General features: G+C 56.3%; 48 protein-coding genes and 3 pseudogenes. 11 read left to right on the forward strand and 40 right to left on the reverse strand.

Translation table 11 applies throughout. The annotated features are described in order from the left end of the window. A partial coding sequence (gene tnpA, locus A3220_RS11670; RefSeq protein WP_062374993.1) for an IS200/IS605 family transposase occupies positions 1 to 298 on the forward strand: 298 nt, incomplete at its 5' end. A gap of 290 nt (positions 299 to 588) precedes the next feature. Here tnpA and A3220_RS11675 read toward each other — a convergent pair. Then, on the reverse strand, positions 589 to 822 hold the full coding sequence (locus A3220_RS11675) for a hypothetical protein (protein ID WP_044630754.1): 234 nt from the start codon (positions 820 to 822) through the stop codon (positions 589 to 591). A gap of 231 nt (positions 823 to 1,053) precedes the next feature. Further along, the gene (locus A3220_RS11680; protein WP_016913321.1) at positions 1,054 to 2,028 is read right to left on the reverse strand and encodes a malate dehydrogenase; all 975 of its coding nucleotides are present in this window, start codon (positions 2,026 to 2,028) and stop codon (positions 1,054 to 1,056) included. Between the two features lie 225 nt (positions 2,029 to 2,253). Between A3220_RS11680 and A3220_RS11685 the strand changes: the two genes are divergently transcribed. Then, positions 2,254 to 3,345 carry an efflux RND transporter periplasmic adaptor subunit gene (locus A3220_RS11685; protein WP_044630361.1) on the forward strand — a complete coding sequence of 364 codons (1,092 nt, stop codon included), beginning with the start codon at positions 2,254 to 2,256 and terminating at the stop codon, positions 3,343 to 3,345. Continuing rightward, complete coding sequence (locus tag A3220_RS11690) at positions 3,329 to 6,406, forward strand: efflux RND transporter permease subunit (protein ID WP_062374995.1); 3,078 nt, start codon at positions 3,329 to 3,331, stop codon at positions 6,404 to 6,406. The genes A3220_RS11685 and A3220_RS11690 overlap by 17 nt, the downstream gene beginning before the upstream one ends. A gap of 259 nt (positions 6,407 to 6,665) precedes the next feature. On the opposite strand, the gene rsd is transcribed toward A3220_RS11690, so the two are convergent. The 10 genes and pseudogenes from rsd to yrfG all read right to left on the reverse strand — a co-directional run bounded on the left by rsd (position 6,666) and on the right by yrfG (position 18,226). Next, the gene (gene rsd / locus A3220_RS11695) at positions 6,666 to 7,154 is read right to left on the reverse strand and encodes a sigma D regulator (RefSeq protein ID WP_044630363.1); all 489 of its coding nucleotides are present in this window, start codon (positions 7,152 to 7,154) and stop codon (positions 6,666 to 6,668) included. A 167-nt stretch (positions 7,155 to 7,321) separates the two neighbouring features. Further along, positions 7,322 to 7,822 carry a disulfide bond formation protein B gene (locus A3220_RS11700; protein WP_044630364.1) on the reverse strand — a complete coding sequence of 167 codons (501 nt, stop codon included), beginning with the start codon at positions 7,820 to 7,822 and terminating at the stop codon, positions 7,322 to 7,324. Then, a complete protein-coding gene (gene gshA / locus A3220_RS11705) occupies positions 7,819 to 9,459 on the reverse strand; it encodes a glutamate--cysteine ligase (RefSeq protein WP_044630365.1) in 1,641 nt (546 codons plus the stop codon). The genes A3220_RS11700 and gshA overlap by 4 nt, the downstream gene beginning before the upstream one ends. A gap of 142 nt (positions 9,460 to 9,601) precedes the next feature. Then, positions 9,602 to 11,957, reverse strand: a pseudogene (locus A3220_RS11710) (Tex family protein). 127 nt (positions 11,958 to 12,084) lie between these two features. Continuing rightward, positions 12,085 to 12,498: a nucleoside diphosphate kinase regulator gene (rnk, locus tag A3220_RS11715; RefSeq protein ID WP_054641305.1), complete on the reverse strand. Its 414-nt coding sequence runs from the start codon at positions 12,496 to 12,498 to the stop codon at positions 12,085 to 12,087. A 104-nt stretch (positions 12,499 to 12,602) separates the two neighbouring features. Beyond that, positions 12,603 to 13,955: an NADP-specific glutamate dehydrogenase gene (gdhA, locus tag A3220_RS11720; protein ID WP_062361754.1), complete on the reverse strand. Its 1,353-nt coding sequence runs from the start codon at positions 13,953 to 13,955 to the stop codon at positions 12,603 to 12,605. Between the two features lie 369 nt (positions 13,956 to 14,324). Next, positions 14,325 to 15,881, reverse strand: coding sequence for a phosphoenolpyruvate carboxykinase (locus A3220_RS11725; protein ID WP_054645145.1), 1,557 nt, complete (start codon positions 15,879 to 15,881; stop codon positions 14,325 to 14,327). Positions 15,882 to 16,191: 310 nt separating this feature from the next. Beyond that, positions 16,192 to 17,067: an Hsp33 family molecular chaperone HslO gene (hslO, locus tag A3220_RS11730; RefSeq protein WP_062374996.1), complete on the reverse strand. Its 876-nt coding sequence runs from the start codon at positions 17,065 to 17,067 to the stop codon at positions 16,192 to 16,194. 66 nt (positions 17,068 to 17,133) lie between these two features. Continuing rightward, the gene (hslR, locus tag A3220_RS11735; RefSeq protein ID WP_044630370.1) at positions 17,134 to 17,523 is read right to left on the reverse strand and encodes a ribosome-associated heat shock protein Hsp15; all 390 of its coding nucleotides are present in this window, start codon (positions 17,521 to 17,523) and stop codon (positions 17,134 to 17,136) included. A gap of 25 nt (positions 17,524 to 17,548) precedes the next feature. Further along, complete coding sequence (yrfG, locus tag A3220_RS11740; protein WP_044630371.1) at positions 17,549 to 18,226, reverse strand: GMP/IMP nucleotidase; 678 nt, start codon at positions 18,224 to 18,226, stop codon at positions 17,549 to 17,551. 70 nt (positions 18,227 to 18,296) lie between these two features. Here yrfG and nudE point away from each other — a divergent pair, with 70 nt between their 5' ends. After that, positions 18,297 to 18,911, forward strand: coding sequence for an ADP compounds hydrolase NudE (gene nudE, locus A3220_RS11745; protein WP_044630372.1), 615 nt, complete (start codon positions 18,297 to 18,299; stop codon positions 18,909 to 18,911). A gap of 246 nt (positions 18,912 to 19,157) precedes the next feature. On the opposite strand, the gene A3220_RS11750 is transcribed toward nudE, so the two are convergent. The 12 genes from A3220_RS11750 to nrdR form a co-directional block, all read right to left on the reverse strand. After that, a complete protein-coding gene (locus A3220_RS11750; protein WP_054641304.1) occupies positions 19,158 to 20,213 on the reverse strand; it encodes an oxidoreductase in 1,056 nt (351 codons plus the stop codon). Positions 20,214 to 20,289: 76 nt separating this feature from the next. After that, positions 20,290 to 22,134: a dihydroxy-acid dehydratase gene (gene ilvD, locus A3220_RS11755; protein WP_062374998.1), complete on the reverse strand. Its 1,845-nt coding sequence runs from the start codon at positions 22,132 to 22,134 to the stop codon at positions 20,290 to 20,292. 130 nt (positions 22,135 to 22,264) lie between these two features. Beyond that, complete coding sequence (locus A3220_RS11760; protein ID WP_062375000.1) at positions 22,265 to 24,436, reverse strand: PAS domain-containing methyl-accepting chemotaxis protein; 2,172 nt, start codon at positions 24,434 to 24,436, stop codon at positions 22,265 to 22,267. A 160-nt stretch (positions 24,437 to 24,596) separates the two neighbouring features. Beyond that, entirely contained in the window at positions 24,597 to 27,056 is a 2,460-nt protein-coding gene (lon, locus tag A3220_RS11765) for an endopeptidase La (RefSeq protein ID WP_062375002.1), read from the reverse strand. 117 nt (positions 27,057 to 27,173) lie between these two features. Further along, complete coding sequence (locus tag A3220_RS11770) at positions 27,174 to 28,427, reverse strand: DUF945 family protein (RefSeq protein ID WP_062375004.1); 1,254 nt, start codon at positions 28,425 to 28,427, stop codon at positions 27,174 to 27,176. A gap of 96 nt (positions 28,428 to 28,523) precedes the next feature. Beyond that, positions 28,524 to 28,997: a phosphatidylglycerophosphatase A gene (locus A3220_RS11775; RefSeq protein WP_044630377.1), complete on the reverse strand. Its 474-nt coding sequence runs from the start codon at positions 28,995 to 28,997 to the stop codon at positions 28,524 to 28,526. Then, positions 28,994 to 29,971: a thiamine-phosphate kinase gene (thiL, locus tag A3220_RS11780; RefSeq protein WP_062375006.1), complete on the reverse strand. Its 978-nt coding sequence runs from the start codon at positions 29,969 to 29,971 to the stop codon at positions 28,994 to 28,996. The genes A3220_RS11775 and thiL overlap by 4 nt, the downstream gene beginning before the upstream one ends. A gap of 34 nt (positions 29,972 to 30,005) precedes the next feature. Beyond that, positions 30,006 to 30,509, reverse strand: coding sequence for a transcription antitermination factor NusB (gene nusB / locus A3220_RS11785; RefSeq protein ID WP_044630379.1), 504 nt, complete (start codon positions 30,507 to 30,509; stop codon positions 30,006 to 30,008). Continuing rightward, complete coding sequence (gene ribE / locus A3220_RS11790; protein ID WP_044630380.1) at positions 30,506 to 30,994, reverse strand: 6,7-dimethyl-8-ribityllumazine synthase; 489 nt, start codon at positions 30,992 to 30,994, stop codon at positions 30,506 to 30,508. The genes nusB and ribE overlap by 4 nt, the downstream gene beginning before the upstream one ends. Positions 30,995 to 30,998: 4 nt before the next feature. Beyond that, complete coding sequence (gene ribBA / locus A3220_RS11795; protein ID WP_058578375.1) at positions 30,999 to 32,165, reverse strand: bifunctional 3,4-dihydroxy-2-butanone-4-phosphate synthase/GTP cyclohydrolase II; 1,167 nt, start codon at positions 32,163 to 32,165, stop codon at positions 30,999 to 31,001. 72 nt (positions 32,166 to 32,237) lie between these two features. Further along, positions 32,238 to 33,386 (reverse strand): bifunctional diaminohydroxyphosphoribosylaminopyrimidine deaminase/5-amino-6-(5-phosphoribosylamino)uracil reductase RibD, encoded by a 1,149-nt coding sequence (gene ribD, locus A3220_RS11800; protein ID WP_058578376.1) that lies wholly within the window; start codon positions 33,384 to 33,386, stop codon positions 32,238 to 32,240. Continuing rightward, the gene (nrdR, locus tag A3220_RS11805; protein WP_044630383.1) at positions 33,386 to 33,883 is read right to left on the reverse strand and encodes a transcriptional regulator NrdR; all 498 of its coding nucleotides are present in this window, start codon (positions 33,881 to 33,883) and stop codon (positions 33,386 to 33,388) included. Before nrdR ends, ribD begins: the two co-directional genes overlap by 1 nt. Before the next feature lie 260 nt (positions 33,884 to 34,143). Here nrdR and A3220_RS11810 point away from each other — a divergent pair, with 260 nt between their 5' ends. The 4 genes from A3220_RS11810 to A3220_RS11825 all read left to right on the forward strand — a co-directional run bounded on the left by A3220_RS11810 (position 34,144) and on the right by A3220_RS11825 (position 38,366). Next, entirely contained in the window at positions 34,144 to 35,904 is a 1,761-nt protein-coding gene (locus A3220_RS11810; RefSeq protein ID WP_062375007.1) for a sugar phosphorylase, read from the forward strand. A gap of 98 nt (positions 35,905 to 36,002) precedes the next feature. After that, positions 36,003 to 36,818, forward strand: a complete 816-nt coding sequence (locus tag A3220_RS11815) for a TlpA disulfide reductase family protein (protein WP_044630385.1) — start codon at positions 36,003 to 36,005, stop codon at positions 36,816 to 36,818. Positions 36,819 to 36,870: 52 nt separating this feature from the next. Beyond that, on the forward strand, positions 36,871 to 37,653 hold the full coding sequence (gene dsbG, locus A3220_RS11820) for a thiol:disulfide interchange protein DsbG (RefSeq protein ID WP_044630386.1): 783 nt from the start codon (positions 36,871 to 36,873) through the stop codon (positions 37,651 to 37,653). Positions 37,654 to 37,937: 284 nt separating this feature from the next. Further along, entirely contained in the window at positions 37,938 to 38,366 is a 429-nt protein-coding gene (locus A3220_RS11825) for a transposase (RefSeq protein ID WP_058577277.1), read from the forward strand. Positions 38,367 to 38,539: 173 nt separating this feature from the next. On the opposite strand, the gene A3220_RS11830 is transcribed toward A3220_RS11825, so the two are convergent. The 14 genes and pseudogenes from A3220_RS11830 to A3220_RS17985 all read right to left on the reverse strand — a co-directional run bounded on the left by A3220_RS11830 (position 38,540) and on the right by A3220_RS17985 (position 51,479). Then, the gene (locus tag A3220_RS11830) at positions 38,540 to 39,841 is read right to left on the reverse strand and encodes an IS1380 family transposase (RefSeq protein ID WP_058578389.1); all 1,302 of its coding nucleotides are present in this window, start codon (positions 39,839 to 39,841) and stop codon (positions 38,540 to 38,542) included. 513 nt (positions 39,842 to 40,354) lie between these two features. Then, on the reverse strand, positions 40,355 to 41,377 hold the full coding sequence (locus A3220_RS11835; protein WP_062375009.1) for a c-type cytochrome: 1,023 nt from the start codon (positions 41,375 to 41,377) through the stop codon (positions 40,355 to 40,357). Further along, positions 41,374 to 42,036: a c-type cytochrome gene (locus A3220_RS11840; protein ID WP_062375010.1), complete on the reverse strand. Its 663-nt coding sequence runs from the start codon at positions 42,034 to 42,036 to the stop codon at positions 41,374 to 41,376. The genes A3220_RS11835 and A3220_RS11840 overlap by 4 nt, the downstream gene beginning before the upstream one ends. A gap of 37 nt (positions 42,037 to 42,073) precedes the next feature. Beyond that, complete coding sequence (locus A3220_RS11845) at positions 42,074 to 43,387, reverse strand: ATP-binding protein (protein ID WP_062375012.1); 1,314 nt, start codon at positions 43,385 to 43,387, stop codon at positions 42,074 to 42,076. Further along, complete coding sequence (locus A3220_RS11850) at positions 43,384 to 44,085, reverse strand: response regulator transcription factor (protein WP_062375013.1); 702 nt, start codon at positions 44,083 to 44,085, stop codon at positions 43,384 to 43,386. The genes A3220_RS11845 and A3220_RS11850 overlap by 4 nt, the downstream gene beginning before the upstream one ends. A 141-nt stretch (positions 44,086 to 44,226) precedes the next feature. Beyond that, positions 44,227 to 44,648: pseudogene (locus A3220_RS11855) on the reverse strand (DUF6691 family protein). Then, positions 44,645 to 45,106, reverse strand: coding sequence for a hypothetical protein (locus tag A3220_RS11860; protein ID WP_058577271.1), 462 nt, complete (start codon positions 45,104 to 45,106; stop codon positions 44,645 to 44,647). The pseudogene A3220_RS11855 and the gene A3220_RS11860 overlap by 4 nt, the downstream one beginning before the upstream one ends. A 33-nt stretch (positions 45,107 to 45,139) precedes the next feature. Further along, a complete protein-coding gene (locus A3220_RS11865) occupies positions 45,140 to 45,331 on the reverse strand; it encodes a DUF2892 domain-containing protein (protein ID WP_044630671.1) in 192 nt (63 codons plus the stop codon). A gap of 47 nt (positions 45,332 to 45,378) precedes the next feature. After that, entirely contained in the window at positions 45,379 to 46,245 is an 867-nt protein-coding gene (locus tag A3220_RS11870) for an MBL fold metallo-hydrolase (protein WP_062375015.1), read from the reverse strand. Between the two features lie 256 nt (positions 46,246 to 46,501). After that, on the reverse strand, positions 46,502 to 47,722 hold the full coding sequence (locus A3220_RS11875) for a hypothetical protein (protein WP_062375016.1): 1,221 nt from the start codon (positions 47,720 to 47,722) through the stop codon (positions 46,502 to 46,504). A gap of 19 nt (positions 47,723 to 47,741) precedes the next feature. After that, positions 47,742 to 48,689 carry an HAD-IIB family hydrolase gene (locus A3220_RS11880; protein WP_062375018.1) on the reverse strand — a complete coding sequence of 316 codons (948 nt, stop codon included), beginning with the start codon at positions 48,687 to 48,689 and terminating at the stop codon, positions 47,742 to 47,744. 230 nt (positions 48,690 to 48,919) lie between these two features. Then, entirely contained in the window at positions 48,920 to 50,092 is a 1,173-nt protein-coding gene (locus tag A3220_RS11885; RefSeq protein ID WP_058577267.1) for an RNA-guided endonuclease TnpB family protein, read from the reverse strand. A 348-nt stretch (positions 50,093 to 50,440) separates the two neighbouring features. Continuing rightward, positions 50,441 to 51,271, reverse strand: coding sequence for an OmpA family protein (locus tag A3220_RS11890; RefSeq protein ID WP_252860465.1), 831 nt, complete (start codon positions 51,269 to 51,271; stop codon positions 50,441 to 50,443). Positions 51,272 to 51,287: 16 nt separating this feature from the next. Further along, complete coding sequence (locus A3220_RS17985) at positions 51,288 to 51,479, reverse strand: flagellar motor protein MotB (RefSeq protein WP_252860466.1); 192 nt, start codon at positions 51,477 to 51,479, stop codon at positions 51,288 to 51,290. A 175-nt stretch (positions 51,480 to 51,654) separates the two neighbouring features. On the opposite strand from A3220_RS17985, the gene A3220_RS11895 reads away from it, so the two are divergent. The 3 genes from A3220_RS11895 to A3220_RS11905 are packed head-to-tail and all read left to right on the forward strand — an operon-like array spanning position 51,655 to position 53,772. Then, positions 51,655 to 52,320, forward strand: a complete 666-nt coding sequence (locus tag A3220_RS11895; RefSeq protein WP_252860467.1) for a hypothetical protein — start codon at positions 51,655 to 51,657, stop codon at positions 52,318 to 52,320. A 5-nt stretch (positions 52,321 to 52,325) separates the two neighbouring features. Continuing rightward, a complete protein-coding gene (locus A3220_RS11900; RefSeq protein ID WP_252860468.1) occupies positions 52,326 to 52,889 on the forward strand; it encodes a FlgO family outer membrane protein in 564 nt (187 codons plus the stop codon). Between the two features lie 49 nt (positions 52,890 to 52,938). Beyond that, positions 52,939 to 53,772 (forward strand): glycosyltransferase, encoded by an 834-nt coding sequence (locus tag A3220_RS11905; protein ID WP_062375023.1) that lies wholly within the window; start codon positions 52,939 to 52,941, stop codon positions 53,770 to 53,772. Positions 53,773 to 53,776: 4 nt separating this feature from the next. Here A3220_RS11905 and A3220_RS16975 read toward each other — a convergent pair. Continuing rightward, positions 53,777 to 54,792 (reverse strand): annotated as a pseudogene (locus A3220_RS16975) (IS630 family transposase). Between the two features lie 165 nt (positions 54,793 to 54,957). Next, entirely contained in the window at positions 54,958 to 56,223 is a 1,266-nt protein-coding gene (glyA, locus tag A3220_RS11920) for a serine hydroxymethyltransferase (RefSeq protein ID WP_062375026.1), read from the reverse strand. Positions 56,224 to 56,982: the final 759 nt, after the last annotated feature.

Consider the following 56,982-nt stretch of genomic DNA (forward strand, 5'->3'; position numbering starts at 1 on the left):
GCTCCGAGAGGCATTTGAATCAGCTTGCGAAAAACTCGACTGCCGCATCCTTGAGTTCGATGGTGAAGAAGACCATGTTCACCTGCTCGTGGAATATCCGCCGAGGCTGTCGATCAGTGTGCTGGTCAACAATTTGAAATCCACGTCGTCCCGACGGGTGCGGTTCTTGAATGCCCATATTCCGCGCCTCAGCAAGAGCGCCGTGCTGTGGTCGAGATCGTATTTCGCTTGTAGCGCAGGCGGAGCCACTATCGAGACGCTCAAGGCTTATGTGCAGGGACAGAAGACACCAGAATAGGGCCGCTTGTGCGGCCCCCGCTTACCTCCCCGCCCGAGTGGGCGAGGGTTCACGCGGGTTTTTGCTGAGTATGACGACGTGTGTTGATCGTCTCTATTTTTACCGAGTGGTTGAGCTCGACGCGTGTCAGCTTGGCTAATAAAGCTGAAATAGCCTGTTCTTCTTGAAGGGGTCAACCTGGGAATCCCAACAGTTCAAGCTCAGTGATCACGGAGTAAGCGTAATAGGCAGGCGGCAGGCATAGCTGTCGCTCGATCGCGTTGATAAAAACGTTTGTATCGAGCAAATAGTTACCACTCATCCCGCATGCTCCGTTGATATTCGACCCCTTCCTGGGTTGTCAGAGTGGGCGCTTTGACAGAGGAGAAATCGAGACCGGATGACGGCCCAGGCTCGCTCGGCTCTGATGTGCTGTTTTCATACAGCACCACAATCCGGGCATGCCTGTTTTTTAAGTCTCCATATTCGTCCGGGATTTTAACCATACCGTCTTGAATGTCTGCCTCAAACTCAATCGCCTGCATACCCTTCTCCTCTAACGGTGCCGATGAGTGCCCCAGCGTTCTTACGTCTTTATCTACCGCTGCTCTATTCGACACTCTTTTCATCAAAAATTCGAGGCGCACATTGACTCGTGGCGCTCACCCTATTGGAGGGTCGTACCTGCGCAGCCAATACCGACAAAAAAAACCCGCAAGAAATCTTGCGGGGTTTTGCGTGACTAAGCGCTTATAAAAAGCGCTTAACAGGCGCGTTTAGCCGAGCAGGTGCTCAACGGCAGCGCGCTCTTCACGCAGTTCTTTTTCGGTGGCTTGCATCTTCTCTTTGCTGAACGCGTCCAGTTCGAAGCCTTGGACGATTTCATATTTGCCACCCTGGCAGCGCACCGGGTAGGAGTAGATGATGCCTTCGGCAATGCCGTAGCTGCCGTCGGAGGGAATCGCCATGCTGACGATGCCGTCGCAACCCAGCGCCCAATCGCGCATGTGGTCGATGGCAGATGACGCAGCAGAAGCGGCAGAGGAAGCACCGCGCGCTTTGATGATCGCGGCACCGCGCTGCTGTACAGTCGGGATGAAGTCGTTTTCGTACCAGTCACGCTCGACCAGATCGAAAGCGGCTTTGCCGTCGACTTTGCACTGGGCCAGATCCGGATACTGGGTGGCACTGTGGTTGCCCCAGATGATCATGTTTTCGACGTCAGTGACGTGCTTGCCAGTTTTCTGAGCCAGCTGGGTCAGCGCGCGGTTGTGGTCCAGACGCGTCATGGCAGTGAACTGACCTGCATCCAGGTCCGGCGCGTTGCAAGAAGCAATCAGCGCGTTGGTGTTGGCCGGGTTACCCACAACCAGCACTTTGACGTCACGGCTGGCGTGGTCGTTCAGCGCTTTGCCTTGTACAGAGAAGATCGCGGCGTTGGCTTCCAGCAGATCTTTACGCTCCATACCCGGGCCACGCGGACGTGCACCTACCAGCAGGGCGAAGTCAGCATCTTTAAAGGCAACGTTCGGGTCGTCGGTGGCAACGATGTCTTGCACCAGCGGGAACGCACAGTCGTTAACTTCCATCACGACGCCGTTCAGCGCGTCCATCGCTTGAGGAATTTCGAGAAGCTGGAGAATGACAGGCTGATCCGGCCCTAGCATGTCGCCAGCGGCAATACGGAAAATAAGAGAGTAGCTGATCTGGCCGGCACCGCCGGTAATCGCAATACGTACTGGATCTTTCATCATTGCTCCTTGATGGTTCGCCTAATGGAGGTTCGCCTGGTAAAGAATAGCGCCATGATGGTATGCCCAGACGCTCAAAAACTCAATCAGACATGAGACGACTACCCATTTGCACGCGGGCTTGATACTCGCTGAAAACGGCCAGTTACGCTATGGTGTGACGGGCTGCGGTACCATCCTTACCGCGCTATCTATTTTGTCATTCCCTTGGAACAGTGACTTTCCATGCGACGAATTCCCCCCTCTTACGCGCTGGCTAGCCTGCTGGTGCTGGCGTTAGTGGTATGGCTGGCCGTTGGCGATTTTCAGCAGTTTCAATCTTCACCTCCTGAAAGCACAGCAGAGCAAGCCGAGGCCCTCCCCCGCGTCGAGGTAAGCACTCAGCAGAGCACGCCGTATATTCCCCAGCAGGTGCTACAGGGCCAGCTCACCGCTGAGCGTGAGACAGTGCTGCGTGCCAACGTCGCGGGTTACGTCGCAGAGAAGCCGGTCAAGCAAGGAGAGAGCGTGCGCCAGGGCGAAACGCTACTAGTGCTGGATAACGATGCCCTGCCCGAACGCTTGCGGCAGGCCAGAGATGAACTAGCGCTGGCCGAAGCCGAGTACGCCGGTGCCCAGAGCCTGCGCCGTCGTGAGCTAATTTCCCAGCCGGAGCTGCTGCGCCTGCAAAGCGCGCTCAGCGCCAGCGCGGCGCAGGTGGCGCAGCTAGAGAAACAGCTGCAAGACACCCGGCCCACTGCCCCATTTGACGGCACCCTCGACCGAATACAGGTAGAGCTTGGCGACCTACTCCAGCCAGGCGAAGAGTGGGCACGCTTGATTGATGATCGCCGCCTAACCGGTACCGCCTGGGTGTCACAGCAGCAGATAGGTGCTTTAAGCGTGGGGTTACCCGTGACGGCCCGTCTACTTAACGGTGGATCGCTCGCTGGCGAAGTGAGCTATATCAGCAGCCGTGCAGAAGAAGCGACCCGTACGTTCTATATCGAAGTAGCACTCGACAACCCCGAGCGCCTGCGCTTAGCGGGAGGCAGTGCAGAGTTCACGATCACATTGCCACCCCGCCAAGTGCACACCCTTTCGCCTGCGTTATTCAGCCTTGACGAGCGCGGCCAGTTAGCCATCAAGCACTTGGATGACGAGGATCGTGTCGTGCAAACCGCCGTCGAGCTAGTTAGCGCCGATACCCAGCGCGCCTATGTCAGCGGCCTGCCCGACCCGGTCACCCTCATTACGTTAGGGGCTGGCTTGGTCCGCCCCGGCGAAGCAGTAACCCCCGTGCCTGCCCAGGAAGGTGGACATGCGCCAGTTAATTAATGCCGCCCTCACCCATACCCGTACCACACTGCTGCTACTGGTAGGGCTGCTACTGGCGGGCACGGCCGCATGGCAGGCGATTCCCAAAGAAGCCAACCCCGACGTGACGATCCCGATTATCTACGTATCTCTCGCGCTGGAGGGCGTCAGCCCCGAAGATGGCGAGCGTCTACTGGTCCGCCCCATGGAGCAGGAGCTGCGTGGCATCGAGGGGCTGCGTAAATTCACCGCTCAGTCCAGTGAAGGGCACGGTTCGGTGACGCTTGAGTTCGACCCTGGTTTTGACCCAGACACCGCGCTGGCCGATGTGCGCGAGCGCGTCGATATTGCCCGCAGCAGCCTGCCCGATGAAGCGGAAGAGCCACGGGTGATGGAAGTTAACGTCTCCGAGTTTCCCGTTCTGAGTATCGGCCTCTCCGGCGATCTGGATACCCGGGAGCGGATGACGATTGCCCGGCGCTTGAAAGAGGAAATCGAAGGCATCGCCGATGTGCTCGAGGTAGAGATTGCTGGCGAACGGGAGGACCTGTTGGAGATCGTCGTCGACCCGCTGGTGCTGGAGAGCTACGGCGTTGATTTCGACACCCTGTTCAATCAGATATCACGCAATAACCGCTTGGTCGCCGCAGGCAGTCTGGATACGGGCGCGGGGCGTTTAGCGTTAAAGGTTCCCGGCATTATTGAGTCGTTAAACGACGTGATGAACATGCCGGTGAAAGTAGAAGGAGATCAAGTGGTCACCTTTGGCGATGTGGCCTGGATTCACCCCACCTACAAAGAGGCCGAAGGATTTGCCCGTATTGATGGCCAGCCCGCCGTGGTGCTGGAAATCTCCAAACGCGCTGGGGCCAACATCATCGCGACCATTGAAGCAGTGCGAGAGCAGTTGGCACTCGCGGAAGACCTGCTGCCCGAACAGCTACGGATAACCACTATTCTGGATGAGTCGGTTACCGTGCAGAACATGCTCTCGGAGCTGCTGAATAACGTGTTAACCGCCGTTGTGCTGGTACTCATCGTAGTGGTGGCCGTGATGGGCTGGCGGATGGCACTGCTGGTAGGGCTGACCATTCCAGGAGCGTTCCTCACCGGCATTCTGCTGGTGTGGGCGTTTGGATTTACGCTCAATATTGTCGTGCTGTTTGCACTGATTTTGGTCGCGGGCATGCTCGTGGATGGGGCTATCGTCGTCAGCGAGTTGGCCGACCGGCATCTGCACGACGGCCAAGCGCCGCATCAAGCGTGGCTCGATGCCGCCTCACGCATGAGCTGGCCGGTCATCGCCTCTACGGCAACGACACTCGCCGTGTTCATCCCGCTGCTGTTTTGGCCGGGCGTGGTGGGCCAATTTATGAAGTACCTGCCCGCCACGGTGATTCTATGCTTGCTGGCCTCGCTGGCCATGGCGCTGGTGTTCTTGCCTACGCTGGGCCGGTTGTTCACCCGCACTTCGCACGCTAGCGGCTACGGGCCGATAGACGAAAGCACGGCGCTAGGCCGCGGTTACCGTCGGATACTGAGCCGTCTCCTGCAGCACCCAGCCTGGGTACTGCTATTTGCCGTACTGCTCATTGCACTGCTGTACACCGGCTATGCACGCTTTAACCATGGCGTAGACTTTTTTCCCAGTGTCGAGCCGGACAGCGCCCAGGTACTAGTACGCGCCCGTGGCGATTTTTCGGCGGAAGAAACTGACGCGATATTGCAGCGCGTGGAGCAGCGCTTGGGTGGTATGGGGGAAGTGGAGGCGCTCTACGCCCGCTCTTACGCTGTGCCCGACCAGCAAATGGGTAGTGATGTAATTGGCATGCTTCAGTTCCAGTTTATCGACTGGTATCAGCGCCGTCCTGCTCGCACCATTCTGGCGGATATGGCTGAGCGCACCCAGGATATCCCAGGCATTACCCTGGAGTTTCAAGAGCAGGAGATGGGCCCCGGCGGCGGCAAGCCGATTGTGCTGGAGGTGAGTGCTACCGACCCGGACATTGCCGATGCAGGGGTTGATCAAATCACGGCGATGATGCGCAACCTTGGCGGCTTTACCGATATTCAGGATAACCGCAGCCTGCCGGGCGTCGAGTGGCAGGTGCATGTGGATCGCGAAGCCGCTGCCCGTATGGGAACCGATATCACCACCATCGGCAGTGCCGTTCAACTGCTCACCACCGGGCTTCAGATCGCCTCTTATCGTCCGCCCACGGTGAACGATGAAGTGGATATTCGGGTGCGACTGCCGGAGAACTGGCGCACATTGAACCAGCTTGAGCGTTTGACGATTAATACCCCTCGCGGGCAGGTGCCTATTTCGCACTTTGTGGAGATTACTCCTGCACCAAAAGTGGGCACGCTTAACCGCATCGATGGCCGCCGTGCTATTACGGTGGAAGCCGACTTAGCTCCAGAATTCTTGGCCGATGAGCGGCTGCGCGCTCTATTGGACGCTGGCCAAGGCCAACTGCCCGACGGTTTGATGGTTAACGTCGCCGGTGAGCAAGAGGATCAGCAGGAGTCGATGCAGTTTCTGGTCAGCGCTTTCTTGGTTGCGATTGGCTTGATGGCACTGATTCTGGTGACGCAGTTCAATAGCTACTACCAAGCCGCGCTGGTACTGTCGGCGATTGTGTTCTCAACGGCAGGGGTATTGATGGGACTACTCATCACCGGCCAAGCGTTCGGCATTGTGATGGTAGGCATGGGGGTGATCGCGCTGGCAGGGATCGTGGTGAACAACAATATCGTCTTGATCGATACCTATAACGAGCTGCGCGCCGAGGGCATGCCCCCCGCTCAAGCGGCCTTGGAAGCAGGCTGTTTACGCCTGCGCCCGGTGCTACTCACCGCGATTACGACCGTACTGGGGTTGATGCCGATGGTGTTGGGCGTCAACGTCAATTTGTTTGCCCCGGCATTAGGTTTCAACGCCCCGTCTGCCCAGTGGTGGACACAAATGTCCAGCGCGATTGCCGGTGGGTTGACGTTCGCCACCTTCCTCACCCTGCTGCTCACCCCCTGCATGCTGGTGATTGGCGGCCGCTTACGGCGGGAGAAAGATCTCGGTTGAAAACGCGCCCCACCCCGCTACGGGCAACCCCATTTGCATCGTTGGCGCCGCACCCGTAGCGCGGCGTAAGCGGAGCGCACCCGCGAAGCAACGCGCAGAGCGTTGCCGATGGGGGCGCCGGGGGTGGTGGTGGCGTTTTATCGTACGGAAGCGTGCTGGGTTCGGTGGCGTTACCGGGGCGGCTGGCGCCGCCTCCGCGGGTGCCTCTTTCGCTCGTTGCTCTCGCTCTTTCGTTACGCCGCGCTACAGGGGCGCGGCATTAAGCGGGAGATTTGATCTGCTGGGGGCTGTGGGCTGCATGGAGGCGTGCGATGAGCTGTTCCTCCAGGGCGAAGCGTTCGGTGAGCCCTTTGGCGAGACGGTCAATCCAAGCGGGTAACCGCGCTAGGTTTTGTTGGCAGCGCACCGGGGATACGAAGTCTTCATCAAACTCCAGCACCATGGCAGTAGACATTTCCAGGCGCTCTAGCAGTTGTGCGGCAATGTGAAGCGCGCTTTCGTCATTAAAAGCTTTCGCTTCTTCCGCAAGCTGCGGGTAAATCTCAAAGTGCCCAGCACTGATATAGTCCATCAGCAGTTCGCTGAAGGTATCAATGCGCGCTTTGCTCACGGCTTCCAGCTCCGCATCGCAGGCTTCTTTTAGTTCAATAAAGCTCACGAGTAGCGCGCGACGCTGATCAAGCCAGCGATCAATTAAGCTGTGTACGCCTCCCCAGCGCTCCAGGGCATTTTTGCAATCTTCGAGCATGGGGCTTTCTCCTTGCAGATAGCCGCCTTGAACAGGGCTAGACTCGCTTTTCCTTCTGCCTCTGTCAATCCTGGCGGGAATGATTTCCTTGATACTGGAGAGTACGTCTTCGATAGTCAACGCTTGCGTTAGACAGCCGTCGATAGATCGGCTGCCTAACGACTAGGCTAGCGCTTGATGGCTAGCCACAGCATACGCAGCGGCGCCAGGGCCAGCACCAAAAAACCGATCAGCGTCCAGGCAGGCAGTGACAGCCCCAACAGCATGAAGTCGATCTCAGCGCACTCCCCAGAGCCGGTAAGCACCATGGCGACGACTTCCTGCATAGGCAGGATATCCATCATGTAATCCAGCCCTGGGCCACAGCTAGGCACCTCATCTGCTGGTAAGCCCTGCAGCCATACATGACGCCCGGCGATAAAGGCACCGGTGCCCACGGCAGCTAACCCTAACAGGCCATAAATGCCTCTACCCACGCCCCCTTTAGGGTTGTGAATGGCTGCCACAGCTAGCACTAGCCCGGCGGCGATAACCGCTACTCGCTGAAAAATACATAGCGGGCAGGGCTCTAAGCCCACAATATGCTCAAGGCTCAGCGCTACGGCCATCATCAGAACGCAAAACGCGACACCGGCGAGTGCCGTCGGACGAATGGCTGATGATGTCATTGCGCATCCTCGGGTGGCAGTGCAGAAAGCGCCCGAGACTCTCGCGCTTTGGTGAAATAACTCTCTAGGAACTCGCTAAAGCTCTCTTGGTCGGCCTCCTCAATATCCCGCTGCTGCTGGTGAGAGGTGTCGATCAGTTGAGCGAGTAGCGCTTCGCGGGAACGCAGCATCGGCGTGGCTTTTAGCTTATCGGCTTGGGCCTGCGCCATGCTCAGTAGCGTGTCGCTTAGTGATCCATTGCCCTCTTGCAAGCGCGCCAGCATTTGCGCCGAGGGGGTCAACGAAGGATCTTTCAAGCGTGGTGCAAGGGCTTCAAGCGCTGCTGCATGGGGCTCCCCCTCCTCGACAGCATCCAGCAAGCGTGCCACCTCAGCCATTTCAGCAAAAATTTGCTCGCCCCAAGCAGGCAGCGTGACCGATTCCCCATTGCGAGTTAGGCGCAGTTCCGGGTCGCGGCCGCGCTCTACGACCAGCCGACGATTATCGTCTAGGCGGTCACACTCCTCATCGGAAATCCAGGGGCTGTCGCTGAGTAGGCACCACATCAGGAAGGTGTCGACAAAGCGCATCTGGGATTCCGTGACGCCCAACGGATCGAACGGATTGAGATCCAGGCAGCGCACTTCGATGTATTCGACGCCCCGGGCCTCCAACGCCTGGCTTGGCGTTTCGTTGTGCTTGGCTACGCGCTTGGGCCGAATATCGCTGTAGTACTCGTTTTCGATCTGCAGGATATTGGCGTTAAGCTGCTGCCACTCGTCGCCGTTTCTCACGCCCAGCGCTTCGTAGTCCGGCCAGGGGGTGGAAATGGCATGGCGCAGCGTGTTGACGTAGTTCGACAGCGAATTGAAGCAAATTTTAAGCTGCGACTGCACTTTGTTCTGATAGCCAAGATCCGACATACGCAGTGTAGTGGCATAAGGCGCGTAATAGGTATCGTCGCTGAGCGGCTGCAGCTTATCCGGCACTTGGCCATTCGGCAGGAAGCTTTTGTCTATCGCAGGAGACGCGCCAAACAAGTAGAGCAGCAACCAACTATGGCGGCGGAAGTGGCGAATCATCCCGAAGTAGCGGGTCGAGCGGTAATCGTTAAACGGGATGTTGGTGGCTTTTTCCATTTCCCGCAGCGCGTGCCACATATCGTCCGGCAGCGACACGTTGTAATGCACGCCCGCGATGGCCTGCATAATACGGCCATAGCGTACGTCTAAACCCTTACGGTAGACATGCTTCATGGTACCGACGTTAGAGCTGCCGTAATCCGCAATGGGCACACTATCGTTACCTGAAAGCCGCGAGGGCATGCTGCCCGGCCAGATCCACTCGTTTTCCAAGTGGTGATAGGTAAAGGTGTGCAGATCAGATAAAAACGCCAGCGCCTCTTTAGGCTCGGAGTACACCGGAGTGATGTACTCCAGTAGCGCCTCTGAGTAATCGGTGGTGATGTGCGGATGAGTCAGTTTTGACCCCAGCGCCTGCGGATGAGCCGTTTGGGCAATATGGCCGTTGGCATCAACACGCAGACCCTCTTTCTCTAGCCCGCGACGCAAGCGCCCTAAGCGCCCAAGTCGCGCGCTTGGCAGCAGCCGCTCTACCTGGGCGGTGAGCGAAGATGGCACAGTGAGAGGTTCAGACAAGGTGAACACTCCTTGTTAGTAAGACCTGCATTAAGCAGGCTTTGTTGAAGTCAGCTGGCATCGCCATAACCATTACCCTGCTTTCTAATCGAGAATAGAGAGCAGGATATGGCGACAATGGTTAAATATTCAAGACGCGCGACTATTTGCCCCGCTTGGCTTTCATCAGCGCAGCCCCAAGCGCACCCATCGCAGCAGGGGGTTCGCTCTGCTGATTGCCCTGGCGCTGCCCGCCTTGGCGGCTGCTGCGAGTGGGTTTGCGCGGCGCTGCCGAGGCAGTACTGCCTGGTGCTTCGGGCTGTTCCGGCTCGTCACCCAAACGCATGGATAGCCCTACCCGTTTACGCGGAATATCCACGCTCATCACTTTCACCGTGACGATATCGCCCGCCTTAACAACGCTACGCGGATCATCAATAAAGCGGTCGGAAAGCGCCGAGATATGCACGAGGCCGTCTTGGTGAACGCCGATATCCACAAACGCCCCGAAGTGGGTCACGTTGGTGACGGTGCCTTCCAGCACCATGCCGAGCTTTAGGTCTTTGAGGGTTTCGACGCCCTCTCGGAATTCAGCGGCTTTGAACTCTGGGCGCGGGTCGCGGCCGGGCTTATCCAGCTCTTTGAGGATGTCGCTCACGGTGGGCACACCAAAACGCTCGTCGGCGAAGTCGGCGGGCTTGAGTGCTTTCAGGGTCGTGCTGTCGCCAATCAAACCTTTCACATCACGGCTATTCTGCTTGGCGATGCGCTCCACTAGCGTATACGCCTCGGGGTGAACGGCACTGGCATCCAGCGGGTTCTCAGCATTGCTAATACGCAAAAAGCCTGCGCACTGCTCGAAGGTTTTCGGGCCAAGGCGGCTCACTTCAAGCAGCTCTTTACGGCTCTTGAATGCCCCCTGCAGATTGCGCTGAGCGACGATATTTTCGGCAATAGCGGCGCTTAGGCCTGCCACACGGGAAAGCAGCGCGCTGGACGCGGTATTGAGATCCACGCCCACGGCGTTAACACAGTCCTCAATCACGGCTTCCAAGCTGCGAGAGAGCTGCACTTGGGAAACATCGTGCTGATACTGGCCCACACCAATGGATTTGGGCTCGATCTTCACCAGCTCGGCCAAGGGGTCTTGCAAGCGGCGGGCAATCGAGACAGCGCCGCGAATCGTCACGTCGAGATCCGGGAGTTCGCGCGCGGCGTACTCGGATGCCGAATACACCGATGCGCCCGCCTCGGATACCATTACCTTGCTCAGCCGATGGGCTGGGGCTAGCGCTTTTACCAGCTCGCCCGCGAGCTTGTCGGTTTCGCGGCTGGCGGTGCCGTTACCTACCGCGATCAGCTCCACACCGTGCTGTTTTACTAGCTTGGCCAGCACGTTAAGGGATTCATCCCAGCGGTTTTGCGGCGCATGGGGGTAGATCGTTGCTTGGTCAATAAACTGACCGGTGGCGTCGATCACCGCTACTTTACAGCCGGTGCGCAGGCCGGGGTCTAATGCCAACGTGACTTTCTGCCCGGCAGGCGCTGCCAGTAGTAGGTCTTTCAGGTTGGCGGCAAATACGTCGATAGCGGTCTGCTCGGCGTGTTCACGCAGGCGGCCCAGTAGTTCGGTTTCCAACGCGGTGTAAAGCTTCACGCGCCAGGTCCAGCGAACTACTTCGCTTAACCATTTATCCGCCGCGCGTCCCTCATCACTAATGCCTACGTGCTTGGCAATCGCCACTTGGGCGGGATGAGTGGGTGCGTCGTCTTCACCCGGCAAACGGATCGCTAGGCTTAAGATGCCTTCGTTGCGGCCACGGAACATGGCCAGCGCCCGGTGCGAGGGCACTTTCGACAGCTTTTCGTCGTGCTCGAAGTAGTCGGAGAACTTCGCGCCCTCCTGCTGTTTGCCATCCAGCACGCGCGCACTGAGCTCGCCCTCTTGCCATAGCCGCTCCCGCAGTTGACCAATCAGCTCGGGGTCTTCTGCAAAGCGCTCCATCAGAATCTGCTTGGCACCATCCAGCGCCGCCTTGGCATCTTCAATGGCGGGGATATCCCCTTCGGCTTCGCGCAGGTATTGGGCGGCTTCGCTTTCGGGGTCAAGCGTTGGATTCGCTAACAGCGCATCCGCCAGGGGCTCTAACCCGGCTTCACGGGCAATTTGGGCTTTGGTGCGGCGCTTTTTTCTTGAAGGGGAGGTATAAATCTTCCAAACGCTGCTTGGTATCGGCGGCTTGAATGGTCGCTTTGAGTGTGGGGTCTAACTTGCCCTGCTCATCGATGGCGGCCAGTACCGCTTCACGACGCTCTTCAAGCTCGCGCAGGTAGCGCAGGCGTTCGTCCAACTGGCGAAGCTGCGTATCATCCAGCGCGCCAGTGACTTCTTTACGGTAACGGGCAATAAAAGGAACGGTAGCGCCACCATCCAGAAGCTCTACCGTTGCGGCGACTTGTTCAGGCCGGACGCTTAGCTCTTCGGCCAAGCGTGCAGTAATGCGTTGTTTGACATCCATAACGTGCAACTAACTCATGCAGCATTCGAGGTGCCGACAAGGTACCACAAACCACCTAGACTGGCATGGATTGCCCGCTACCCCTATCTTCACCTTCCCTCTACCTCTGCCAAGCTCACCTACCACACTAGCGGTGAAACTGCTTTTCTCGTTCCGGCTGCCAAAAAATAGCGTCTATGCGCAGTCTTACATTAGCGTTATTAGGCAACGGCCACTCAATCTCATCCCCTACTTTTAAACCGATTAACGCCGCTCCAATGGGTGCCATGACAGAAATTCCGTCAGCCACACTTGCTAAAGCGTGAGGGTAGACCAGCGTCCTGACCATCTGACAGCCACGCGTCAGGTCCGTGAAGCGGATTTGGCTATTCATGCTTACCACATTGTCAGGTATGTCCTGTGGGTCTAATACCTCACCACGCGACAACTCTTCTTCCAGCAGTTCTGCCACCACTTGATCTTTTTCAGACGCGTGGTCAATCAGTCGCTGCAGACGCTCAGCATCCAGCCGATTAATGATAATGGGAGGCCGCTGCCCCATGGTCACTCTCCTTAAGAACATGCCAACCAATGCAAAAAAGCCCTTCCCCGGGGTGGGAAAGGACTGCGTATTGCTGCTACACGCAAACTCGTTGATTTAAAGCCTTAGGTGACACCCTGCTCAATCATGGCATCCGCCACTTTGCGGAAACCGGCAATATTAGCGCCTAGCACTAAGTTCTCTGGTTCCCCAAATTCCTTTGCTGTCTCAGCACACTGCCGATAAATATCCGCCATAATGCGCTGTAGCTTTTTATCCACTTTTGCTAACGGCCATTGCTCCATACTGCTATTTTGCGCCATTTCTAACTGACTGGTGGCCACGCCACCTGCATTAGCCGCTTTACCTGGACCATAGGCTAATTTAGCGGCAAGAAAGTGCTCTACTGCCGCTTTGGTGGAGGGCATATTAGCCCCTTCGCTTATGCAGCGAACGCCATTTTCAATCAGCACCTTGGCGTCGCATTCCGTTAGCTCGTTCTGGGTGGCACAGGGAAAGGCGACATCTCCCTGAATACGCCAGACGGCATGACCATCGCTCGGATAATCATGCGCAGGCACATATAGTGCTTCCGGGCGCTCACGTAAGTACGCCTCTAGCGATACCCGTTCGACCTCTTTTAAGCGCTTTAAAAGCTCAAGATCAATCCCGCTAGGGTCATGGATCGTACCGCGAGAATCACTGCAGGTAATGGGCCGCGCGCCCAGTTCATAGAGTTTCTCAATGGTATAAATCGCGACATTACCTGCGCCAGACACAAGGCAGGTTTTGCCTTCTAGCGTTTCACCACGAGCTGCCAGCATGTTTTGGGCAAAATACACCGCGCCATAACCCGTCGCCTCTTTACGGCCCAAAGAACCACCCCAAGACAAACCTTTTCCGGTCAGGACCCCTTCATAACGACCGGTTAACCGCTTGTACTGGCCAAATAGGTAGCCAATTTCGCGTGCACCAACCCCGATGTCCCCGGCAGGAACGTCGCTATTTGGACCTATATGACGGTACAGCTCCGTCATAAAGGATTGGCAAAAGCGCATGATTTCGTTGTCCGACTTACCTTTTGGATCAAAATCAGAGCCACCTTTACCACCACCAATAGGTAAGCCGGTAAGGGCATTTTTGAATATCTGCTCAAAACCTAGGAACTTGATGGTGCCTGCTGTCACGCTAGGGTGAAAGCGCAGTCCTCCTTTATAAGGCCCCAGTGCGGAGTTGAACTGCACACGATACCCTTTATTCACCTGGACGCGGCCAGCGTCATCCAGCCAGCTGACACGAAACATAATTTGCCGTTCAGGCTCAACGATCCGTTCAATAATACTGTGCTGGTGATAGTGTGGTGTGCGCTCAAACAGCGGTCGCAGGCACTCAAGCACTTCTTCCGTCGCTTGATAGAACTCAGTTTGGGCAGGGCTACTCTTAGCAAGTCGCGTAAGCGTGTCGTGAACATAAGGCATGGAAGTGTACCGTTCCGTGTAAAACTATCGTTATGCTGGCCAGCGCATAGCCACATTTAACTGTGGGAACGAATTCCTGCATACCCTATGCAGGTTTGGTATGGCAAAAAAACGCCTGCATAGAGACTAAAGTCTATGCTTTATTGCTCATTTATGGTGCATCTATAATTTCTAATCAATGGTAATTAAACGATTCACGCAGGAACAAGGCAGAGTGCAGCGCTGTTGTTACTTATATACCCACCCTCAATCAGGCGAGGGTTTACGCGGTTTTGCGAATAAAAAAGGGGCAGTGCCGTGGCACTGCCCCTTTCTAGCTAGCTCTTCCCAGCGACGCTTGTAAGTACCTTTTTAGATACCTTTTAAACCTTAGGTGAGCTGTGGGCCTGCCTGGATAATGGCTTCGTTAACGCCTTCAAACTTCTTGAAGTTCTCAACGAATTTAGTGGCCAGCTCTTGCAGGTGGCGGTCATAAGCGTCGCGGTCTGCCCAGGTCTCGCGAGGGTCGAGCAGGCTGGAGTCTACGCCCGGCACGGCTACCGGCACCTCCAGGTTTAGGCCTTCAATGTGCTTGGTTTCTACATCGCGCAGAATGCCAGACTGAATCGCGCTGATGATGGCGCGAGTGGTCGGAATGGAGAAGCGTGAACCGCCTTCACCGTAAGCACCGCCGGTCCAGCCAGTGTTGACCAAGTAAACCTGGGCGTCTTTCTTCTCAACGCGCTTGATCAGAAGGTCGGCGTACTCACGGGCCGGACGCGGGAAGAATGGAGCGCCGAAACACGTAGAGAACGTCGCCGCCAAGCCTTCGGAAGAACCCATTTCGGTGGAGCCGACTTTCGCCGTGTAGCCTGACAGGAAGTGGTAAGCCGCCGCTTCTTTCGACAGCACGGAGACCGGCGGCAGCACACCGGACATATCGCAGGTCAGGAAGACGATGGCATTAGGCTCGCCTGCCAGGTTTTCTGCAACGCGCTTCTCAACGTGCTCCAGCGGGTAGGCAGCACGAGAGTTCTGAGTCAGGCTGTCGTCGGCGTAATCCGGCTCGCGACGGTCGTCGAGTACGACGTTTTCCAGCACGGTGCCAAACTTGATCGCATTCCAGATGACCGGCTCGTTCTTCTCAGAAAGGTCGATGCACTTGGCGTAGCAGCCGCCTTCCATGTTGAAGACAATGCCGTCGCCCCAAGCGTGTTCGTCATCACCAATCAGGAAGCGCGCTTGGTCAGCAGACAACGTGGTTTTGCCGGTGCCAGAGAGGCCGAAGAACAGGCAGGTTTCACCATCTTCGCCCACGTTAGCCGAGCAGTGCATCGGCAGCACGTCGGAAGCGGGCAGCAGGAAGTTCTGCACAGAGAACATGGCTTTCTTCATTTCGCCGGCGTAGCGCATGCCAGCGATCAGCACTTTACGCTCGGCAAAGTTGATGATGACGCAGCCATCGGAGTTGGTGCCGTCGCGGTTCGGGTCACACTCGAAGCCTGCGGCGTTAAGAATGGTCCACTCTTCTTTAGCGGCTTGGTTGTAGGCCTGAGGACGTACAAACATGGTGCGACCAAATAGGTTCTGCCAAGCGGTTTCAGTGGTCACGCGTACCGGCAGGTAGTGAGTGGCGTCGCTGCCCACGTGCAGCTCAGAAATGAAGTGCTCGCCGTTACTCAGGTGATCTTCAACCCGCGCCCAAAGAGCTGAGAATTTTTCAGCGTCGAAGGGGCGGTTAACGCTGCCCCAATCAATGCTGTCACGGGTGGAGGGCTCATCGACGATAAAACGGTCTTTCGGTGAACGCCCGGTGCGTACGCCGGTGTTGACTACCAGGGCTCCGTTCGCCGCGAGGCGACCTTCACCACGGGCCACTGCGCGCTCGATCAGTTCGGCGCTGCTGAGATTAACGTGGGCTTGGGGAGCGGCTTGAGTCGTGGTCATGTCGATTCCTGGGTCTCTAATTTTCCGAGCGTCGCCGACGCCTTGAGAAATCATCCTAGCCCCTGTTATAGCGGTCACAGCAGGCTAGGTGCGCTGAAGTTTGGCGCATTATGGCAAAAAGAAAGCCCCCGGGAAACGGGGGCTTTTACCAAATATCTTGTAGTTAAACTACTACAATGGCACTACATTTTGTGTTGCGGCGCAGTATATTTTTCAAACATCTGTTTGGCTTTTCGGCTTAAAGCACGATGTGCTCTAGGGTAACAGCAAAAGACCTGAACAGAGCTGGCCCTATGCGCCGACTACACAATTAGTGAATCACCGGCGGTGGCGCGCCTGGGTCCTCCAACAAAGTTTCAATATCCGCTGCGGTGTAGTGATATTTCGTATGACAAAAGTGACATTGGGTATCAATCGCGCCCTGTTCGCGCAAAATATCCCGAAGTTCATCCTTGCCAAGGGTGTAGAGCGCATAACTCATGCGCTCCCGCGAGCAGGTGCATCCAAAGCGCAGTGCTTTGGGGTCGAAGACCCGCACGGTCTCTTCATGATAGAGGCGATACAGCACTTCTCGCTGCTCTAAGCCCAGCAGCTCTTCTTGCTTGATAGTATCGGCTAGGTGAACGCTGCGCTCCCAGGCGTCTACATCCTGGTTTTGCGACGCATCCGGTAAGCGCTGGAGAAGCAGCCCTCCTGCCCGTTCGCCGTCAGCAGCTAGCCAAAGCCGCGTGGGCAGCTGCTCCGACTGGCCGAAGTAGGCTTCCAGACAGCCGCCCAGAGTATCGTGATCCAGCCCGACGATGCCCTGATAGCGATGCCCCTCTTTAGGGTCTAGGGTAATCACGATTTGGCCGTCCCCTACCAGCTCGCGGAAGCTAGCGTGTTCGCTGGGCAGTGCGGCGTCTTCGGCAATACGTGCAATGGCCCGCAGCTCGCCGCCGGGGTTGGACTCTGCCATTAACAGGGCGAGCACTCCCTGGCCGCGCACTTCGATACTGAGCGTACCATCCAGCTTAACGGTATCGGTCAATAGGGCGACCGCCGCTAGCAACTCACCCAGCAGTTGGTTAACTGCGGGTGGGTAGGCGTGGCGGTCGAGCACTTCGTGGTAAGCCGTGCTGAGCGTAACGATCTCGCCACGCACGTTAGTTTGGTCAAACAAAAAGCGTTGAATTTGATCAGACATAAAAAGACCATGGGAGGAGAAGTAGGAGGAGAAGTAATAGGAGAGCACAGCAGGGTAAGCGGCTGCTTACTCCCCTTGCTGGCGCTGGAAGCGCTGGATATCGCGCCGCTGTTTTTTATCAGGGCGTTTAAGCGGGTGCTGCATGGCTTCGTTGGTTAAGCGGCGCGCTTCGGCCTCTTTGGCACGACGTTTAGCGCTATCTTCGGTTTCCGCATAGAGCTTACGCGCTTCCGGTGCGCCTCGACGCTGGTCGGATAGCGCGGTCACTTCCACCTCGAAGATATCCCAGCCTTGCGGCACACGGATCAGCGCACCCAGCTCAACGTTCTTACTGGTTTTTACACGAGCTCCGTCGTAATGGACTTTGCCGCCTTCAATGGCTTTTTTGGCCAGAGCACGGGTTTTAAAAAACCGCGCTGCCCATAGCCACTTATCCAAGCGAACGCTGTCACTCATTCACGCTCTCCTAATGTGTGTGAACTCAGATGTGTGAGCGCTGCCCTGGCAACTCTGCGGGTAGCAGCTGGGCAAATCGGTCAAGGGCAATAAATTCCTGTAGCTCTTTCTCTGGGCGTTGGCTGTCAGGCTGCTTAATACCTAACAGATGCTTGATGCCAAACTCGCGAGCGCTCTCTAGCACCCGGGCATTATCATCAATAAACAGGGTGCGTGCGGGGTCGAATGGCTCGCGTTCTTGAAGTGCAAACCAGAAGGCTTGCTCCTCTTTCGCAGCCCCCACGTCTTCTGATGAGATGATGGCGTCTAGGTAGTTTTCCAACCCCGTGAGCGGGAGTTTTAATGCGAGACTTGCGCGGTCGGCATTCGTAGCAAGTACCACTCGGGGGTGAGCTTGCTTGAGCCATGTCAGGAAGTCCAAAGCATCGCTGCGTAGCCCAATCAAGTGCTGCACTTCGCGCTTGAGGGCAACGATATCCACGTTCAGCTCGCGGCTCCAGTAGGCAAGGCTGTACCAGTTCAGTGTGCCCTGCTCACCCATAATGCGTGCTTTGAGCGCATCCTGACTGGCTTGGTCTAGCTGGTGCAGCTCTACGTAGCGCCGCGGCAGGTGCTCAAGCCAAAAGTGGCTGTCGAAGTGAAGGTCTAGCAGCGTGCCGTCCATGTCGAGTAGGACGGTATCGATCTCGCGCCAATCAATCATTGCCGCTCCAGTCTTAAAGAGTAAGCGTGCTATTGTAGCGTAACCCGTTTTTTGCAGCCACGGAGGCATGATGTCACGCGACGACACAACAACAGGCGATACGCTAACCGGCTATCCGCGCAAGCCGCAAATCTTAGGCCGCCAGCGCGTCGCCCAAAGCCGTCTATTTCAAATTGAGTCACTGGATTTGCGCTTCTCTAATGGGGAAGAGCGACAGTTTGAGCGTTTGACGGGGGCTGATCGCGGTGCGGTGATGATTATTGCCATGCCCGACCCGGACCATGTGCTGCTCATTCGGGAGTATGCTGCGGGGTTCGAAGATTATGTGCTGACGCTTCCCAAAGGCTTGGTCGACCCCGGCGAAGACATAGTCACCGCCGCCAACCGCGAGCTGATGGAAGAGTGCGGCTTCGGCGCGCACCGCATGGAACCCTTAGTGGAGCTTTCGCTAGCGCCCAACTACATGCGCCACCGCATGCAGGTGTTGATGGCAACGGACCTCTACCCCAAACGCTTACCGGGTGACGAGCCCGAACCGCTGATTGTAGAAACCCATGCTATTGAAGAACTGCCTGCACTACTCTTGCGCGAAGACTTCCACGAAGCCCGCGCCATCGCCGCGCTCTATATTGCGCGGGATAAACTACGCGAAGAGAAGCGCCGTGGCGGGATGGATTTGCTCTGATACCTGCCCCTCGTACCGCTTTACTGTAAGAAATACAGCATTATTTCCCATTTACGCTTAGAGCCATCTTCGGCACCCCTAACGGGGTGCTTCGCGGGTGCGCTATCGCTTACCACGCGCTACAAGGTGCCTATCTTAAGTACTTGGAGCTCTGTAGCGCGGCGTAACGAATGAGCGAGAGCAACGAGCGAAAGAGGCACCCGCGGGGCGGCGAGTAGCCGCCTGGAAGGTGCCACTGCTGCGTTGCTATAGGTGGTGTTTTAGCGGGATCCAGCGGCGTTGGCGGTGGCTGTCCAGGCCGGCTTCCAGTAGTGCCATACAGCGCAGGGCGTCATCGATGCCTACCGGCAGCGGTGCTTTATCGCGAATGGCAGCAGCTACGCCCTGGTAATAGGCGAGATAGTCGCCCGGCAGTGTGGGGTGTTCGTGGCGTACCAGCGGTGCTCCTTCGCCTTCCCCGTCGCGCAGTGTCAGTGTTCCAGGGGTATCTTCTCCCCAGGCGGGTGCCGGGGTCTCTCCCGCTTTTAGGCGGTCTTCCTGCGGGTCTAAGCCGTATTTAATGTAGCTACCCTTGGTGCCGTGGATGCGGTAGCGCGGCGTGGGTTCCGCCACCAGCGTACCGGCGCTTAGGCTGACGCGGCAGCCGTCGTATTCCAGCAGCGCGAGGAAGTCGTCATCGGCTTTGGCTTCATCGCGCCGCACGCCGAGCTCTAGCAAAATGGCGTTGGGCGTGCCGAATAGCTCGCAGGCCTGATCTAGCAGGTGCGGGCCTAGGTCGTACCAAATACCGCCCCCTGGAGTGGCTTTTTCCCGCCAGCGGTCGCGCACTTCAGGACGAAAGCGATCAAAGCGCGACTCAAAGCCGGTCATCCGCCCCAGCGTGCCTTCCTTTAAGAGCGCCTGAATGGTCAGGAAGTCGCTATCCCAGCGGCGGTTATGAAATACCGAAATCAGCCTTTCCTTATCCACCGCCAGGGCTTTTAGCTGCTTTGCTTCTGAGAGTGTGACGGTAAAGGGCTTATCCACCACTACATGTTTGCCCGCAGCGAGCGCCGCTTTGGCTAAGGGGAAGTGGGTATCGTTCGGCGTGGGAATCACAATGAGATCAAGGTCTGGGCGCTTACATAGCGCCAGCGCTTGGCTCTCTATTTCCACGTTAGGCAGGTCCGCCTTCACTTTGGCCGCATCACTGGAAGAGACAGCCACTAAATCCAGCCCTGCGGTCGCTTGAATCAGCGGGGCGTGAAACGTCTTGCTTGCGAAACCATAGCCAACAAGGCCAACGTTGATGATCGCCTTCATTACAATCCTTAATCGATGTGACGGTTCAGGTTGGCAAAAAAACAGCCCGCACGAGACGGGCTGTTTGATGGAGAGATTAATCTAGCTTAGAGAGGTCGCGCACCGCGCCTTTATCGGCGGAGGTGGCGAGTAGCGCATAGGCTTTGAGCGCAGGGGTAACCTTACGCGGGCGCTGCTCGACCGGCTTCCAGGCATCTTTGCCTTTGGCATCCATGGCTTCACGGCGTTTAGCCAGCTCGGCATCGCTGAGTTGCACGTTGATGGAGCGGTTGGGGATATCGATCAAGATGGTGTCGCCCTGCTCGACCAAACCAATCGCGCCCCCTGCTGCCGCTTCCGGAGAAACATGACCAATCGATAGGCCCGATGTACCACCGGAGAAGCGACCATCGGTGAGCAGCGCACAGGCCTTGCCCAACCCTTTCGATTTCAGATAAGAGGTCGGGTACAGCATCTCTTGCATGCCGGGGCCGCCTTTGGGGCCTTCGTAGCGGATGACGACCACATCGCCCTCTTTTACTTTGCCATCTAACACGTCGGCCACCGCTTGGTCTTGAGACTCCACCACGTGGGCTTTGCCTTCAAATACCAAAATGGAGTCATCAACCCCTGCGGTTTTCACCACGCAGCCATCCAGCGCGATATTGCCGTAAAGCACGGCCAGGCCGCCCTCGCGGGAGAACGCGTGCTCCAAATCGCGTATACAGCCGGTGGCGCGGTCGCCATCCAGGCTTGGCCAGCGGGCGCTTTGGGAGAAAGCGGTTTGAGTCGGTACACCGCCAGGGCCAGCCTTAAAGAACTCAACCACTTCTGAGCTAGGCGAGCGCATGATATCCCACTCTTCCAGCGCAGCCTTCAGGCTATCGCCATAGACAGTCGGCACCGAGGTATCCAGCACGCCTGCCCGGTCCAGCTCACCGAGAATGGCCATGATCCCACCGGCACGGTGGACGTCTTCGATATGGTACTTCTGGGTATTGGGGGCCACCTTGCACAGCTGCGGCACTTCACGGGAAAGGCGGTCGATATCCGCCATGGTGAAGTCAACTTCTGCTTCCTGAGCAGCTGCTAATAGGTGAAGAATAGTATTGGTAGAGCCGCCCATGGCAATGTCGAGCGTCATAGCGTTTTTAAACGCCGACTTATTGCCAATCGCACGGGGCAACAGGTGGGCCTCGTCGCCTTCGTAGAAACGTTTAGCGAGTTCGACAATACGGTGACCGGCATTTTCAAACAGCCGACGACGGTCTGAGTGGGTTGCCAGCACGGTGCCGTTACCTGGCAGCGCCAGCCCCAATGCCTCCATTAAGCAGTTCATGGAGTTGGCGGTGAACATACCTGAACAGCTGCCGCAGGTGGGGCAAGCACTGCGCTCTACTTCCGCCAGCGTTTCATCATCCACACTGTCATCGGCAGCCATGACCATTGCATCTACCAAGTCTAGGCCGTGGTTGAGCAGCTTGGTTTTACCGGCTTCCATCGGGCCGCCTGATACAAAGATCACCGGAATATTGAGGCGCATCGCGGCCATCAGCATTCCTGGGGTGATTTTGTCGCAGTTGGAGATGCACACCAGTGCATCGGCGCAGTGGGCGTTACACATGTACTCGACGCTGTCAGCAATGATATCGCGGCTCGGCAGCGAATAGAGCATGCCGTCATGACCCATGGCAATGCCATCGTCCACGGCGATGGTGTTGAACTCTTTGGCTACGCCGCCCGCTTTTTCAATCTCACGCGCCACCAGTTGGCCCATGTCTTTTAGATGCACATGACCGGGTACAAACTGGGTGAAGGAGTTGGCGACCGCAATAATCGGCTTATGAAAGTCGTCATCTTTCATACCGGTGGCACGCCAAAGGGCACGGGCGCCAGCCATATTGCGGCCAGCGGTGGTGGTACGGGAGCGATACTCAGGCATGGTGTCCTCTACATCTTTATCATGGCCTGCCGCATACGTGGCAGCAGGCAGTTGAATCCAGCGGCCTTAGATTGTGGCATGAGCGCACCGCTGAGACTAGATGTAGAGGACAACCAACGGGGGTTAGCGGTTAAAACTCATCCCACTCATCAGCACTCGTGCTGGTGCTCTGCCTACTGGCCTGCTGCTTGGAAGATTTGCTGCTCGACAGGCGAGGCGCTGCTTGCTTGGCCGCCTTTTGAACGCTGCTAAGCTTCTCACGGGCAGCACTAATGCTCTCTGCTTGCGCTCCCTCCAAGCGGAAAGCATCAACCACGTTAGCCAGTTCAAAGGCTTCCAGGGCAAGGTTGTCTGCTGACGCGGCGATAGACTGCACTTTGGAGGCGTTTTGCTGAGTCACGCTATCCATTTCCGCAATCGCCGCATTAATCTGCCTAATACCGCTACTCTGCTCGCTGGAAGCGGTACTAATGGAGGCCATTAACTCACTCACACGGCTTACCTGCTCCACGACGTTTTCGATGGCACTTTCTGCTTGCTCCACCGCACTACGCCCCCCTTGCACTTCCTGTGTCGTGCTGTCGATCATCTTGCGAATTTCCTGAGATGCATCGGCACTGCGGCTTGCCAGCACCCGCACCTCGCTGGCAACCACCGCGAACCCGCGCCCGTGCTCACCGGCTCGCGCGGCTTCTACCGAGGCATTGAGTGCCAAAATATTGGTTTGGAAGGCAATGCTATCGATAACCCCTATCATTTCAGTCATCTTTTCGGCACTTTTGGCGATGCGCTGCATACGTTCAACCAACTGCTCCATCTGCTGACGAGTAGCTCGCGTACTGGTAGCATTTTGTTGGGCAAGCTCTGTGGCTTGGCGAGCATTATCGTTATTTTGCTGAACGGTTGAGGTCATCTCTTCCATGCTGGAAGCCGTTTGTTGCAGCGATGACGCTTGTTGTTCGGTTCGCGTCGCCAGCTCCTCGTTTTCGGTGGCAATTTGCTGAATGGCGGGGGTGACGACCGACACGCGGTTTTCCACATCACCAACGATGCTAGAGAGACTAAAGCGCATGGTATCCAGCGAATAGAGCAGCTCGCCTAGCTCATCATTACTTTGACGGCGCTCCCGTGCCGCTAAGTTACCCGCCGCAATTTGGAACGTCATATAGCGTGCCCCCGCTAAGCTGCGGAAGACAGATTTCAAGATAAATACGCTGAGGGCGACCAGCACACACAGGCCAATCAGCATCAGCACCAACTGCGCAATAAACATCTGCTGGCGACCCTGGCGAGCATCTGACATCAAATTGACCGCGCCAGCACGCTCGTAGTCGACCAACTGGCTATTTAGCTCGCGAATCTCGGTAGTCGCGGGCAGCACTACGCTATTGAGCGATTCAAATGCCGCAAACCCATTGGCTTGCCCAACGGCTTCAATGGCGCTAGCAACACCATCACGCCAAGTGCTAAAGGCAGCATTAAACGCTTCTACACTCTCTTCGGGTGCACTACTGGTTTGGCGGTACTCTTCCCACAGCTGCTGAGCGGTCTGCGTGCTGCTGGTGAGACTGGCAGACACTGCGTCCATATCCACTCGACGTCGGTTTCTTACCGCAGGCTCCAACTGCTCAACGCCCAAACCAATGTGACGCTCGATTAACTGCAGGTCAGCTACTGCCTCAAGACCTGCGCGGTTGAGAGTTTCAAGCCGCTCTCCAGAAGCATTTAAGCCATACAGCCCTAACCCGCCCGATAAACCCAGCAGGACCACTGCAACGACAACCATGCCGGTTAACTTGGCTTTTAAGCTTGTGAACTGAAAGCGCGCCACAATACCGCCAAGGCCTCGGCGCGTTAACGCCCCTTGGTGGAGAGCATAGCGGCGGGATTTACCCTTTTCGCGTATCTCCGCATACACTCGGTCTGCCAAGGCGATCTGTTTATCCGAGGCTTTGCGGCGTAAAGAGGTGTAGCCAACAATGCGGTCGCCATCTCTCAAAGGTGCCACTGTGGCATTGACCCAGTAGTGATCACCATTTTTACGGCGATTTTTAACCGTTCCCTGCCAAGCGCCACCTGCCTGAATGGTTTTCCAAAAATCGGCATAAGCGGCTTCGGGCATATCGGGGTGGCGAATTAAATTATGCGGCGCGCCAAGCAGTTCATCCCTTGAATAGCCGCTGACTTCCACAAAGGCTGCGTTGGCATAGGTCACATTACCTTTTAAATCAGTGCGTGAAATAAGCACGGTCTCTTCATCAAGCACATATTCGCGTTGGGTAACGGGCTGGTTATTACGCATAGAAGCTCCCCAGGGGCATTTTTTAATAATTTGATTTTTCTTTATTATCCAGAATTAGCGGGGCACTTAACCAGTAAACAGATGTAAAAAAAGCGCCGCTCTCTTCAGAGCGGCGCTTTTAATGATTTTATTGCTTGTGTAAGCCCATCATGCTGGCCAGCTACTTGAAGACCACATTAGCAACATCCCGGTAGCGATTAGCAAAGTGCACCGCCATCCCCTCTTTTAGGTAATCCGGTAGCTCCTCGTAATCACGGCGATTTGCCTCAGGCAAGATGACCTCAAAGATATCGCTGCGCCGTGCGGCAATCACTTTTTCGCGGATACCGCCTACCGGTAGCACCTGGCCGGTGAGGGTTAACTCACCGGTCATCGCCAACGGGCGAGTGATGGCTTGATGTTTAGCCAACGACAGTAGCGCGGTGGTCATGGTTACCCCGGCAGAGGGGCCATCCTTCGGCGTGGCTCCTTCAGGCACGTGGAGGTGAACAAAGGCAGAGTCAAAGAAATCTGCATCCGCACCGTACTCCGCCAAATGCCCCAAGGTGTAGCTGTAGGCAATATTGGCCGACTCTTTCATCACATCGCCCAGCTTGCCGGTTAGCTTGAAGCCGCGATCTAACGAGTGGACTTTGCCTGCCTCAATGGGCAAGGTAGCGCCACCCATCGAGGTCCAAGCAAGCCCTGTGACGACCCCTTCGCCTTTCAGGACTTTCTCTTTACGGAAAAGCGGTGCGCCCAGGAACTCTTCCAGGTTCTTGACCGAGACCTTGACGGTTTCAACATCTTCTTCCAGCAGTTTCACCGCGGCTTTGCGCACAATGCGGTGCAGCTGTTTTTCTAACTGACGTACGCCTGCTTCACGGGCATAGCCGTCAATCACCTGCTTCAGCGCCGCATCGCTCAAGTTAATGCGCCTCTTCGACAAGTTGTCGCGCTTAAGCAGCTTGGGCCAGAGGTGATGCTTGGCGATCTGCAGCTTCTCTTCAGCGATATAGCCCGACAGGCGAATCTGCTCCATACGGTCGAGCAACGGCCCGGGGATGCTATCCAGCGTGTTAGCGGTGCACACGAAGAGCACCTTGGAAAGATCCATCCGCACGTCGAGATAGTGGTCGAGGAAGTCAACGTTCTGCTCGGGGTCAAGCACTTCCAGCAGCGCCGAGGCGGGGTCACCCTGGAAAGATTGACCCAGCTTATCAATTTCATCCAGCATGATGACCGGGTTTTCTACCTCAACCTCTTTGAACGCCTGAACGAGCTTACCGGGCATTGCGCCTACATAGGTGCGTCGATGGCCTTTGATTTCAGCCTCATCCCGCATACCGCCCACCGAGAAACGATAAAACTTACGTCCCAGCGCTTCGGCAATGGAGCGGCCAATGGAGGTTTTACCGACCCCTGGCGGGCCAACCAGCAGCACAATCGAGCCGCCTACATCGCCTTTAAAGGTGCCCTCGGCAAGGAACTCGACTATCCGCTCTTTCACGTCTTTTAGGCCATCGTGGTCGCGGTCGAGGACTTCTCGAGCATGGGCAAGATCCAGCTTATCCTGGCTGGTTACTCCCCAAGGCAGCGAGGTTAACCAGTCCAGATAGTTGCGGGTAGTGCCATACTCCGGCGAGCCCGTTTCCAGCACGCTGAGTTTATTGAGCTCCTCATCGATACGTGCCTGAACCCGCTCTGGCACCACCAAGGATTCCAGCCGGTTTCGGAAAGTATCCACGTCGTTTTCGCGGTCATCTTTAGAGATGCCCAGCTCACGCTGAATCACCTTTAGCTGTTCGCGTAGGAAAAATTCCCGCTGACGCTCCTGCATCTGGGCATTGACCTGCTCGCTGATTTCGCTTTGCAACTGGGCAACATCGATCTCTTTGCGCAGCAGCGGCAGCACTTTGTGCATGCGTTCAGCAACAGGCAGCGTGGCCAGTACATCCTGAAGCTCTGGACCTTTGGCCGAGGTAATCGCCGCAGCGAAGTCGGTCAGCGGGCCGGGCTGATGGGGGCTAAAACGGTTAAGGTAGTGTTTTAGCTCCTCCCCGTAGAGCGGGTTAATGGGCAGCAGCTCTTTAATGCCGTTGATGATCGCCATGGCATAGGCACGGGTCTCTTCATCTTCGGCATTGACCGGCTCTTTCGGGTAAGTCACTTCCACCAAGTAAGGCGGCTCTTTGGAGAGCCAGCGCTGAATTTTAAAACGCTGCAACCCCTGAGCAATGAACTGAATCTGTTGACCTTCGCCTTTGAGCTTATGCACCTTCACTGCGGTGCCAATCTCGGGGAAGACTTCATGATCCAGCGACTCAACGCCATGCTCCCCAACAAACGCAACGCCGATAGTGTGGTGTGGCGTGTTATTGACCCGGCGCATGGTCTCTTCCCAGCGCTCGCGGTTAATGACCAGCGGCTGAACCTGGGCAGGAAAGAAAGGACGGTTATGAATCGGTAGCAGGTAGATGCGCTCGGGCAGCATCTCACTGGCAGGCACTAGCAAATTTACCCGCTCCCCATCAGAGCGGTAACCGTTGCTTTTGGGGTTATCTTCTTGAGAATCGTGCGACTCACTCTCAGTAAGCCAGTCTTGATGTTCGTGTTCTCGATCGTAATCCTGGTCGCTCATGCGCCCTCCCATCAACAGTCACTAGTGGCTTGGGCCACTCAGCATTGCTAAAGGAATGTGGGCACACAGGGAAAACTTCAACCCTCAAGGCAATTTAGCCAATGGTTATGAAAGCATTCATGGCCAAAGCGTCGGCATAGGGCGGCCATTCACACGCCATACTCCACGAACGACATCAAACTGCAGATCCCGCGTGCCTAAAGGCAAGCCCAACCAAAGGGCGGCAACCGTTGGGGCATCATGCCAAATAAAATCGCCGTCGATGCGCTCTAGCCAGCGAGCACGTTCATCGGATTTACCAAGAGCCGTGATACTTAACTCATCCAGGCGGCGCGCATCAAAAAACAGAGCCCCCTCGGCATCCACCTGCAAGCCAAGCAACGGGCTATCAATATCAATAGTGGTAACATCTAAGCGCGGAGAATTACTGAGTACCTGGAGCAAATTTGGCTCTAAGCGTGACAATAAGCCTTCTGCCATAGGCAGGCTAGCATCGCCCCAAGCAGCCTCCTGACGCAGCCGACGAATGGTTGCCCGCACTGCATCTCCGTTTAGCCGGGAAAGCTCCGCTTCTATACGGCCGCTTAACAGCGAGGTATCAGGTGCTTCGCTAGGCACACGCACATCGCCAATAATCAGCTCGCCCTTCAAGCGCAGCTCACTCTCATCCAGCTCCATATGGCTATGCACATCTAAGGGTGTGACATGAATATCGTAAGCGGGATAGCGCAGCGCTAAACTTTCAATATGCAGATGGTCGCGCTGAGCAAAATGGTAGGCATCTTCAATATAGGTATAACGGCTTTCTAGCTGGGTTGGCCCCAGCGTGAGTTGGGCAAGGCCATCGGTCAGCGTGAGCTGTTCCAGCAACCCGCGCAAACGCCAGTCACCAAACAGCCCCTCTAGCCGAACGCGAGCACCACGAACCGCCAGCTCACGCCCGCTCTGCTGAATCACAAAGGGCGCCAGGGCCAGACGCAGTTCGGTGTGCCCACTCAACGTTTGGTAGCGGCCTTGCCAGCGTGGCACCGAAGGCGCCGAGACCTCACCCACCGCTTTCTGCAATACACTATCCAAGCGCGGCAATAGGGTGCCTTCAACATCCGTGCTGAGCACACCATGACGGGCCCGGTAGGTCAGTTCCAAACGCCAAGGCCGACCTAAAAGAGGAGAAAGAACCAGCCCTCCACGGGAGGTTAGCCACCCCTGGTGGTTCTCAATTCGACTGACACGCCACTCGCCCCGCGCCTCCAGATCTTCCAGCGCTTGGCGTAGGCTACGTTCAAAAAGAACGCTGGATAGCAGTTGCGCGACCATCCAGATCACGGCCACGGCCGCGAGGATAGGCACGATCAAACGTTCCTTGCGCATGCTATCTCCTTGAATAGCCTCGCCAAGAAGGCTTCGCTCCATACAAGCAGTAGGCGTGCAACACAGTAAGCATAGCAGTTGATGCGCAGGCTTAACTTAATGCAGCCAAAACCAAAGGTGCATAGTACTCCAGGCGTAGACCCCTGCCATCACATCATCAATCATAATGCCAAAGCCACCGGCTACTCGGCGGTCAGCCCAGCGAATGGGCCATGGCTTAAAGACATCGAAGATGCGAAATACCACAAACCCCCACAGCGCTGCCTCCCAGGAGAAAGGAACCGCTGCCATGGTAATCCAGTAACCAACAAACTCATCCCATACGATCCCTGAGTGATCATGCACCCCCAGGTCATGAGACGTTTTATCGCACAGCCATACGCCAACCACAAAGGCTGCCAGCACAATGCCTAGGTACCAGCCTAGCGTCAGGTCGGCCATCATCCAGTAGAAAGGAATCGCAGCCAGAGTACCAAAGGTGCCCGGTGCCCAAGGCACCGTGCCACTGCCTAGGCCAAAAGCAAAAAAGTGGGTGGGGCGCCGCCAGACGCTCGCCGGTGCTCGGTTCATTGGGCACCCCCACGAAAATGCTGCCAGCCAGTCGCCCCTTCTACAGGCACTCCCGTCACCCCAAGCGCTTCGGTGCAGCGGCCAATAATGCTAAGCGAAAGGCCTAACTCGGCCAGCTGCATTTGCGCTTGAGCAACCTTGGAGGGAGGTAGTGTCACCAGCAGTTCGTAGTCATCACCGCCAGATAGCGCTGCGGTTAAGGCCGCTTCGCTGCCCAGCACTTCGGCTAATCCTTCGGCTAGGGGTAGCGAGTCGGGCTGCAAAGCGACACCTACCTGGGACGCTTCCCGCAGATGCGCCAGATCCGCTAGCAGGCCATCGGAGATATCCATCGCCGCTGTGGCCAATCCGCGTAGCGCAATGCCGGCCTTTAGCCGGGGCTGAGGCAAGAGATAGCGCTGTAGCAACGGGTGTTTCAGGTCGCGTTCACCCTGTTGCCACAACGCTAGCCCGCCAGCACCGCCACCTAATGCACCGGTCACGGCCACCACATCGCCCACCTGCGCGCCCGAACGCGTTATAGCCGTGCCAGTAGGCACTTCGCCCATCACGGTGACGCTAATGCTGAGCGCGCCAGAGGTAACATCGCCTCCAGCGAGTGTCGTCGCGTGCTGCTGGCAAAGCGTGTGAAAACCGCTGGCATAATCGGCAAGCCACTGCTCAGCGGCAGTGTCATCTTTAAAGGCGCGCTGATCCAAGGTGATAGCCATCAAGCACCAGCGCGACTGAGCTCCCATCGCGGCTAAGTCGCTGAGTGCCACGGCTAACCCCCGGTGTCCTATCGCATAGGCGGGGGCATCGTGGGGAAAGTGTACATCGACGACGGATGTATCAACACTCACCGCCAGCTGCTGCCCCGCCTGGGGTACCAATAGAGTGGCGTCATCGCCGCATCCTAGGGCAACGCCATCTGTCGCTTGTGCCTCCTGCGGCGACATAAAGTAACGTCGAATCAGATCGAATTCGGCAAGCACAAAGGCCCCTTAAACGCTTGATCAGGCGGCCCGCTTACAAGCGGCGGGCGCTGACTTCGGCACTTCGTAAGCGGTTTGCCAGCTTATCGAGAATGCCATTCACGTATTTATGGCCGTCGGTGGCGCCAAATGATTTTGCCAGCTCAACGCCTTCGTTAATCACTACGCGGTAAGGCACTTCCATTCGCCGGGAAAGCTCGTAAGCGCCGAGACGAAGAATCGCCAGCTCCACCGCGTCCAAATCTTCCAAACGGCGATCAAGCAATGGGGCAATTTCACGGTCCAGCTCGGTTTTGAAACGCACCGTGTTATGCAGTAGCTCATGGAACAGCGCTTTGTCCGCGATTTCCATGACCTTTACCCAGTTCTCATGATCTTCTAAGTCATCGTCAGCCACTTGGCTACGAAACTCAGCTTCAATCGTGGTAATGGACTTACCGGTCATCTGCCACTGGTAAAGCCCCTGTACCGCTAACTCCCTTGCGGCGTGACGCCCCTGCTGTGCCGCAGAGGGCTTGCGCTCACGACGCTCGCTCATTGAGAGTCTCCTACCGGCAACGCGCGCAGTAGAGACACCATTTCCATCGCGGCCATCGCCGCTTCGGTGCCTTTATTACCGGCTTTGGTGCCTGCACGCTCAATGGCTTGCTCAATAGACTCAACGGTTAATACGCCATTGGCTACGGGCGTATCAAACTCAAGTTGGAGATGGTTAATAGCCGTGTTGCAGCCACCCGCCACGTACTCAAAATGTGGCGTGCCGCCACGAATGACCGCACCGAGGGCAATCACCGCATCCGGCTTCATCACATTGAGTACACGCTTCACGGCCAGGGGCAGTTCCCACGCGCCCGGCACATGAACGATATGGATATTTTCCACATCCACACCGTGGCGTGTCAGGCTATCGACGGCACCTTCCACCAAGCTATCGACCACGTGGTGATTAAAGCGGCCCACCACGATGACATAGCGTCCATCAACGTCTACAAAAGTGCCTTCAATTTGCGAAAGGGGTTGCATCAATTTATTCCTGCTGAAAAGTTGGCTCATACGCCGTGTCATTGGGCCCCAGGCGCTCGACTACTTCAAGACCAAACCCAGAGAGCGCTGAGAATTTCCACGGAGAGCTGAGTAGCCGCATTTTACCAACGCCTAAGTGGCGCAGAATCTGCGAGCCAGTACCAATCGTTAAGTAGTTGCCAGAACCGTCTGAGTCGTTGGTACGCGGCTGGCGTACGCGATCCAGAAAGATATCTAGCTGGTCTTTCAAATCTTGATTAGGACGCCCATCATCAATCAGTACAAACACACCGGCCTGGGCTTGGGCAATTTCATGAATAGCGCGGTTGGCATCCCACCGACACTGCTCACCCTTCATTAAGCCCATCACGTCGCGCAGCGTATCGGCAAGGTGCACACGTACGGTGGTGGCCTGCTCCGGCGTCGGCTGCCCTTTTACCAGCGCCAAATGGTGCGCACCTTGAATACGATCACGGAACACATGTAGCGCAAGCTTGCCGTGAACGGTCGACACCTGAGAGGTTTCTATATGGTCCACCGTTTGCTCGTTCACAATACGGTAGTGGATCAGATCGGCAATGGTGCCCATCTTAATACCATGCGTCTTCGCAAACACTTCCAGTTCCGGACGACGCGCCATACTGCCGTCATCGTTCATAATTTCACAAATCACACCGCTGGGATCAAAGCCTGCCAGCGCTGCCAAATCACAGGCCGCCTCCGTATGACCGGCACGGCGAAGCACGCCGCCCGGCTCGGCCATCAGCGGGAAAATGTGCCCTGGCTGAACGATGTCCGAAGGCTTGGCATTCGGTGCAACGGCTGCCTGCACAGTGCGCGCGCGGTCAGCCGCTGAAATACCGGTCGTGACGCCTTCGGTTGCCTCAATAGAGAGCGTGAACTTGGTGCCAAAGCCTGAGCCGTTGTCCCGTACCATCAGCGGCAAGTTGAGCTGCTCGCAGCGCTCACGGGTCATCGGCATACAGATCAAGCCGCACGCGTAGCGTGCCATGAAGTTGATATGCTCAGGCTTCACCATTTCGGCGGCCATGATGATATCACCTTCATTCTCGCGATCCTCATCATCCATGAGAATCACCATTTTGCCCTGGCGAATATCGTCCACCAGCTCAGCGATAGGGGATAAGCCCTCAGAAGAGGAGTGCGCCATGGAATCTCCAAAAAATGTGGTCGCATCGTATGCGATTTCGGGCGTCAGGGTACCTTGCAATGACGGCTTGCGCTAGTCAGCGTGAGGGGTGGCGGTGATCCACCAGTCTTGCCCAACGGTTCGCGACTCTTTAATCGTCAAGCGTTTCTGATCGGCCATCTGGGTAATTCCCGGCAGTGCAAATAGTGGCCTTGCTTCACCGCCTAATAGCGTAGGAGCGACAAATAGCTGCAGCTCGTCGACTAAATTCGCCTCCAGTAACGCTCCTGCTAGCGTTGCGCCGGTCTCTACCAACAGCTCGTTAACCTGCTCATTATCCGCCAGCCAACGCAGCATGTCAGCCAGCGCAATACGACCGCCTTCGGCAGGCAGCACCTGAATCTCAGCACCCGCCGCCGCCAGTTTACGCCGTTTCTCTTCGCTATGCTGATCGGTGGTGATAATCAGCGTGCGCCCTGGCTCTCGTAGGCAGGCCGCGGCAAGCGGTAAACGAAGGCGCGAATCCAAGATCACTCTTAGCGGCTGGCGCTGCACGATCTCGGCGGCGTTATCCAGTGCCAGTTGGTCGGCACGCAGCGTTAAGCGTGAATCATCCATAATGATAGATTCCACGCCGCTCAGAATAGCGCTTGAGCGGGCGCGCAGCCGCTGCACTTGGGTGCGCGCTTGCGGGCCGGTAATCCACTGGGACTCCCCCGACCCCATGGCGGTACGGCCATCCAAGCTCATCGCCATTTTCAGCCGCACAAAGGGGCGCTGACGCTCCATACGGGAAATAAAGCCCGGATTCAGCGCCCGGGCATCTGCTTCCAACAGGCCTACCTGCACCTGAATGCCTGCTGCTTTCAAATACTCAATACCGCCACCGCTGACCTGGGGATTAGGGTCCCCCATCGCCACCACCACGCGCGCAACACCCGCTTGCGCCAGCGCCACCGCGCAGGGCCCTGTTCGCCCGGTATGTGAGCAAGGCTCTAGCGTGACATAAGCGGTGGCACCCTGGGCGGCGCTGCCTGCCGCCTTTAGGGCGTGAATTTCTGCATGGGGTTCTCCCGCACGCACATGGTATCCCTCGCCCACAATGCTGCCTTCCGCGCTGCCATCAAAGTGCACCATCACACACCCCACCCTGGGGTTGGGGTCGGTGGTATAAAGCCCGCGTTTGGCTAGCTGGATAGCGCGAGCCATGTAGCGATAGTCGGCGGTGGAGAATTCACCCATTACGATGCTCCGTGCTGTGTCCCACTGCCCTCTGGCTCATCCGTGGGCTCTTGGGAGAGGCGGTCGATTTCCGCCCGGAACTCGTCTAAATCCTGAAATTTACGATATACCGAGGCGAAACGAATATAGGCCACTTGATCCAAGCTACGCAGCGCTTTCATCACCGCTTCACCAATCTCACGCGCGTTGACTTCACGGTCGCCACGGGCGCGCAGCGTCTGGCGAATACGCTCTACCGACACTTCAATCGCTTCAGCGCTTACCGGGCGCTTTTCCAGCGCGCGCAGCATACCGTCGCGTAGTTTCGCCTCATTAAAGCTCTCGCGAGAGCCGTCGGATTTTACGACCCGCGGCATAATCAGCTCAGCGGTTTCATAAGTCGTAAAACGCTCTTGGCAGTTGGCACACTGACGGCGGCGGCGCACCTGGTCGCCTTCCGCCACCAGCCTGGAATCTGTCACTCGGGTATCATTTGCACCACAAAAAGGGCAATGCATGGCAGTCAACCTATTATCAGTACGCACTAGTAGCTGTGCGTGCAGCGTGTCAGCCTATACGAATAAAAAACGCTACAAGGCTTCATGCCCTGCCCGTTATTCGCCATTTTATAAACTGTTTTATCGCCTATTGTCAGCGGCAGCCTTATCGCTGCCCTTAGGGCGTAGCTGTGTTATACAACGCGTATCAACACGGTATTGTAACGATTTGGCACACAAGCTGCAGCGTTTGTCGAAGGTTGATTTATAGGACGCCCTTTATGACCCCTTTCGAGCAGACCGTTCACCACTACCTTACCCACCTGTATGGCCCCCGTGCGGGGGAAGTACAGCGGCGTATTGACCAGCATCTTGCGAATTTTCGTACCGCCTCGACGGCTTCCCCACCCGCTAACACGGCGGGCCACGATGCACCAACATGGAGCGAAAAAGATCAGTGGGTCATTTGTTACGGTGATTCCATCTTGGATGAAGGTACGCCGCCTTTAGCGGTGCTGGATACTTTTCTACAGCGCTATCTGGGGGATGCCATTAGCGGGGTTCACGTACTGCCCTTTTTCCCCTGGAGCAGCGACGACGGCTTTTCGGTGATTCACTACCGCGAGGTCAATAGCGAGCTGGGCGAGTGGGCGCATATCCAAACGCTAGCCAGCCACTATGACTTGATGGCTGATTTAGTGCTGAACCATGTCTCCAGAGAGTCGCTCTGGTTTGTGGATTACCTGACCGGCAGCCTGCCCGGTCGCGACTACTTTATCGAAGTGGATCCGGATACCGATGTCTCCCAAGTCACCCGCCCGCGCAGTAGCCCACTTCTAGTGCCGATCTCTACGCGCCGGGGTACGCGCCACGTGTGGGCGACTTTCTCGGAAGACCAAATAGACCTCAACTTCGAAAACCCGGATGTGTTGTTAGAGTTCGTGGGTATTCTGCTGTTCTACCTACAGCAAGGGGTGCGCATTATTCGCTTGGACGCGGTGGCGTTTTTGTGGAAGCGATTGGGCACCTCCTGCATTCACCTGCCGGAAACCCATACCGTTGTGCGCTTACTTCGCGCCATCGTGGATGAAATAGCCCCCGGCACGCTGCTGATCACCGAAACCAACGTGCCCCATGCCGAAAACATCAGCTACTTTGGCTTGGAGCGATTAGCGAAAGGCGCGCCCGATGAAGCCCACATGGTGTACCAGTTCGCCCTGCCGCCCCTGCTGCTGCACACCCTCACCCGCGGCGAAGCGACGACGCTGCAAACGTGGTTAAACAGCTTGCCGGTGCTGCCTGAACAGTGCACCTACTTAAACTTCACCGCGAGCCACGACGGTATTGGCGTACGGCCGTTAGAAGGCCTGTTGCCTGACCATGAACGCGACGCACTGCTGGAACTGATGCATCGTTTTGGTGGCTTTGTCAGCATGCGCAGCAACCCTGATGGCAGCGACACACCCTACGAAATTAACATTACCTGGTTTGAGGCCATGTGCGGCACCCGCCGCGGGCCAGACCCGTGGCAAATTGCGCGCTTTCTATGCAGCCAAGCGATCATGCTCAGCCTACAAGGAATACCCGCACTCTATATCCATACGCTCACCGGCACGCTAAATGATGTCGAAGGTGTGGAGCGCAGCGGCCGCTTACGCTCGATTAACCGTCGCCGCTGGCAGCTTGATGAGCTGGCACTGCTGCTGGAGAGCCCTTCCACCCCCACCCATGACGTTTTCCATGCCCTGCACCGGCTACTAGTGCAGCGTCGCCAAGAGCCCTGCTTTCACCCCAACGCCCCGCAGCGCGTGATAGAAACGCCACCCGAGCTGCTAGCCATTGAGCGCGGGCCACTCCGTAACGGGCGCCGCCTACTCGCGCTGTATAACGTCACCGATGTTAAGTTTGATCTCGCTCACGCAGGCGATGCCCTGAACCAAGCGCTTACCCAGTACCACTGGCAGCCGCTAGACCCGCTGACAGCTCACCACGAAGAAACACTGCCGCCCTATGCCGTCCGCTGGCTGGCTGCTGAAGCATAAGGCTTGCGACATAACGACTCAGGGCAACGAGAGATAATCGTTAAATAATCTTGTTCTGACACACTTACGCTAAACCACTGGTGAAAGCGTGAGTGACTATGTTGCAGCAAAGTGTTGCGATTGGCCCCATGGGGTTTAGTCTGCATCAATTGATGATTGGATTTGCCTTTTTACTGGCCCTGCTAGCGGGTGCGCTTATTGGCCAACGGCATCGCGTGGCGGTCAGCGATACGTTATTTACCCTGCTATTTGTGGCGCTGGTGGCCGCACGCCTCGTCTTTGTTGTGCGTTACTGGAGCGACTATGACAGCATGCTATCGCGCTTAGATATTCGCGATGGCGGCTTCGATATACTCGGTGGTATAGTGGCGGGCCTTAGCTACGCTGGATGGGCAATATGGCGCTCACCGCGCCAACGAGTACCGCTTGCCGGGGCGCTTTTGGTAGGCGGTTTAGCCTGGGGCTTGACAGCTGGCAGTACGCTACTGATCGAACAGCAGGCACGCCCACTGCCCACTACTCCGCTTGCTACGCTCAACGGCGAGCCTATTACCCTGCCCAAACTTGCTCAGCAGGAGCAAAAGCCCATGGTAGTTAACCTATGGGCAAGTTGGTGCCCGCCATGTATTCGTGAAATGCCGGTGTTTGAAGAGGCCCAGCAACAAGCGCAGGACATTACCTTTGTGTTCGTTAACCAAGGTGAAAGCCTTCAACACATTCATGCGTTTATGAGCGAACACGGCTTTGATTTGAAGAATGTATGGCAAGACCCGAGCAATGCCCTGGGTCAAACCACCGGAGCCCATGCCATGCCCACAACGCTTTACTACAACGCGGATGGACAGCTCGTGAGCACCCATTTTGGCGAGCTTTCCCGCGCCACTTTGCAAGATGGCCTTTCGCGTATTCGCTAATATATTTTGCCTCGCGGCACCCACACCAAGCCGTTTTCATAAGGATAGTGCTATGCAACGTGTTTTCTTACCCCATGTTGGCCGTTTCGCTTTACTTGCCGCGCTGGGTAGCGCAGCGGCAGCCAGCCATGCCGACGAGCTACCAGCCCCCGTGCAGGCGCTGGCCAACCAGGGCTTAACGATCCATGGGCAGTTTGATGCGCCGGGCGGAATGCGCGGCTTTGGGGCCAGCGTGCAAGGGCAAGATATGGCGATTTATTTAACACCTGATGGAGAACACGCCATTATTGGCACGCTGGTAGACAGCGAAGGCAGCGACATGACTGAGGCACAGCTTGACGAGCACGTACGGGCACCCTTAGAGGCCGAAACCTGGAAGCTGCTTGAAGAGAGCCGCTGGATTCAGGATGGCGACCCGGATGCCCCACGCGTCATCTACACCTTCACCGACGCCAACTGCCCTTACTGCCGTCAGCTGTGGCAACAAACACGCCCCTGGGTAGAGGCTGGTGAGGTTCAGCTACGCCATATTATGGTCGGTATTCTCGCCCCCAATAGCCCTGCGTTAGCCGCTACCATTCTCGGCGCTGACGACCCCTCCGCTGCCCTGCACCGTCACAGTGAAGGTGATGAGCTCTCCCCCAGCGCACAGCCACGGGATATCGAAGAGCAGGTATATGCCAACAACCAGCTCTTTGAAGAGCTAGGCCTCTACGCCACCCCCACCAGCGCTTTCCAACGTGAGGCTGAAGGCGGCACTGTGCGTATTGACCGAATCCAAGGCCTCCCCAGCCAAGAACGCCTCATTGAGATGATGGGTAGCGAAGCGCCTTAACAAAAGAAGTGGGAGGCCAATTTATTGGGCGACGGCGTCAGCCGCCCTTAGCCTGCCGCAGCACTGGTGCCCTAACCGTCGCGAGCTGAAGCTCCCTCCCACACCTGACTGCTTGAGGGGTGAAGAGCCTGATGTGGGAGGCCAATTTATTGGGCGATGGCGGCGTCAGCCGCCCTTAGCCTGCCGCAGCAGTGGTGCCTTCATCATCGCGAGCTGAAGCTCCCTCCTACAGAAAATGCTACACAGCATGTGCTAAGTTAATTAAAAATTATAGGGAGCATATAATGAACAGGAGCCATCTGCTTCGCCAAGGGAGGCAATCAATCCCGAATGCTCACTACTTAGTCACTGCGACGACCCGCCATCGTCAGCAGGTTTTTACTAATTTTCATACTGCCTGTTGTGCATCCAGGCACTTTTACCACCCTCGCGTGAGCGAGCTGGCGACAACTTTTGCTTTTGTTGTTATGCCAGACCATATCCATTGGTTGCTTCAGCTAAATGGCGACCTTTCTGAGGCTGTGAGACGTTATAAGGCTTACGTATCGCTGAATATTGGCAGGCGTCTTTGGCAAGATGGCTTTCACGATCGAATGATTAAAGATGAAGCATCGCTAAAAGCAGCTGCTAGATATATCGTTGCCAATCCTCTAAGAGCCAATTTGGTCGAAGATATAGGAAAGTACAGCTATTGGGATGCTATTTGGCTATAAGTCACATCCTAGCCTGGATTTCTCATAGTACCTCAGCCAGTACCGCACTCAGGCTGTAACACCGCTAAACACCTACTGGCTCGACTTACATCGGCTACTTTTTAACCACTTTCCGGCGTTCAGACACACTTCCCCCTTCCCCCCATTGCGTCGGGCCGGGGGCGCCCGAGCAGTCAGTTAGGAACCAACCGCCTGACGAGATCGGATAGCGCCGTTTTATAGGGGTAGCTGTCACTCATGAGTACTCGGATTCGACGCGTATTGCGGATGATGACCGCGCCTACTTTGATGAGCTTGAGCCTCAGGTTGCTCGGACTCATGCGCGCGAAGGGCGTGTGCTTCAGATAAGTCCGTAACCGCTCGAACAGCGTATAAGCGAAGCCCGACAAGATCAGCCGCCACTGATTGGCCCACCAGTGCGTGCTGGAGGTCCGGTCAGCAAACAGGCTCAGTTGTTGATCCTTGATCCGGTTCTCCATGTCACCCCGGGCACAGTACTGCTCGTAGTAAAGCTTGAAGCCATCATCGTAACGGGAACTGATGATAAACCGGGGATTAGAGCCTAACTCGCCTTCTTCTAGGCGGGCCACCACCCAGCGTGAGTATTTCCAGGAGTGGGCTTGATACTGGAAGCGGAACGTCCCCGCTACTTTCCCTCCCACCTGCCATTGGGTCTTGCGCACCAGCATCATGGGGACGTCCACTTCCTTGAGCAGCCGGCTGTTCTTGGCGATTCCCACGATGTAGTCGACGTGATGCCGATCGCACCAGTTCAGCATCCGGGGACGACAAAAGTGGCTATCACCTCGTAACACGATGCGCGTATCGGGCCAGTATTGACGGATAAAGCGTACCAGTAAGGCGAGGATCGCCCAGCTATGGCGGCTGTCGCTGCGGTCACTGGTGCGCAGATAGCTCACCAGTAAGTGGCGCCCACAGAAGACATACAGTGGGAAGTAGCAGTGGTGATCGTAATAACGGTTAAAGAACTTGCCGGGTTGCTCGCCATGCACGGGGATGTCGGTGCCATCAAAGTCCAGCACGATCTCCTTTGGTGGTTCGTCATGCTGTTCAATGAAGTGATGCCACAGCAACTCATGGGCCTTCACTATTGCTTGCCGATCGGCGTTCTGCTCCACCCGGCACAGCGTTGACTTGCCTGCCAGCGTATCCTCTTCACCGAGCGCTGTCTGGAGGGCCTGATCATAGCGCAGGGCCTCATGGTCGTTGAAATCTTCGTAGCCAGCAGCGACACCGAACACCCGCTGACGAACCAGAGTGTCGAGCTTATGACGAACCTGTTTCGGTGCACGGGGGTCATGAAGCACGGTGGCCAAGCGGCGTGTCAGGCGATGGTGTTTATCGACTTCACGAAGCAGGAGTAATCCGGCGTCCGACGTAATGTGGCCCCCGGAGAAGTCGGCTTCAATTTGGCGGCGTGAGAGTGGCGAGAAGGTCAGCTTTTCAGGTACCATTTTGGAAGCGGCTGTTGGTGCTTGATGGATTGGTTAGGTTCTTGAAATCATAGCACTTTCAGCCGCTTTCTTTTATACCCTGTGAGAAATCCAGGCTAGAATACAAGTGTAAACAACCAGCCGTTTGTCGATTAGAAAAAAACCAGAGGTGGGAGGCCAATTCATTGGGCGACAGCGGCGTCAGCCGCCCTAGCCTGCCGCAGCACTGGTGCTCTAATCGTCGCGAGCTGAAGCTCCCTCCCACACAGTCATTACCTACTCCTCAGATAATACTGACCTTAACCAGAACAAAACTTTTGCACAGCAGAAGCTCCGTATTATTGGCCCAAGCCAATAGCTAGAGAGATAAGATCACTGATCGAACAGCGGCAAACTCAACAGTGGGAGGCCAATTTATTGGGCGACGGCGGCGTCAGCCGCCCTTAGCCTACCGCAGCACTGGTGCCCTAACCGTCGCGAGCTGAAGCTCCCTCCCAAACACTCCTGACGCTCTCTCCTGCAATACGTTCAAGCTTACTCCTCAGAGAGATTTTCGAACCGTGGCATGCCAACGTTCCAGGGTTGGATGTCACCTTTCTCGCCAAAATTAGCGTGGTCGCCTAGCACATGGCCGTCATGCTCGCGGGTTTGGCCGTAGAGCGAGCGGTTGTGGAATGTGGGGCCGAATCGCTCGGCGGTTTCTGCAACATCGCCGGTGTAGCGCGGATCTTGGGGGCGCTCTTGGCTATTGATGTAGTAAGCGATATCCCACGCTTGCTGGCCGGTTAACGAGCGCGGCTGGCCCAGCGGCATGTTTTGATAGATAAACCCAGCCATGGTTTCTACCCGTGCAATACCGGCCCCCCAGTTGTTAGAGCCATCGCCCCAAGGGGCGGGGAAAACATATTCGCCGTTTTCATAGTGCCCAGAGCCATCTTCTTGGTGGCAAATGGCGCAGTTTTCCTGGTACGCCGCCTCGCCTCTGGCATAGCTGGGTGTTTCAGGCTGTTCAGGCGCTGGGAAACCACGGCCATAGATCGGCTTATCGGGGTACATCGGCGCACCGGTGGCGAGCCACTGGTGGTAGGCGCTAAGCGCCAGCATTTCGTCGCTACCGTACTCGGGCGGTGTGCCGTTCATGGAGTAGGCAAAGCAGCCTGCAATGCGCTCTTCCAGGTTGTTCACATGCTGATTTTTGCCGCGAAAATCGGGCAAGGTGATGGCAGCTGCCCATACCGGCGCGCTAAACGGTACGCGGCCCTCTCCTAGATGGCAGCTTGAGCAGTTCATATCGTTAAAAACGTACTCGCCTCTTAGCTGCTGGGTATTGGTAAATAGGTCATAGCCGTAGCGAATGACTTTTTTAAGCTCTGGATGGAGATCCGAGTCTTCCAAGTCTTCCATGGTGGGCGGTTCGTGTACTAGCTGATTCAGCGCGGCATCGGCCCGCTCCTCCTGCTGGGCAAACGCATTCGCTGCGTAGAGGCTCAAACCGGTGCCCACTGCAAGCGCGCTGCTGGATAGCGCGATCACTATATAACGATGGTAGTTACTCATTGTGTGGCCTCCCCTTCAGCGGCGGGCTGGGTGGCGTACCACGCGGAGACCGCCTGAATATCCTCTTCACTCATACGCTTGGCAATCGCCCCCATTAGGTTTTGAGGGTCGTTGCTGCGTGTGTCACTCTTCCAAGCGTTTAGCTGTGCACTGATATAGCCCGCATGTTGCCCCGCGATGCCGGGGAACGTCTCTCCCACCCCCTGGCCGCCCGGGCCATGGCAACTCTTACAGGAGACAATATAAGCGTTCCAGTCGCCCCGTTCGGCCAGCTGCTCGCCGCGAGCCAGCAGCGCTTCATCGGCATTGTCGCCGCCTTGGCCTGGCGTCGCGGGTAGCTGGCTGTAATACGCCGCCACGTCGGCAATTTGCTGATCGTCGAGCATATTGGCGAACGTCACCATCGTCGCGTTCTGACGGTCCCCGGCTTTAAAATCGTGCAGCTGCTTAGCGATGTAGTTGGAATTTAAGCCTGCCAAGCGCGGCCAGGATTCGCCGCCGGGAATGTTCATGCCTCCTCCGTTAGCTTGATGACAGGCCACACATGTCGCCGATGCCGCTTCACCCCGCTCGGCATCTCCCTCTTGAGCTATGCTGCCACTCGCCATCAAGCAAGCGCCCATCAGCAGGCTAAGCCTGCCCCACATTGATGTTTTCATTACTCCCCCTGATCGCGTCGGTTGTTATGGAATTGCTTTATAGCGGTGACACCGTGGGAATCGTGAGATGCGCATAGAAGCCCCCTGCTTTTGCGTTCTCAAAACGCACGTCGCCACCAAAACGCTCGGCAATCGCTGCAACGATGGCCAACCCCAGACCACTGCCCTGCTGCTTACTGGCCCGCCAAAAACGTTGTGTCAGTTGGGCCAGTGTCTCTTCATCCACCCCGGGGCCTTGATCATGCACGGTGAAGGTAATGTCGCTATGCGTTTGTTCTGCCATCAGGGTGATGGGCGCTCCGCGTGGCCCGTGATGCAATGCGTTATCCACTAGGTTACGCAGCGCCGTAATCGCCAGCTCTCTGGGCATGGCCAAATACACTTGAGGCAGCACTTCAGGCCACTGGCACTGCCCCTGAGCAGCGGCGCTATCAGCAACAGCTAACTCAACAACTTGGGCTACTTCGCTTGGCTCACCATCATCAAAGCGCATGCGGCCTTCCACACGGGCCAGCGTGAGCAGTTGGTCTAAGGTGTGGGCCAAGCGCACGACGCCTGCTTCGGCATACTTAAGGGCTTCTTGAGCAGTCGGGCCTTCAGCTCGTTGGGCAACCTGTAGGTGCGTCTTAATAGCGGTGAGGGGGGTGCGCAGCTCATGGGCGGCGTCATTGGTAAAACGCTGCTCCCGCACCAGGGTTTGCTGCACGCGTATTAAGAGGCTGTTGAGCGTATCGATAAGGGGCTTAATCTCTTTCGGCACGCCGTAGGTAGCCACCGGTGCCAGCGCTTCTGGGTGGCGGCTGGCTAACGACTCACGCAACCGTGACAGCGGTGCCAGCCCGCGCCATATACCCACCCATAGCGCAATCAGGCTGCCGGTTAACGCCACCACAAACGGCACGACGGCTACCCGAACTACCCCGTTTAGCAGCATCGTGCGCTCATCCATTCGATCCGCCGTGGTAATGGCCAGGCCGCCGCGCTCGTAGGTAAAGACGCGCCAAGTGGTATCGCCTTCCTGGCGATAGGTGTGACCGCGCTGCCCTGGCGCTAGCACGCTATCCATGTTGGCGTGGGTGCGAGCAATCACCTCTCCGTGTGGCGAGTGCACCTGGCAGGCCAGCCCCTCGATGGGTGGAATGGCAAGCGTCGTCATCATGCTCTGCTCCCACACCTCCTCCGGCAATTGATGCACCAGCCCGGCCACCATGCGCGCGGACTGAGCCAAACGCTGGTCCAGGGTGGCGACAAAGGTTTTCTGCAAATCGTTGAGCAGCCAAGCAGCCGCAACGCCCCATAGCAGCGCCAACGTCAGCCCAAGCGTGAGTAGCAGGCGGGCGCGTAGACTCATCGTTGCCCCTTAGGCGTTTGCCCCGGCGCAAGCACGGCTTCTGGCTTGCCCAAGCGGTAGCCCAGGCCGCGCACGGTCTCGATAATCCCACTGCCCAATTTGCGGCGCAGATGGTGAATATGGACATTGAGCGCATTACTCTCTACGTCATCGCTTAGCCCGTAGAGGCTATCTTTGAGCTGATCCGCCGAGAGCACGCTGCGCGGGGCGTGTAAAAAAGCCTCTAACAGCACCAACTCACGGCGGGAGAGCGCTATCAGTTCGCCCGCTACCCGCACCTCCCGAGCGCTGGGGTCTAGTGTCAGCGCACCATGCACGGTCAGCCCTTGGCTGCGCCCGGCTACGCGCCGCAGTAGCGCATGTAGTCTTGCCACCAGCTCATCTAAATCAAAGGGCTTCACTAGATAATCATCGGCCCCGCTTTGCAGCCCATCCACTCTGTCGCGCACGGCATCCCTGGCAGTCAGCATGAGCACAGGTGTCGTCACGCCCTCATCGCGCCAGGATTGCAGCAGCGCCAAGCCATCGCCATCGGGTAGTCCACGATCAAGAATCACCACGTCGCTGGCGACACTTTGCATCGCCTGACGCGCAGCCTGCACCGAGGTAACGTGCTCCACCACGAAGTGGTACATCATCAGTCCAGAACGAATGCCCGAGGCCACCAGTGGATCATCTTCTATGAGTAGGACGTGCATAGCGGTTTCCTTGTGATGGAAGCAGCATGACAAACGTGCATTAACCGAACGTTAAGCCCTTTGGCCAAACCCTTGCACCAGATCAAAAAAAGCGCCCTTACCAGGGAAAGTAAGGGCGTCATCGTGAACGGAGTTGCTCACTTAGCGAGCGATACGCTGGGCAATAAACCAGCCCAGCACCATCGCCGCCAGCAGTGCAAGAAGCGGCAGCGTTAGCCCACCCATGGAGGCAATGGCAGGCCCAGGGCAGTAACCGGAAAGCCCCCAGCCCACCCCAAACAGCGCCGCGCCGCCTAGCAATTTGGCATCAAGCTCCTGCTTGGTCGGCAGTTGAAATTTGGCGCTAAACAGCGGCGTACCGCGAGCGAATACTAAGCGGTAGCCACAAAGGTGGTGCCTACGGCGGCCCCGAGTACAAACATCAACGTGGGATCCCAGGCACCGGCAATATCTAAAAAGCCGAGTACCCGCGCAGGGTCGGTCATCCCAGAAATCGCGAGCCCCAAACCAAACAGCAGGCCAGCGAGGTATCCCGCTGCGGTTTTGACGGCCGGTGTGCTCATACCCCACCTCCGATGACATGCCGTACCACATAGACCGTCGCGATGGCCGCGACCAGGAAGGTTCCAGTAGCCGCCATAGACCGGGGCGCTAACCGCGCCAAGCCACATACGCCATGGCCGCTGGTGCAGCCACTGCCAAGCCCCGTGCCTATCCCCACCAGCAGGCCTGCTAACAACATAAGCGGCACACCGCCTGCAGGTTCACCAATCACCGCACCGGGCACGCCTGCCACGTTCCCCAGCCCACCCCCAACGGCCATGACGAGCAGCGGGCCACTAATTAGCCCCGCTAAAAACGCTACCCGCCAAGCACTGTCTCCTTTAGGCCGCTGAGTAATTAAACCGCCAATAATGCCGCTGATACCGGCAATGCGGCCTAGTGCGCCCATCAGCCACACTGCTGAAAGTCCAATCAGCACACCGCCCACTAGCCCGTGCAGGCTCGCTATCCAATCCACATCTAGCTCCTTATGTTACCCAACGCTCGTTGCCTAACGCTTGGTTTTACAGGTGGATATACCCATGAGCGAATACACCGGGCAGAAATTGAATAGCCCCGTTGCCAACGGCGCGACCCCTATCCACCCCCATACACCAATCGTGCCCATCAAGGTCAGCACGATTAACAGTAACCCCACAGCAATCCGCGCTATTTTGTCGATGCCGCCTACGTTCGTTTTCATCACTGTTTCCTACCCATTTATGTGTCGTTAAGTAAACCCACCGCCGCTTAAAACCTGTTAATTGGTACTTTTAGGTATACCTGGCCGTCATCTTCGGCAGGCGGCAGCTCGCCGGCCCGCATATTGACCTGTACCGAAGGAATAATCAGACGTGGCATTCCCAGCGTGGCATCCCGTTCGGTACGCATTTTGACGAACTCTTCCTCGCTAATGCCGTCGTGCACATGGACGTTGGCCTGGCGCTGTTCGGCAACGGTGGTTTCATGCTGATAGGCGTCTCGCCCCGGCGCTTTGTAGTCGTGGCATAAGAACAGCCGCGTTTGCTCGGGCAAAGACAGTACTTTCTGAATAGAGTGGTAGAGCGTGCGAGCATCGCCGCCAGGAAAATCGCAGCGCGCGGTGCCGTAATCCGGCATAAACAGGGTATCGCCCACAAAGGCGGCATCACCGATCACATAGGTCAAACAGGCAGGTGTATGTCCAGGCGTATGCAGTACACGCCCCTCTAACGAGCCAATCGTGAAGGTATCGCCTTCATTGAATAACGCATCAAACTGGCTGCCATCTCGGGCAAACTCGGTGCCTGCATTAAACGCTTTACCAAAAATCTCCTGCACCTCGACGATATGAGCACCAATGCCCGTTTTGCCTCCTAACTGATCATGCAGATACGGCGCTGCGGAGAGGTGGTCAGCGTGGACATGGGTTTCCAATACCCAAGCCACTTCCAGCCGTTTTTCACGGACAAACGCTATAATTTGATTAGCTGAACGAATATCAGTGCGCCCTGCCGCGTAATCAAAGTCCAGAACAGAGTCGATAATGGCGCACGCGCTGCTATCAGGGTCTTGCACCACATAGCTGAACGTATTGGTTGGTTCATCAAAGAAGTGGGTAACGATAGGGCGCTGCATTCTGGAGCCTCCTGAGGATGGACTGCTAACAGTGGATCTATACAGTAAGTGTAGCGCAATAATGGTTATATATTTATATCAATTTATAATTACAGTACCTTTGTTTCTACTTTATGTTTATTAGATCGTCAGAATCCGCGCCCCCTCTAAGCAGTGGATAGAAAGGGTTTGCATTACAGACAGGTATAAAAAAACCGCTGCAGCTCACCGTGCAGCGGTTTCGAGAAACTGAGGCAACTTACGCTGATGCCTATCGTTACACCTTCCTTTGGTTATCCAACTCTACCGCCTCATGCATCCGCGCCAGTATGTCGGGTACAGCGGCCTGAACGCGGTTCCAGCTAGGAATAAATGGCCGTTCGCGGGGGTTATCCAAAAACAGGTTGCCCGCTTCCAGCAGGTTGCTGGCAAATAACTCCACCGCCTGCTCTTCACAGTGACGGTCTAAACTCAGGCCATTCATGGTGGCGTCGTGGTCGTAGGCTTCGATCAAATCGAGTGCTAAACGATAGTACGTGGCTTTTAGCGTGCGGAAGTCTTCACTGCTAAAGCTTACGCCTTGGGTAGCCAGCTTGCGATACAGCGCTTTCGCGATATCCAGGCTCATGCGGTTAAGGCCTGCATTGGCGTCATCTTCGCTAACGGGCTGATGCTTGTGATCGTAGGCATCGGCAATATCGACCTGACATAGCTGGCGGTGGGAGTAGTTGCGCTGCAGCTCAGAGAGTACGCCAATTTCCAGCCCCCAGTCGGCAGGAATACGGATGCCTTCCAGCACATCGCTGCGCATTGCGAACTCTCCAGAGAGCGGGTAGCGGAAGCTATCTAAGTAGTCCAAATAGGGTAGCGGCCCGCATACCGTTTTTAGTGCCCGCAGCAGCGGCGTCACCATCAGCCGAGACACCCGGCCGTTGAGCTTTCCTTCGGCAATGCGGGGGTAATAGCCTTTGCAGAAACTGTAATTGAACCGTGGGTGAGCCACGGGATACATGAGCCGAGCCAACAGGCTGCGGTCGTAGGTCAGGATATCGCAGTCGTGTAATCCCACCACCGACGAGCGACCAGACGCCAGCACGTAACCTGCGCAGTACCACACATTGCGCCCTTTGCCTGGTTCTAACGCTCCCAGATCGTGGCTTTCCAGCTCGGCGTCTAACTCGCGTAGGCGTGGCCCGTCGTTCCATAGAATGCGCGTATGCTGGGGCAAGCGAGAGAAAAACTCCCGGGCGTACAAGAATTGCTCACGGTCGGCGCGGTCCAGGCCAATTACAATCTCGTTGAGGTAGGGCACCTTCACTAACTCATCTACGATGGCAGAAAGCGCCGGACCTTCCAGCTCGGAAAACAGCGACGGCAGTATCAACCCCATCGGGCGACGCTTAGCAAACTGACTCAGCTCCTGCTCCAGTGCCTCTACCGGGCGGCGAGTTAGGTTATGAAAATCGGTGATAACGCCATTTTGATGAAAGTCACTCATTCGCTGATCCCCTTTTGGGTTAGGCCGTTTCTGGTTGTTGGCTAAGTACCGCCGCTAGTCGGCGGTCGTCTCGCCCCCACCAGTGGGCTACCCCCTCGGCCCAGCCCGTTGGTCCAGTTTCCTTAGTGCGATAAAGCGCTGTGTTCGTGGGTGTGACGGTTAAGTCGTGGCAGCCTTTAATCACGACGGCCTGATCGACGGCATCGAGCATGGAAATATCATTGGGGCCATCGCCTAGCCCCAGCGACAGCGGCGCACGGCCACGGAGCGCGGTAAATCGCTTAATGAGCCAGTCAACGGCACTGCCTTTATCCGAGGCCTTACCCATTACGTGCCAAAAGCGCCCGCCTTGCGTCAGCGTCAACCCATCGCCCTCAAGCGCTAAGCGAAAGTTTGCCAGCGCGGCCTCGTCGTCTTCCCAGATAAGCGGCTCGCTGCCTTCACGCTTTCGGGCAGCCTTGGCACGGGGTTCATCTAAACCGGTAAGCGCCATGACTTGGGTAATATCCAGCTCACTCATACGGGTAAAACGAACGCCCAGGCGTTTGCGCCAGACGTTAAGCCGTGCCCGGATAAAGCCCACATCTACTCCAGTGTGTTTAACCACCACGCCATCCAGGCCACTCCCTGGGCGGTCTAGCCGTGCGTGACACCAGCCCGGTGGCAGGCCAATCACAGCGCCGTTTTCCGCCACAAATGGGGTAGCTGTCAGGCCTAGCGCTTCACGCAGGGAAATAAGTTCGGCACGGGTTTTACTAGTGACCGGTATAACGGGCACGCCCAGCTGTTTTAGGCGCGCCAGCCAAGGCGCTGCCGGTGAGAAGTCATAGCTGTGGTGGTCTAGCAAGGAACCGTCTAGGTCAGTGACCACCAAGCGCGGTTGAAGCGCTGGGTCAGCACTACCGGGCGACAGCGCTATATCAGGCAACTCGGTCTGAGTATGTGTAGTGCGAGTCTGTTCGGTCATGGCGCCACCTTATTGCAATCTTAAAAGCCGTTACGCAGGCGTCTCTTTCAGATAAGCAATAAAGCAGAATGTATGCCAATGAAGTTCATCTAATATAAATCAAACACTTAAAATCAAAGAAAGGGCGCTGAAGGCTTGAGCACCAAAAAAGCGCATCAGAAAAGCACCAAATAGGTGCAAAAAAGGTGAGGTGACTGCTCCCCGCCCTGACGGGCGAGGCTTCCCACGTCTTAGGCCGCTGCCGGTGCGTGACCGGGCTTACACAGGCCTCGATGGGCAGAGACCGACAGTCCTTCGGCCTTTAACGTTAAAATGCCTTGCTGGCGAATATTGATCGCGGCGTTAATGTCGCGGTCGATGCCTTGCGTGCCGCAGCCGGGGCAATCCCAAGTGCGAACCGTTAGCGGCATTTGTTCGACCTTGTGGCCGCAGCCCGCACAGGTCTTGGTGCTGGCAAACCACTGGTCGATTTTGACCAGATGCTTGCCTTGCTGCTTGGCTTTGTAGTCCAGTTTTTGGATCAGGCTGTGCCAACTGGCATCGGCAATATGTTTTGCCAGCTTGCGGTTTTTCAGCAGGTTTTTGACGTTCAAGGTCTCGACCACCACCGCTTGGTTATCGTCAATGAATTGTCGAGACAGTTTATGCTGGAAGTCAGCACGGGCATTGGCCAAGCGCTCGTGCGCCTTGGCAAGGGTTAGCCGTGCTTTCGCACGGCGCTTGCTGCCCTTCTGGCAGCGGGAAAGCGCTTTTTGTTTGCGCCGCAAATTAGCACGCGCCCGCTTCAAGAAACGAGGATTGGCCACTTTGCGGCCAGTCGAGTCGATAGACAAATGCGTCAAGCCCATATCGACCCCCAGCACGGTGTCGACGGTTTGCAGCGGTGTGGGCGCCTCTACACCATCATCCACCAGCAGCGCGGCAAAATACTTGCCCGTGGTGGTGCGGGTTAAGGTGATGCTTTTCAGCGTGCCGGTGATGTCACGGTGAAGTCGGGCTTTAATCGGCGTGAGCTTCGGTATTTTGATCCAGCTCTCACCGACCTTGATGCCGGTGCAGTGATAGCTCGATTGCTTACCGTGCTTGCGCTTGAATTTGGGGTAGCGGGCTTTTAACTGGGGGTTAAAGAAGTTCTGGAAGGCGCGATCCAAGTTAATGCACGCCTGCTGCAACGCAATTGAATCGTAGTCTTTCAGCCAGTGGTACTTGCGGGATTTTTTCGCTACCGCCAGTAGCGGCTTGAGGTCTTTCTTAGCCCGGAGCTTGGTGCCATGCCGCTTGTACTGCGTACTGATGATGTGCAGTGCCTTGTTGTACGCAAACCGCACCGCGCCGAACTGCTGATTTAAGAAATCAGCCTGTTCAGGGGTCGGGTAGATACGGACTTTAGTGGCTTTCAGCATGGCATTGTGGCTTATCAAGCTGTATATATATCCATATTAGCCGGTGAGGGGCGAAAATCAACCCCCAGCAGCGCTAGCGCGCTGCCCGCTTGTATCCCCGCCCGACTGGGCGAGGGTTTACGCGGAATTTTGCTAAGTTTTTCATTTAAGATGTCGGCCTAAAAGCCTACAAAAAATTGCACAAGCGCTTGGCAAAATCTCATAAATAGCTACACTCATATTGTACTCACTGACATTCATGTACACCCCCTCACCTGATGTCAGTGGGCTGCAGTGAGCCAAGCCCTTTAATGCCCGCCACCCACGGCGGGCTTTTTTTTATTGTGCTTACCCTTTGGCTAGTGCGCCCTACTCCACATGGATGACCACTTCCACCCGGCGGTTACGGGCACGCCCTTCTGCCGTGCTGTTATCTTCTAACGGCTGGGTCGCCGCTAGGCCCACTGCCCGTAAACGCTCAGAGGCCACACCCGCCTCCTCCAAGGCTTCTACAATGGCGATAGCACGGGCGCTTGAAAGCGCCCAGTTAGATGAAAACTCCGGCGTGTTAATGGTTTGGCTATCGGAGTGCCCCTCTACCCATACTTCACCATCGTAGCGCTGAATGGTTTCCAGCAGGCTACCCACCAACGATGAGCCGCCTTCGGTAAGCTCCGCCGTAGCAGAAGGGAACAGCAGCCTATCTTGCACCCGCAAGCTAATACCCTCCGCCACACGGGAGACCTCTACGCCCTCTAAATTTGGCAGATACGTTGACGTTTCAACGCGCTCAGGCAGGCTTGTGTCCAGCGCTAGGGCGCTGCTGATGGCCTCATCGCTGATTTCCTGAACATTAACCGGGGGGCGATCTGTCAGCAGCACCATGTAATCCGCTATGGGTGAAGTAGCCACCTCTTCTTCTATGCGCACCAAAGGAGTAGGAAGGATCGGCATCAGGCGTTCAGACAGCGTCTTAACGAACGGTAGCTCATCGGCCGGCGTTAGCTCTGCTGGCTCAGGGAGTGCTAATAGCGGCGGCACGCTGAAGGTGGAGACAGAACGGATGGGTAAACCCGCCACACCCAGCGCGGCACTAATCGCCATCGGATTTAGCGCTCCAGGGGTGGAGGCCAACACCGGGCTACGTTGTGAACGAAATTCATCCAACACATCTGGCAGCGGCACTTCCAGCGGTCGCACAATGAGGTTATCAGGCTCAAACCTGGTTATCCGCAGATGACCACTCCGGGCTTGTCACCCCAGCTGCGGCGATAATAATTAAAAATAGTGCCACCAACAGCGTCACAATGTCGATGTAGCTAATCATCCAGCCGCTATTGCTCTCGTCTTCGGGGTACGCAGACAACAGCGAATCATGGCGTAGGCCGCTGCGGTGGTCTTCAAGCATGGGTGTTATCACTCATTCAAGTTTCTAACCTCGTGGCCGATCTAAGCTAAGCATGGCAAACTAGTCTATCGAATAGCTGTTTAGTAGCGATAAGGAACTATCAGGTGCGTATTCTTCCCACGTATTCCCCATTGTCCACTTTTTACGCCCCGTTGGCCTGGGAATGGTCAGCCTGATGCTGAGTGGTTGTTTTTATGCCAACACATCACAGGCACCTATCGCCACCACTTACCCTTACACGGAACAGCAGCGCATGCAGGCGGCCTATCACTGGGATATACTCGCACGCCATGAAGCTACCCAAATCCTACAGCGCGAACGCGTGCGTTTTCGTGATTTTTACATCACCCCAGCAGAAGAAAGCAGCGCCTCTGCCTATAGTGGCGGCGAGTTTGGTCGGGGCTTTCGTACTTTGCTCACCAGCGAGCTAGTATCACGCGGCGCGACATTGATGACCGCTCCCACAGCGAATACCGCCAACATTCATGTCGATGTTGAAGTTGTTACGCATCGAGATCGTGGCTTTATACGCCCGCCCGTGGGCGCATTCACAGCCTTAACCGCTGGCATTGCTGTGGCCACCATTCCTTATAATCAGTGGAGCGAACCTGCATTAGCGCTTATCCCTGGTGCGATTGCTGCCGATATTACCAGCGGCAACTGGACGCATACCGGCAATAAAGAAGTGATTATTACCACCCAAATTTTAGACGGCGAACGAATCCTCTACTCCTCCTCCAATATCTATTACATTAATGCAGATGACCGCCGTCACTACGCGCCGCACCGGGCTCCCCAAGCGCCCACCACGCCAACAGTTTCTATCACCGACACCTGGTAATGTTTATGTCTTTACGATCTCTGAGCGCTCCTATTCGCGTAATGATGCTACTGCTCACTATGCTGGTGCTAACGGGCTGCTCGACGCTAGGCAGTAATGCCCAACCGGAAGAGCCTAAACCTGATCTTTCTCAGCTTGCCCATCAGGCAGCGCAGCAGATGGTGGCGAACAACCCAGACCTGACCCGCTACAGCCCCATGATTGCCGCTACCTTTGTCAGCATCGATAACCTAAGCCAATCCTCTACTTTTGGCCGTATTAGCTCGGAGATCATGGCGTCCGCTTTGGCACAGCAAGGCATGCAGGTTCGCGAAGTCAAAATGCGTGACAGCATGTTTATTGAAGAGAGCGTGGGTGAACTTATTCTCTCCCGCCAGGTTCAACGTCTTAGCGCCCAGCACAACGCCCGCTCGATTTTGATGGGAACTTATGCCCAAGGGCAGGATTACCTCTATGTGAGCGCACGGGTAGTTCGCGCTGGCGATGCCATGGTATTGGGTAGCGCAGATTTCCAGCTACCGCTCGACAATAACATGCGCAGCCTACTGGAAGGCCAAGGAGGCTGGTAACGCCCCTTCGCTTAACCGTTACGCACGGAACTAATTTAAAAGGATTCTCATGCCTACAAGGCCTACCACCAACAAAACGCTGATAGTGGTTGTTAGCCGTTTTATTAAGCTATTTGCTAACATTACCAAGTTACTCAGCTATGTCTTTCACGCTATTGTTCCCAACAAGCGCTTCACGCTGCCAGAGCGCTCCGCGCCCTGGTTAGCGCCTAAAAATGATTCGGCAGTTCCACGTATTATTTGGCAAACCAACTTTACCAATAAAGTCACTCTGCCGGTTTATCTCAACTACCTGTTCAACCGTCTGATGGCCCCACGCTTTGAGTATCGGTTTATGATTACCGAAGCCCGAAAAGCATTTATTGCCGAACACTACAACAAAGATATTAATCAGCAGTACTCCCGGCTGCAAATTGGTGCCGCCCAGGCGGATTTTTGGCGCTTGCTGGTACTGCAAAAGCATGGCGGGGTCTACCTGGATATCGATGCCCACGCCATTTGGCCACTTGGCAGCGTGATACCTAACGATATTGACGAGCTTTATGTTACTACCCGTAAGGGCGAGCTAAGCAACTACTTTATTGCCAGCAAACCCAACAACCCTAATCTGGCGCTGCTCATTGAGCAAATTAGCGTCAATATCAAGCAGAATGAGTTGACTAATGTGTTCGACATTACCGGGCCTGGGGTATTTATCCAGAGACTAACCCACGCCAACGTGCCTACCGTGTCTTACCGCCACGCCTGTAACCAGGGCAGCTTTACCAACGAGCACTTTCAGTACATTGATAAAAAAGCGGGTAAATGGACGCGGGAGCAAAAAACCGTTGCGGTTGTAGCGCCTGCAGCAGCTGAAGAGGCACCGCTTAACGATGCGAACTAAGTGCCTATTCAAAATTAATCGCGCACTCAGTACCATAGCCATCGAGTAGCCGGTGTACCTCATCACAGAGGTTATCAAACGAAAGATACGCACTCAGCGGCAGCCATGCATACTTCATCTGCCGCCACAGAATCTCAATCAGATGCAGCTCCGGCGAGTAAGCCGATAAGTAGACCAGATGAACACGATGCGACATCCACTCGAGTATTTTCCGCCTGAAGGCCTTGGAGCGATGCATGCTGGCATTGTCGAGCACCACCACGGCGAAGGTGTCGGGGTCTTTCTGGGCTACAAAATGGTCAAACGCGTCGATGACCGTATCGGTGGTCACGGACTCGGTGGCGGTGTGATAGATCAGCTTCCCTGCTCGGCTGAGAAATCCCAGTACGTTCAGCCTTCGGCTATGTGAGTAGGCGGGTACTTCGCAGGGTTTACCAATGGGGCTCCACGCGTATGGCACCGACGATGATTGTGAAAAGCCTGATTCATCAAAGTAATAGAGCTCATGTTCGCCCTAGTCTTCCCGCTGGTGAAGCGCCTTGAGGAGGCCCTGAGTGTTGCGAAAATCAGTTTCGTCACGGCGTGCCTTCAATGAATGCCGAATACGCTTGAAGCTGAGCCTATTTTTTTAAGCGCCCTGCGGAGCGTCACCATGCTGACCTTTTTCCCCGTCTCCTCCTGAAAGCGGGCGTGCAAGGAGCGGAGCTGATGGGGCTGTTCTGCGACCAGCTCCTGCAGTCGCTGATGGTCATTGTCATCCAAGGCAGGCGTTCGACCACTGCGCGGCTTATCGATTAGACCATCAAGGCCCGACGTTTCCCATTGCTTGAGCCATCGTGATACGGCATCGCGACGAACCTGCAGTATCTCGCTGATTTGATTGATGGTATGGCCTTGATTGCTTAACAGGATGGCATGAGCACGACGACGTAAGGCGCGCTTCTCACCATCTTGATAAGCAGAGGTCAGCGTCTGCTGTTCAGAGTCAGAAAGTGGAGCAATAAAGCGCCTTCTTGCCATGGTTCCATCCGTGCCCGAGATCCTCGCATCGATAATACACGAAAATATTAGATTAAGCACTTACAAAAAACGGGCACCCTGTTTGAGGGTGCCCGGTTTTTTGGGCTTTCCGTAGCCTAGGAGAGACTGCGAGAGAGCCTTAACACGAACTTACTGACAATCAGCTTATTTGTAAACCGGGAAGCGGCCACAAACTTCAGCGACTTTATCGAGCACTTGGGCTTCAACGCTGCTGGTGTCTTCGCCTTTGGCTAGTACGTCGAGAATATCGCAAATCCAGCCTGCCAGCTGCGTACACTCCTCTTCACCGAAGCCGCGCGTGGTCACGGCTGGGGTGCCGATACGCAGGCCAGAGGTAACGAACGGGCTTTGCGGGTCGTTCGGTACGGCGTTTTTATTGACGGTGATGTGGGCACGGCCAAGGGCGGCATCCGCATCTTTACCAGTCACGCCCTGCTTGATCAGCGAGAGCAGGAACAGGTGGTCTTCGGTGCCGCCGGAAACGATGTCGTAACCACGGTCAATGAATACCTTCGCCATGGCTTGCGCGTTCTTCACTACCTGCTGCTGGTAGGTTTTGAACTCGGGTTCCATCGCTTCTTTGAAGCAGATCGCTTTGGCGGCAATCACGTGCATCAGCGGGCCACCCTGGCCACCGGGGAAGACTGCCGACTGCAGCTTCTTCTCGATGTCCGGGTTGTTCTCGGCTGAGAGAATCACGCCGCTACGCGGGCCGCGCAGAGTTTTGTGCGTCGTGGACGTGACCACGTGGGCGTGGGGCAGCGGGCTGGGGTAAACGCCAGCAGCGACCAAGCCAGAAACGTGCGCCATATCCACCAGCAAGTAAGCGCCTACTTCATCAGCGATTTCACGGAATTTCGCCCAGTCCACAATTTGTGAGTAGGCAGAGAAACCGGCGATGATCATTTTCGGCTTGTATTCACGGGCCAGAGAAGCGACTTGGTCGTAGTCGATCAGGCCTTGCTCGTTCAGGCCGTACTGAATGGCGTTGTAGTGCTTGCCGGAGAAGTTGGGCTTGGCACCGTGAGTCAGGTGGCCGCCCGCGTCCAGGCTCATACCGAGAATGGTGTCGCCCGGTGTGACCAGCGCTTGGAAAACGGCGCTGTTGGCTTGAGAGCCAGAGTGCGGCTGCACGTTGACATAGGTCGCGCCGAACAGCTGCTTGGCGTAGTCGATGGCCAGGTTTTCAGCGATATCGACAAATTCACAACCGCCGTAGTAGCGCTTGCCTGGGTAGCCTTCGGCGTATTTGTTGGTCAGCTGGCTGCCTTGCGCTTCTAGTACGCGGGGGCTGGCGTAGTTTTCAGAAGCAATCAGTTCGATGTGGGCTTCTTGGCGTGCCACTTCTTTTTGCATGGCATCAAATAGCGCATCATCGAATCCGGCAATTGTCATGTCGCGGCTGAACATCGGCGGGAACCTCGTTAGAAAGGATCATCATGGAGAAGCGAGGCGGCTATCATACCGCAGCCTGACGCGACTTTCATCGCATCCGCGTCAGGTGGTGCATGAGCATGTTTCATGTTGCCAGCCGGATCAAAAACCTGACCGACCGGACAACCATGCGTGCCCGTCGCCCAATAAATCGGCCTCTCACGTTGGGGGCACATTACTCGGGAATTGATCAGGCTTGTTGTAGGAGGGAGCTTCCGCTCGCGATGATGAAGGCACTGGTCCCTCGGCAGGCTAAGGGCGGCTGGCGCCGCCGTCGCCCAATAAATTGGCCTCCCACGGTGGGGGCACATTACTTGGAATCGATCAGGCTTGTTGTAGGAGGGAGCTTTAGCTCGCGATGATGCGGGCACTGGTGCCTCGGCAGGCTAAGGGCGGCTGGCGCCGCCGTCGCCCAATAAATTGGCCTCCCACAATCGTGTCTTCATCGCCTAATCAGGTGCCCTCCTACACCTGCCTTCGGCAATGCCCCGATAAACTGCTGTAGGAGGGAGTTTTTATCAATCAGCGCGAAAAACCGCTTACTTTTAGTGAGCGGATGGATAGCGCGGCATCCGCAGGATGCCCTTGCTGATGATTTGTACAGTGCTATACTACTCACGTCGACACGACCTACCGAGGGGCACTCGGAAAGTGACGTCTGTGGAGACGATGTGAGACCTGGGGGATATGAGTTGGTTCGCCACCGTAAAAATCCCCACTGTGGGACTTTTACGG

The sequence above is a fragment of the Halomonas sp. KX33721 genome (assembly GCF_001596805.1).
Classification (GTDB): domain Bacteria; phylum Pseudomonadota; class Gammaproteobacteria; order Pseudomonadales; family Halomonadaceae; genus Vreelandella; species Vreelandella aquamarina.

Bases quoted from the DNA above. Each gene is read 5' to 3' on its own strand.
- ribD (WP_058578376.1), bottom strand. From the start codon at position 33,386: ATGGGTGAATTCTCCACCGCCGACTATCGCTACATGGCTCGCGCTATC.
- A3220_RS11750 (WP_054641304.1), bottom strand. From the start codon at position 20,213: ATGAAGGCGATCATCAACGTTGGCCTTGTTGGCTATGGTTTCGCAAGC.
- A3220_RS11850 (WP_062375013.1), bottom strand. From the start codon at position 44,085: ATGCACGTCCTACTCATAGAAGATGATCCACTGGTGGCCTCGGGCATT.
- A3220_RS11685 (WP_044630361.1), top strand. From the start codon at position 2,254: ATGCGACGAATTCCCCCCTCTTACGCGCTGGCTAGCCTGCTGGTGCTG.
- glyA (WP_062375026.1), bottom strand. From the start codon at position 56,223: ATGTTCAGCCGCGACATGACAATTGCCGGATTCGATGATGCGCTATTT.
- rnk (WP_054641305.1), bottom strand. From the start codon at position 12,498: ATGGGGCAGCGGCCTCCCATTATCATTAATCGGCTGGATGCTGAGCGT.
- nudE (WP_044630372.1), top strand. From the start codon at position 18,297: ATGTCACGCGACGACACAACAACAGGCGATACGCTAACCGGCTATCCG.
- A3220_RS11700 (WP_044630364.1), bottom strand. From the start codon at position 7,822: ATGACATCATCAGCCATTCGTCCGACGGCACTCGCCGGTGTCGCGTTT.
- ilvD (WP_062374998.1), bottom strand. From the start codon at position 22,134: ATGCCTGAGTATCGCTCCCGTACCACCACCGCTGGCCGCAATATGGCT.
- gdhA (WP_062361754.1), bottom strand. From the start codon at position 13,955: ATGCCTTATGTTCACGACACGCTTACGCGACTTGCTAAGAGTAGCCCT.
- A3220_RS11895 (WP_252860467.1), top strand. From the start codon at position 51,655: ATGCTGAGTGGTTGTTTTTATGCCAACACATCACAGGCACCTATCGCC.
- A3220_RS11690 (WP_062374995.1), top strand. From the start codon at position 3,329: ATGCGCCAGTTAATTAATGCCGCCCTCACCCATACCCGTACCACACTG.
- lon (WP_062375002.1), bottom strand. From the start codon at position 27,056: ATGAGCGACCAGGATTACGATCGAGAACACGAACATCAAGACTGGCTT.
- nrdR (WP_044630383.1), bottom strand. From the start codon at position 33,883: ATGCATTGCCCTTTTTGTGGTGCAAATGATACCCGAGTGACAGATTCC.
- ribE (WP_044630380.1), bottom strand. From the start codon at position 30,994: ATGCAACCCCTTTCGCAAATTGAAGGCACTTTTGTAGACGTTGATGGA.
- yrfG (WP_044630371.1), bottom strand. From the start codon at position 18,226: ATGATTGATTGGCGCGAGATCGATACCGTCCTACTCGACATGGACGGC.
- A3220_RS11770 (WP_062375004.1), bottom strand. From the start codon at position 28,427: ATGCGCAAGGAACGTTTGATCGTGCCTATCCTCGCGGCCGTGGCCGTG.
- nusB (WP_044630379.1), bottom strand. From the start codon at position 30,509: ATGAGCGAGCGTCGTGAGCGCAAGCCCTCTGCGGCACAGCAGGGGCGT.
- hslR (WP_044630370.1), bottom strand. From the start codon at position 17,523: ATGAGTGACAGCGTTCGCTTGGATAAGTGGCTATGGGCAGCGCGGTTT.
- A3220_RS11865 (WP_044630671.1), bottom strand. From the start codon at position 45,331: ATGAAAACGAACGTAGGCGGCATCGACAAAATAGCGCGGATTGCTGTG.
- A3220_RS11885 (WP_058577267.1), bottom strand. From the start codon at position 50,092: ATGCTGAAAGCCACTAAAGTCCGTATCTACCCGACCCCTGAACAGGCT.
- A3220_RS11845 (WP_062375012.1), bottom strand. From the start codon at position 43,387: ATGAGTCTACGCGCCCGCCTGCTACTCACGCTTGGGCTGACGTTGGCG.
- A3220_RS11870 (WP_062375015.1), bottom strand. From the start codon at position 46,245: ATGCAGCGCCCTATCGTTACCCACTTCTTTGATGAACCAACCAATACG.
- A3220_RS11840 (WP_062375010.1), bottom strand. From the start codon at position 42,036: ATGAAAACATCAATGTGGGGCAGGCTTAGCCTGCTGATGGGCGCTTGC.
- A3220_RS11905 (WP_062375023.1), top strand. From the start codon at position 52,939: ATGCCTACAAGGCCTACCACCAACAAAACGCTGATAGTGGTTGTTAGC.
- A3220_RS11810 (WP_062375007.1), top strand. From the start codon at position 34,144: ATGACCCCTTTCGAGCAGACCGTTCACCACTACCTTACCCACCTGTAT.
- A3220_RS11830 (WP_058578389.1), bottom strand. From the start codon at position 39,841: ATGGTACCTGAAAAGCTGACCTTCTCGCCACTCTCACGCCGCCAAATT.
- A3220_RS11680 (WP_016913321.1), bottom strand. From the start codon at position 2,028: ATGAAAGATCCAGTACGTATTGCGATTACCGGCGGTGCCGGCCAGATC.
- A3220_RS11900 (WP_252860468.1), top strand. From the start codon at position 52,326: ATGTCTTTACGATCTCTGAGCGCTCCTATTCGCGTAATGATGCTACTG.
- ribBA (WP_058578375.1), bottom strand. From the start codon at position 32,165: ATGGCGCACTCCTCTTCTGAGGGCTTATCCCCTATCGCTGAGCTGGTG.
- A3220_RS11760 (WP_062375000.1), bottom strand. From the start codon at position 24,436: ATGCGTAATAACCAGCCCGTTACCCAACGCGAATATGTGCTTGATGAA.
- A3220_RS11875 (WP_062375016.1), bottom strand. From the start codon at position 47,722: ATGAGTGACTTTCATCAAAATGGCGTTATCACCGATTTTCATAACCTA.
- rsd (WP_044630363.1), bottom strand. From the start codon at position 7,154: ATGCTCGAAGATTGCAAAAATGCCCTGGAGCGCTGGGGAGGCGTACAC.
- dsbG (WP_044630386.1), top strand. From the start codon at position 36,871: ATGCAACGTGTTTTCTTACCCCATGTTGGCCGTTTCGCTTTACTTGCC.
- A3220_RS11835 (WP_062375009.1), bottom strand. From the start codon at position 41,377: ATGAGTAACTACCATCGTTATATAGTGATCGCGCTATCCAGCAGCGCG.
- hslO (WP_062374996.1), bottom strand. From the start codon at position 17,067: ATGTCTGATCAAATTCAACGCTTTTTGTTTGACCAAACTAACGTGCGT.
- A3220_RS17985 (WP_252860466.1), bottom strand. From the start codon at position 51,479: ATGCTTGAAGACCACCGCAGCGGCCTACGCCATGATTCGCTGTTGTCT.
- A3220_RS11675 (WP_044630754.1), bottom strand. From the start codon at position 822: ATGCAGGCGATTGAGTTTGAGGCAGACATTCAAGACGGTATGGTTAAA.
- A3220_RS11880 (WP_062375018.1), bottom strand. From the start codon at position 48,689: ATGACCGAACAGACTCGCACTACACATACTCAGACCGAGTTGCCTGAT.
- A3220_RS11825 (WP_058577277.1), top strand. From the start codon at position 37,938: ATGAACAGGAGCCATCTGCTTCGCCAAGGGAGGCAATCAATCCCGAAT.
- A3220_RS11775 (WP_044630377.1), bottom strand. From the start codon at position 28,997: ATGAACCGAGCACCGGCGAGCGTCTGGCGGCGCCCCACCCACTTTTTT.
- A3220_RS11725 (WP_054645145.1), bottom strand. From the start codon at position 15,881: ATGACCACGACTCAAGCCGCTCCCCAAGCCCACGTTAATCTCAGCAGC.
- A3220_RS11815 (WP_044630385.1), top strand. From the start codon at position 36,003: ATGTTGCAGCAAAGTGTTGCGATTGGCCCCATGGGGTTTAGTCTGCAT.